Genomic DNA, 57,671 nt, shown 5'->3' with positions numbered 1-57,671 from the left:
TGTTGTGAACACGAGTAGCCGGTTTGCGTTTGCGGTGCATGTGCTCGCGTTGCTGTCGCTTCAGGAGGGCGCGCCGCTTTCGTCGGAAATGATCGCGGGCAGCGTGAATACGAATCCCGCGCTCATCCGGCGGCTTCTGACCATGCTTGCCGAGGCGGGCCTCACCACGTCGCAACTCGGCGCGGGCGGCGGCGCGCTGCTGGCTCGCGCGCCCGAGCAGATTTCCTTGCTCGACGTGTACCGCGCGGTAGACGACGCGCAGCTGTTCGCGCTTCACCGCGAGGAGCCGAATCCGGCATGCATGGTGGGGCGCAATATTCAGGTCGTGCTGCGTGGAATCATCGACGAAGCGCAGCAGGCCATGGAGGCGTCGCTCGCGCAACGAACGCTGGCCGATGCGACCGCGGACCTGTTGCGTGCCGAGCGCACGAGGGAGCGCAAGCGGCGACCGCCTGCGTGACGCGGGCGCTTTCTGCTGCGGCGAGCGTCAATTCGGAATTTTCAATAAATGTTTTGCAGGAACCCCGGGGGCCAAGCCCCTGTTTTTTTCGATATATATGTAATTAAGACGGTTACATATAAACCATGACAGGAGCAGTTGAAATGAGCAAACAGTTGAAGATCGCGTTGTTTGGCGCCACCGGCATGATCGGTTCGCGGATCGCGGCGGAAGCAGCGCGTCGCGGGCATCAGGTGACGGCGCTGTCGCGCAACCCGGCGCGCGTGCCGGCCGACGTGCCGAATCTGAAAGCGGCAGAAGCCGATCTGCTCGACGCGGCGAGCGTTGGCGCGGCGGTGCGCGGTCACGACGTGGTGGCGAGCGCGTATGCGCCGCCGCAAACCGATGTCGGCTCGCTGGACAAGGCGACCCGTGCGCTTGTCGAAGGTGTGCGCGCGGCGGGGCTCAAGCGCCTGGTCGTGGTGGGCGGCGCAGGCTCGCTCGAAGTCGCTCCGGGCAAGCAGCTCGTCGACACCGACGGTTTCCCGGACGCCTATAAAGCTGTCGCGCTGGCTCACCGCGAGGCGCTGAATTACTACCGCAGCGTCGCGGATCTCGACTGGACGTTCTTCTCGCCGGCCGCGATCATCGCTCCCGGCGAGCGCACCGGCACGTTCCGCACCGGCACTGACTCGCTGATTGCCGACGCCCAGGGCAACAGCCAGATTTCCGCCGAGGATTACGCAATCGCGTTCGTCGATGAATTAGAGCAGGGCCGTTTCGTCCGCCAGATCGCAACTGTCGCGTATTGAGCGTGAGCGTGTGTTTTGTCGCGCGGCACCGGCGGCATCGCGCAACAAACGCACGCCGCACAGCAGGCGATAGGCGGTTCGGTGCCGCCTGCAACGGCCGCAACGCGCGTCAGCCCGACCGGCGCCGCGCACGCGGCACACCAGAACGCATGCAAGCGTCCTAACAATCGGTTACGCATGTCCGGTTGCAGGCGGGCAAACTGGGGCTACACTGGCGTCTCCCGTTTTCTCACGGATTGCCATGCAGTCATGCCCGTCGCGGCGTGAGTCTGAGGCTGCGCCGTCAAACGGCGGGCTTTTCGCGATTCACGCTGCATTTCCTCGTGTTTTTGCCCGGATCGGATTCCTGATCCGTCGCGGCGCGTGCCCGCCCGGCGCGAGCCGGCTCAGCGCATGGCCGGTCGCGCTCTTCGTCGCGCTTTTTCTTTGGACCGCGTGGCTTCCCACCAGCGCGCATGCGGCCGACGCGAGCGCCGGCACGCCCGTCATCCCGGCGTTGCAAAGCCTGATCAACAGTGCGACCGTGGCGCCCGCCTCGTCGGCGTCCGGCGCGTCGGCTGCGGAAGCCGCGTCGGCACCATCGCCCGCTAGCCAGGCGGAAATCGCGCGTTCGCTCGACAGCGTGATCGCCACGCTCGACAACGACCGGCAGCGCAGCGCGCTCGTCGCCCAGTTGAAGAAGCTGCGCGACGTCTCCCGAACCGTCGGCCCGCTAGCGCCCCCGCCGGCGCAGCAGAGCCCTGGCCTGCTCGGCGCGATTGCGTCGGGCATTGCGTCGTTCGAATCGGACGTGCATGAAGGCCGCACGCCCGTGCGCTACTGGGGCGGACGCTTCAACGCGGCCGGCAACGAGCTCTACACGATCATCTCGGGCCAGGGCCAGGAAAGCCTCGGCCGCATCCTCTTTTCGATGTTCGCGATGCTGGCCGGCTGGGGCGCATGCGCAGCCGCGCTGATCTATTTGCAGCACCGGCTCTACCGGCGACTTGGCATCGTAATCGGCTTGAATCCGAATCCCACCACGCGCGAGTTGCTGATCTTCGCGTTGCGGCGCGTCGGGCCGTGGGTCATTGCGTTCGTCGCCGCGCTGCTGTTCGTGCGCGCGATGCCCGATGCGCTCGGCCGCACCCTCGGCATGGTCGTCGCGTATGCGATTGTCGCGGGCGCCGTGTTTTCGGCGATCTGTCTGATCATGTTTTCGCTGTTCGGCTCGGGACACCGGCGAACCGCGGTACGTTTGCTGATCGATCATGCGCGTCGCCTGCTGTTTGCCGTCGGCGTCTGCGGCGCGCTCGGCGATGCGGCCGTGAATTACGACGTCGCGCATCAGATGGGCTCGAATCTGGCCGCACTGGTTTCGACCGCCGCCAACATGACGGCCGCCGTGCTTACCGGCTATTTCGCGCTCGCGTTTCGCCGGCCGGTCGCCCATCTGATCCGCAACCGGCCTTACGACCAACGCAACGATCATAAAGCCGCGACCGATGCTTTCGACGTGCTCGCCGCGCTCTGGCACGTGCCCGTTCTCGTGCTGGCGACGGCCTCGGTAGTCGCCACGCTCGGCGGCTCGGGTTCGAGCGAGAACGTGCTGCAAATTTCGGTGGTGACTGCACTGCTGTTGGTGCTGGCGTTTTTCCTGTCGGCCATCGTTTTACGCATGACGCGTCCACGCAGCGCACGCGCGCGGCGGCGCTCCCCCTATCTGACGCGGTTGCTGCGTTTTTGCGGCACTTTGCTGACGCTTTTCATCTGGCTGTTTTTCTTCGAGCTGGCGGCCCGCTTGTGGGGCGTTTCGCTTGCGGCGGTCGTCGAGGAAAACGTGGCCGCACGCGGTATCGCGCATGCGGTGACAGCGATCGTGGCCACCGTGTTCATTGCGTGGCTGCTGTGGATTCTCGTCGACACCGCGATCACCGAGGCGCTCAACCCCGGCAGTGCGCGCAACAAGTCGCGCGGTCCGAGCATGCGGGCGCGAACGATGTTGCCGCTCGTGCGCAATGTGCTGCTCGTGAGCATCATGACGATAGCGGGCATCGTTACGGCGGCGAATCTCGGCATCAACGTGACGCCGCTGCTCGCGGGCGCCGGCGTGATCGGCCTCGCGATCGGTTTCGGCGCGCAGTCGCTCGTGACCGACCTGATCACGGGGCTTTTCATCATCATCGAAGATACGATTTCGGTGGGCGACTGGATCGACGTGGACGGCGGCCACGCAGGCACGGTCGAGCATTTGTCGATCCGCACCGTGCGGTTACGCGACGGCCAGGGGGCGATCCACGCCATTCCGTTTTCGCAGATCAAGATCGTCAAGAACCTGTCGCGCGACTTTGCCTACGCAGTGTTCGAAGTGCGGATGTCGTTCTCGACCGACGTCGATGAAATCACTCAATTGATTCGCGAAGTCGGTGCCGATCTGATGGCCGACTTCCGTTACCGTCGCGAGATGCTCGGGCCGATCGAGGTGTGGGGGCTCGACCGCTTCGACCCGAACTGGATGGTGGTCAAAGGGCAGATCAAGACGCGGCCGCTGCAACAATGGAGTGTGGCGCGGGCGTTCAATCTGCGGCTGAAACGCAAGATGGACGAGGCCGGCATTGAGATCCCGGTGCCGCAGATGCGCTTGTTCACGTCGTCTAAAGACAGCGAGGGGCAGCCGCTGCACGATGAAGACGTGCTCGGGGCCAGGCCGCATGAGCATGTGGATGCACACTCGAATGCCCGGGCTGATGCCCACGCGGAAGCACGTGCGGGTCAGCACGAGCATGCAGTCGGGCATCAGGAGAAATCGCCGCCGATGCGCGGCGCGCATCCGGCTGTCGTCGCGCGCGATGTGTCGCATGAGCCGCGGCCGGCGCCGCCGCCGACGGGACAGACCGCGCCGATTCCGCCGCAGATTCCCACGGCGGGCGAGGGCAAGGCTTGATTCTCAGGCGCTAGACAAGCGCGGGTGCGACGCGCACTACATCGTTGACATGGGTTCCGATGCAAGCACCCGGCACGCCATACACGTGCAACGACACCGCGGGGGCATCGCTGCAATTGCCCAGCCGATGAATGTTGCTCCGGCCGCTGCGCACAAAAGAAATCGCGCCGCGCGGGCGCGCATGCGAGCGCGTCGCGATGGCGAAGTCCTCCGGGCCGTTCCATTCGAAAACAGTTTCGTTCAACGTGCCGTCGAGCACCGCGTATCCACACCACGTGTGATGCGCATGCACTGGACTCGCCTGATGCGGCAACCAGACGAGTGCGGCGATGGCGTAGCGGCCTTGCGGATCGGCGGCGAGCAGATGCCGGCGGTAGTTATCGAGCGATGCCTCACGCTGCCCTGGCTTCAGCATTGCGGGGTCGGCCGCGGCTTGCGCGAGCGCGATTCGTATGCTGCGTGCGAAGAAACTGGAATGCGAAGGCTCCGCAGAAGTTGTGCAGGCGTCGAACATCGCGTCGAGTGCATTGCACAGTCGTGCGAGAGGCTCGTGATGCCCGGCGTGCCGCGAAGCATGGTGTCCGTGAGGCTGCGCGAACTGATCGGGGAGGCGGGCGGGGGAACGGAGGTCGTGGTCCAATTTCGTTGAGCGGCGTGGCTTGCCGACGTTTTTAAGGTTGGAACATTTATACCGTTTTGTCCGGAGAAAGAGTTTCCATATAATTCCCCGTGCAGTTTGAAAAGTAGAATAATTTCCTAAAGGGGCGAGACGGTGGGAATGGATATCATCGACCGGAAGTTGCTGGAGCTGTTGCAGGAAGACGCGACCATGCCGATTGCCGAACTGGCACAGCGCGTGAATCTGTCGCAAACGCCTTGCTGGAAGCGGCTGCAGCGTCTGAAGGAGACCGGCGTGATTCGCGCGCAGGTGGCGCTGTGCGATGCGCGCAAGCTCGGGGTCGGCACGACAGTGTTCGTCGCGGTGCGCACGAATCAGCACACGCAGGCGTGGGCGCAAAGCTTCACGCAGGCGGTGCAGGACATTCCCGAGGTCGTCGAGGTGTACCGGATGAGCGGCGAAACGGACTACCTGCTGCGCGTGGTGGTCTCGGATATCGACGACTATGACCGCGTGTACAAGCAGTTGATTGCGGCGGTACCGCTGTACGACGTGAGTTCGAGTTTCGCGATGGAGCAGATCAAGTATTCGACGGCGCTGCCGGTGCGGCCCGCCGCAGTCGTGTAAGGCGAGCCTCGGGCGAAGTGCGCGTTCTCCGCGTACGGGCCGTGGCGGCTCGCTCACTCTTTCCGCGCTGTCGGCTGCAAGGCGAGTGCAAGGTGGGTCGGCGTAGAATGCCGCCTTCTCCGCTATCTTCCGCGATTCGCCTCGCGGTCCGAGCCGTCTCATGAACAAACCGCCGCGCAAGAAAAATCCGACGTTAGGCATTGCCGTATTCATCGTGGTCGCGGTGCTGCTGGTGATTGCCACGCTGTTCTACAACGCGATCAAGGAAAAGCGCGAGTTCGACAGCAGCAATGCGTCGGCGGTGTCTATTTCATCGGGCGCGGCTGCAGCGACGGCAACGAGCGCGGCGGCCACCGCAATGAAGCCTGCGAGCGGCACAGCACAGTGAGGTTAGGGCGCTCAGCGTGTCTGAGCGCCGGTCTGGCTATGGCGCGGCAAGTCGCGCGAGACGGAAAAGCCACGGTTCGCGTCTCGTAGGCATCGTCGGAGTCATGGCGAAGCCGTGCCGAACCCGGCGCGAGCCAAGGTCGAACTTCAGTCGGCCGCGTTACTCATCGGGCAGGCGAATCACACTTGCATCCTTGCGAATCAGCGCCGCCGCTGCCAGCATCTGCTTGCATTGGTGCACGAGCAGCTTCATGTCGTGCACTGCTTCCGCCGAGTATTCCTTCGATTTCTCCGCTTCGACCACCATCGTGTCGAGCTCTCGGGTGAGTTGCCGGATCTGCTCGCCCTGATCCTGGGGCGGCGCAGTGCCGGCCTCGGCTTCGGTGAGATTGTCGCGCACGAGGCTCAACGCCCGTTGCAGCGGTTGTAGCGACACGCCGTCGGCCTGTTGCGCGGACGTGCGCAGCAGCGGCGCGGCCGCCGTGATCTGCGAAGCGAGCACATGGCTGCGCACGAGCAGGTCGTTCAGTTCGGGCACGAACTTTTGCGCCGATTTCGGTTCGAGCATCATGCGCTGGAACGCCTGCCCCAGATTCGCAAATGCCACGTGGACGTTCTTGCGCGCGAGTCGATAACGGTAATCGCGATCGAGTGCGGTTGCCGCAGCCGCGGCCGCTGGCGACGCGCCTGCAACGGGCTTTGCCGGTGTGTTGCCGAGCGTCGAAACGCCCGAGCCGGCCAACCCATTTGATTCCTTGCCCGTGTTTGCGGGAGTGCCGGCCGGTTCTCCGGTCTGCAAACTGGCTTGACCGGCGCCTTCCAGTACCTGGCCGGCAACTGCCAGCATCGGCTTGCCGAATTCGATGGCGGCATCGGCCATTGCCGCGGCCGGCGCCCGCGCGCCGGCTTCTGTCACCGTGGCGACCGAGGCAGCGGCCGGCTTGCCGCTCCACCACCAGCTTGCTTCGAGAAACTGGCGCGTGGCGCCGATCATGTTGTTGACCAGCTTGCCCATCAGGCGATATTCCCAGTACGGGAACAGGTGGCTCGCGGCAATCGCGATCGCGCAGCCCACCACGGTGTCGATCGCGCGTTCACCGATGATTCGCATGCTACCCGGCGCGAGCAGATGGAACATCAGCAGCACATACGACGAAGTGAACACCACGCTCGCCGTGTAGTTGAACAGCAGCAGGCTATAGCTCATCACCATCGACGCGAACATCACCACCAGCAGAATGTGCGGCTCCTTCACGAAGATCATGAGCGCGATGCTCGCCGTGCAGCCGATCAACGTCCCTACGATCCGCTGTCCGTTGCGCTGTTTGGTCAGCGAGTAGCCCGGCTTCAGAATGATGACGGTGGTCATCACGATCCAGTAGGCGTTGGTGAGCGGCAGCAGGCGGCCGAGCCAGAAGCCGACCGCCACCGCGATCGTCACGCGCAGCGCGTGACGGAAGCTCGGCGAGGCCATGGTCAGGTTCGAGAAGATCTGGCCGAACGGCACGCGCCGGCTCGATACGAAACGGTTCAGCGCCTGGTCGAGGCGCAGTTCGGTTTCCGTCGTGCTCGGATCGCTCGACAGACTCCTGCGCATCTTGTCGATCAGACGCGTGGCGCTCCAGACACGGCGAAACGTGGACGACACCGCTGAATACGCCTCGGGGTTCTTCGCCGGCAGTTCCTGCTTGCGCATCAGTTCGATCTCGAACTCGATCGCGCGCAGCTCCGCCTTCACGTTGACGCGCGCCCTCGGCGCATGGTTTTGCAGGACAGCGAGTCCTATCTCTTCGAGATCGCTCGCGGCCTTGCGAATCAGGTCGCGGTAGAACACCAGCAGGTCGGTGCCGCCGAAGGTATTGCGCACGAGCGGATAGTCCGTATGCGCGCCGACGAACAACTCGTGCAGGTCGACCGTATTGATGAACAGATTGAACAGCATTGCCCGGCGTGGCTCGAGCTTGCCGCTCTTTAACTTCGGCAGATTACGCAGCACGATGTCGCGCGCCGCATCCTGCCGCTCTACCGCGGCGATCTGCTTGTCGATGAGATTGCGATAACACTCGTCCAGGTCGTTGTCGAGGTCGTAGAACGCGGCCCGCGCGAGCAGATAATCGGCGCAGGCGAAGACGCTCTCCGCCAGCGCCTGCTGTTCGATGCGATGCATCATCCAGCGGCTGACGGCAGTCGACCAGTACGTGTACCAGAGACCGCCGAGAAGAATCCACGACGCGTTGACGAGCGCCTGCATCGGCGTGAAATGCTCTTCCAGCGTCATGATCATCATGAACAGCGTGGCAAAGCTGATCTGCGGCCAGCGGTTGCCGTACACCACGATCAACGACAGCACGAACGTGAGCGGCACCACCGTGCACCACAGCGCCACCGGGTTCACGGTGGCAAGACCGGTGGCAAGCGCGGACAGAAAACCGATTACCGAGCACGCCAGCATTTCGTTGTGCTTGTACTTCAGTGGGCCCGGCATATCGACCACACAGGCGCCGAGCGCGCCCGTTGCAATCGTGAAGCCCAACTCGCGGTTGTGGAACACGATCAGGCACAGCATCGCCGGCAGGGACACGCCGACCGCGATGCGCAGGCCGCCATAAAAGTACTGGCTATAAAGGAATTTTTTTATTTCAACCGAATAGCGCATCGACTGCCTGATTCCATTCACTGACAAGAAGCGGTTGAAGGCACGAGCCCAGGGACAGCCCAAAACTGCCGACGAGTCTAACTGATTTTGTACCTGATCTGACCTCGTCCATTCGGCCAGGTTCTGCGCGGCGAGCGGCTTTGTTATGCTGTCGCTTCAATGTCTGCCGCGGTTCGCGCGCTTGTCGCAAATGCGGCAACGCCACACCGCCTTGTCCGGGATCCATGCTCCAGCTCTTCTACTCGAACCGCTATGAAACGCTTGTCGGCGCGCTGCTCGACGACCTCGCGCAAGCGCCGTCCGACGTCTGGACCGCGCAGCCGGTGATCGTCCCGAGCGCCGCTGTGCGGCGCAGGCTCGAGCTCGATATCGCCGGGCGCCAGGGCGTCTGCGCGAACGTGAGCTTCGGCTATCTCGCGCAATGGTTGTGGGCGCAAATCGGTGGCGTGATCGAAGTGCCGCGCCATTCGCCGTTCGCGCCGGACAGGCTTGTGTGGCGCTGTTATCGTCTGCTGGGCGATGCGCACGAGTCTCTGCCGTGGAACGCGTCACCGCGTCTTCGCACCTATCTCGATGCCGCGGATCCGTCGATGCGCTACGAACTGGCGCAGCGTGTGGCGACCGTGCTCGATCACTATCTGACCTATCGTCCGGAATGGCTGCTGCAATGGCAGAAGGGCGGCTCCATCTTCGCGGGCAGCGGGGCGGACGACACAGGCCCGCGCCTCGTCGGCGCGAGTGACGCGGCGCGCGAGGACGAACGTTGGCAAGCCGCATTGTGGCGCGCTGTGCTGACCGAACTTGCTGGCAACGAGCAATCGCCCGACGCCGCGTTGCCGCCCGCATACCGCTTTCTCGATGAAATCGGTACGCTCGACCTGGACGCCATTGCAAAAGCAAACTGGCCGGAAGCGGTGAGCGTTTTCGCGCTGCCCACCATGCCGCCGCTGCACGTCGCGTTGCTGCGTGCGCTGTCGCGTTGGGTCGACGTGCGTCTCTACGTCATGAACCCGTGCCGCGAATTCTGGTTCGACGTGGTGAGCGAAGGCCGCGTTCAGGCGCTCGACGCGGCAGGACAGCTCGACTATCAGGAGGTCGGTCATCCGCTGCTTGCGGAGTGGGGTCGTCAGACTCAGGCGCAGTTGCATATGCTGCACGAGCTCACCGAAAGCGCGGCTTCCGGCGAGACCGGCGAGTTCGCCGAGAATCCGGAACCGAGCTGGCTTGCCGCCGTGCAAAACGGCATTCTCGATCTGCGCCCGGAGACCGAAGCCGACGAGTTGCCGTACGAGCGCGGCATTGAAGTTCACGTGTGTCACAGCCTGTCGCGGCAGCTCGAAGTGCTGCACGACCGTCTGCTCGGCTGGTTCGACGAATTCGACGATCTGCAACCGTCCGACGTGCTCGTCGCCGTGCCCGATCTGGCGGCTGCCGGTCCGTTGATCGACGCGGTGTTCGGCACTACACCCAGTGGCGATACGCGCCGCATTCCATATCGGATCACCGGCTTACCGCCTTCGCAGGCCAATCCCGTCGCGCGCCTCGTGCTCGACTGGCTGGCTTTGCCCGAGCGCAGCGTCGGCGCACCGGACCTGATCGAATGGCTGCGCGTCGACGCGGTCGCCGTGCGTTACGGCATCGACGCGAGCTCGCTCGAAGCCGCGCAGGAATGGCTCGCGGCGGCCGGCGCGCGGCGCGGACTATCGCCTGCGGAGCCGAGCGGCGAACACGTGCCGGTCGCGCGACATACCTTCGCGGATGCGCTCACCCGTCTGTACCTCGGCTATGCGATGCCGGAGGGCGGGGAGCCGGTCGACGCGTGGCTGCCCGTCGAGGGCGCCGACGGTTCAGACGCGGAGTTGCTCGGCCGCCTGTCGCGTTTCGTCGACGACATCGATAGTTTCGCGGTGCGTTGCGCGACGGAGCAGACGCCGGCCGGATGGACTCAATTGCTGCTCGAAACGCTTGCTCAGTGTTTCGACGGAGGCGTCGAATTCGCAGAGTCGCTCGCCGCCGTGCGCGACGCGATCGACAAGATGAGCGACGCCATGCAGGCGGGCGCGCATGAGGTCGCGATGCCCGCGGCAGTCGTGCGCGTTGCGCTCACCGAAGCACTCGACGACCCCGCGCGCGGCGGCGTGCCTTGGGGAAGCGTGACGTTTTCGTCGCTGACGAGCTTGCGCGGTTTGCCGTACCGCGTGGTCTGTCTGCTCGGCATGGACGACGGCGTGTTGCCGAGCCTCGCCCGTGCGGACGAATTCGATCTGATGGCCGCGTTCGGCAAAGCCGGCGACCGGCAGCGCCGCGACGACGAGCGCAATCTCTTTCTCGATCTGCTGCTTGCCGCGCGCAGCCGGCTCTTTATCGCTTATACCGGCCGCAGCATCCGCGACAATGCGCCGTTGCCGCCGGCCGCGCTCGTCGACGAACTGCTCGACCACCTCGCGCAGGTGTCGGCGGGCGAGGGCGCAAGTCCCGCGCAGCTTGAAGAAGCGCGCCAGGCGTTTATCGTCGATCACCCGTTGCAGGCGTTTGCGTCGGAGTATTTCACCGCGCAGCTCGATCTGTTCACCTACGACGCCGATCGCGCGGAACTTGCCACCTTGCTAGCGGCGCCGCAGCAGCGAACCGCTGCGCCATTTTTCGATCAACCGTTGCCCGCTGAAGATGCCGCGCCCGTCGGATTCGACGAATTCGTGCGCTTCTGGCGTCATCCGGCGCGCGCGCTGCTGCGTGACCGCCTCGGCATTGTGTTGTCAGACGCCCAGGGCGAATTGCTCGACACCGAGCCGTTCGAACTCGATTACACCGGACGCGATGCATTGGCCGGCCGCTTGTTGCCCGTGCTGCTCGACGCCGACATACAAGACGACGATCTCATGTTCGACCGCGTTCGGCGCGTGGCCGAGGCAAGTCCCGAGTTACCCGGCGGCGCGACCGGCGCCGTGTGGCGCGCGCGAGAACTGGGCGCGTTGCGCCAGCTCGCCGACAGTGTGCGCCGCGAGATGGCATCGGGCGTCGAACGCTTGCCGTTCGTGCTCGACATCGCGCCGCGTTGGCCCGATAACGCGGACATTGCGGGCGAGCTTTTCGGCGTTCATGACGCGGAGCTTCGCGAGGCCGCGCTGACGCCGCTGCAACTGCACGGCACGTTGAATCTGCTGACTGAAACCGGACAAGTGATTTTTCGCTACGCCAAACCTACTGCACGCGACTATCTTTCTGCATGGCTCGCGCATCTCGCCTATTGCGCGGCGCTGCCCGACGGTCCGCGTCGCACTGTCTGGCACGGCAGCGGTGAGAGCTTCGAGCTCGCGCCCGTCGCTGCCCCGCTCGAAGAACTCGCGCCGCTCGCCGCGCTGTTCAGGTCGGGGCGCAGGCTGCCGCTGCGTTTTTTCCCGAAGAGCGCGTGGGCGAAGGTGAGCGAAAGCGATTCGGCGGCGCAGGGCGTATGGATCAACGACCGCGTGCGCGGCGAGTCCGACGACCCTGCATTGCGCATCGCCCTGCGAGGAACGCCGCTTACGCTCGACGAACCGTTTGGCAGCCTCGCGTCGATCGTTTTCAAGCCGTTGCTGCAGCATCTGCGGAGCGTGTCATGAGCGGCGCGCTGCATCGTCATGCGCTAGCCGCTGAAGAGCTCGATGTATTTGCGTGTTCGCTCGACGGCGTTAATCAGATAGAGGCGTCGGCAGGTACGGGCAAGACGTGGAACATCTGCGCGCTCTACGTGAGATTGCTGCTTGAGAAGAATCTGAACGCTGACCAGATTCTCGTCGTGACCTTTACGAAGGCCGCGACTGCCGAATTGCACGAGCGCATTCGCGGGCGCCTCGCCGAGCTGCACCGCGCGATTGAAGTGGACGACGACGGCGGCGATCCGTTCATTCGCCGCCTCTTCGAAACGACGCTCGCGCCGGAGCGTGGCATTGACCGTGAAGCGGCGTTGAAGGTGGTGCGTCGAGCGCTGCGCACATTCGACCAGGCGGCGATTCACACGATCCACGCGTTTTGCCAACGGGCGTTGCAGGAAGCTCCGTTCGCTGCTGCAATGCCGTTCGCGTTCGAAATGGAAGCCGACGACGCCGCGTTGCGCTTCGAAGTGGCGGCCGATTTCTGGCGCGAGCAGGTCGAGCCCGTCGCGCATGCGCATCCGGCGTTCGCGGCCTGGCTGGTCGCGAAGAGAGCCGGCCCGGCGTCGCTCGACGAACAACTCGCGCGGCGCCTCAAAAAGCCGTTGGCGCAACTGCGTTGGGGCGTGATAGACGCCGAGGCGAGCGCCGATCCGCGAGCCGGCTTCGACGCTGCATGCGAACTGTGGCATGCGGAGCGCGATGCGATCATGGCGCTGCTCGAACAGGCGCAAGACCGATTGAGCAAGACCACGCACAAGCCGGATCATGTGAGTGCCGCGATCGCCGCCTGGACCGAGTACTTCGCGCAGGGCGATTGCCATGCGCCGCCGCCGCGCGCTGCGCTTAAATTGACGGCTTCCGCGTTGAAGAAAGCCACCAAGGTCAAGTTCGAACCGCCGGAGCATGCGTTCTTCGAGCATGCAGAAGCGCTGGCGGCAGCCGTCGTTGCGGCCGAAGCGGCGCAACGCGCGCGCTGGCTTGCGTTGATGCAGACCTGGCTCGACTATGCGCCCGCCGAACTGGTGGCGCGCAAGCGCACGCGCCGCGTCGTTTCGTTCGACGATCTGCTGTCCAATCTCTACCGCGCGCTCGCAGCGCATCCGTGGCTCGCCGATGCGCTGCGAGCACGTTATCCCGCTGCGTTGATCGACGAGTTCCAGGACACCGATCCGCTGCAGTTCGCAATCTTCAGCCGCATTTTTGCGCCGGCAGGTCCGCTCTTTCTGGTCGGCGATCCAAAGCAGGCCATCTACAGTTTTCGCGCGGCGGATTTGCATACCTATCTGGCGGCGCGCGCGTCGGCTTCGGCGCGCTACACGCTTGCCGTCAACCAGCGCTCGACGGCGCCGATCGTCGAAGCTTGCAATCGGGTCTTCGAGGCAAACCCGCAGGCGTTCGTGCTCGACGGCCTCGACTATCAACCGGTGCGAGCCGGCGAACGGCGCAGGCCGCCGTTGTCGGACCCGGACGCCGAGGCTGGCGATTTCCGCGTCTGGACGTTGCCGCAAGGCGAGAGCGCATTGACCAAACGCCAGGCCCAGCGCGAAGCGAGTGAAGCGTGCGCGGCCGAGATCGTGCGCCTCCTGCGCGGTGCGCGCGAAGGCACCGTCACGATCGGCGACGCGCCCCTCGCGCCCGGCAACATTGCGGTGCTCGTGCAGACGCACAAGCAGGGCAGTCTGATCAAACGCGTGCTGGCGGCATGGGGCGTCGGCAGTGTGGAACTCGCGCAGGCCTCGGTGTTCGCGACGCTCGACGCAGAGCAGATCGAGCGCGTCCTCGCAGCCGTCGATACGCCTGGCGACCTGCGCCGCTTGCGCGCCGCGCTCGCGACCGATTGGCTTGGTCTGGACGCCGCGGCGCTGTGGCGTCTGGAACAGGTCGCCGACGCACCCGCTGTCGCCGACGATCCCGCGCACGCGGCGGACGCAATGGGCTGGGTCGAACGTTTTTCGCGCTACCGCACGCTTTGGCATGAGCGCGGCTTTGCCGTCATGTGGCGCACCCTGATGCGCGAACTGCGCGTCGCGCAACGGCTCGTGGCGGCGCCGGACGGCGAGCGGCGTCTGACCAACGTCAATCACCTTGCCGAACTCGTGCAGGCCCGCGCGGCCTCGCAGCCGGGCATTGCGCCGACGTTGCGCTGGCTCGCCGCGCAGCGCACCCAGGGCGGCGGCGAGGAGGCGCAACTGCGGCTGGAGTCGGACCGCAATCTCGTGCAGATCGTTACCGTGCACAAGTCGAAGGGGCTGGAATACGCGGTCGTGTTCTGTCCGTTCCTGAACGACGGCGGCTTGCGCGAGCTGCCGTCGTCGGGCTTACCGGACGCACGCGAGTATCACGATGCCGGCGGCGACGCGGTGCTGCACTACGGTTGTGACGACGACGAGGCCGAACGCGCGACCCGTCACGCGGCGCGCGAGCAGGCGGCCGAACGGGCGCGGCTCGTCTACGTTGCGCTGACTCGCGCCGTGTACCGCTGTTATCTCGTCGCGGGCACGTACCTGTCGTCGCGCTCCACGAAAGAGTCGCGACGCAGCGTGCTGAACTGGCTGGTGGCGGGCGGTGGCTACGAGTTCGACGGCTGGCTCGCCGAGCCGCCCGACGAGGCCGCGTTGTCCGCGCGCTGGCAAGCGCTGGCGGGTGGTCCGATCGCATTGCAACCGTTGCCGAAGGTCGAGCGCCGCACGCCGCTCGAAACCATGCAGGAAAGCGGCGCTGACAAGCGCGCGCGCAGCAATCGCCGGCCTTTGCGAGATCAGTGGCGCATGGCGAGCTTCAGCGGTCTGATTGTCGCAGGCAGTAAGGCCGAAGACGCGCAGCCGCCGGTGGAAGAAGTGCGGCCCGATCACGATGAAATCGCCGATGCGCTCGTCGCCACGCCGGTCACGGTGCCCGAGCCGGCGCTGGAGGCACAGTCCCTTGCCGCCGATGACATTCTCGCGTTTCCGCGCGGAGCCGCGGCGGGCGAATGCCTGCATCGCATGTTCGAACTCGCGGATTTCAGCGATCCGCAAAGCTGGCCGGATGCGATACGCGGCGCGTTGCACGAGCGTCCCGCACCGGCGTCGCCAGAGCTTGCTCCGCGTTTGCCGGCGATGATGCACAAACTTCTCGCAGATGTCGTCAGCACCGAACTCGTGCCCGGCATGACGCTGGCGCGACTCGATTCGCGGCGGCGCCTGAACGAACTCGAATTCCTGTTCGCGGCACCGTCGCTCGACTTCGCCGCGCTGCGCGAATTGCTGGTCGCACACGGCTATCCGGACGTCGCGCTCGAGCCCGGTGTGCTGCGAGGTTTCGTCAAAGGATTCATCGACATGATCGTTGAGCACGACGGACGGTTCTGGATTGTCGACTGGAAATCCAACCATCTCGGCGATACCGAGCAGGATTACGCCGCCGCACCGGTCGAAGCGGCGATGGCGAGCCATGCGTATCACCTGCAGGCGCTGCTTTATACGGTTGCGCTGCATCGTTATCTGAAGACTCGCGTGCGCGATTATTCGTACGAGACGCATATCGGCGGCTATCTGTATCTATTCGTGCGCGGCGTTCGTCCGCATTGGCGCGACGCGGAATCCCAAGCCGGTGTGCACGTGAGGCGGCCTGCGTTCGAACTCGTTGCGCTGCTTGACGCGGCGATGATCGGAGGTGCCGCATGAGCACGTTCAATCAGACCGCGTCGGCGCCGCTTCAACTCGACGATCTCGGTGTCAATCTGCCGGCGCCGGCGGACTTCAGCATTGCGCTGGCGGAAGGCTTCGCCCGGCGCATCGGTGTCCTGGCGCGACGCGGCGGGGCGTCGACGGAAGCCGTCAGATGGGCAGCGCGCGCGGCATTCGCGGCGAGCCGCGCGACCGCGGAAGGGCACGTGTGCGTACCACTGGCCGCGCTCGCGCGTCGGTTCGAGGCGTCGACCGGTGAAGTGCGGATGGCCTTGTTTGCGAGCGGCATGGCGAGCGACGGGTTGCAAGCGGCAGCCGCACTACGTCCTTTGGTGATCGACGCGCAAGGGCGGTTGTACCTCGCGCGTTACTACGAGTACGAGCGGCGTCTCGCGCGGGCGCTGGTCGCGCATGCGGGTGCACCGATGCGCGCGACTGTGTTGGAGAGCGCACGGGGCCTTGGCGACGCGGGGGAGCGGTTTGCGGAGCATGCCGCCGGAACGTTGCCAGCAAGCGCTCGCGGCCGAGCCGGCGGGGAAAAGGGCACGGCCTTCGATAGTGAGGCTGCCGTCGATACGAGCGCGAACGCCGACACCGCCCAAGCCCTCCATCAACGGCTCGTGCGCTACTTCGGCCCCCCCAAAGACGACCAAGTCGACTGGCAGCGCGTGGCCGCTGTCATGGCATTGTCGGGGCGTCTCACCATCGTTAGCGGCGGCCCGGGCACAGGCAAGACTACAACTGTGGTCGGCGTGCTCGCGTGCCTGCTCGACGCGCGCGCCGATCTGCGAATCGCGCTCGCGGCGCCCACCGGCAAGGCGGCGCAACGCATGCAGGAAGCGCTGCTGGCGCGCGCCGGAGATTTGCCTCCTGAACTCGCCGCGCGTTTGCCGCAAACTTCGTACACGTTGCATCGTCTGCTCGGCACAGGGCCCGGCGGGCGCTTCCGGCATCATCGGGATAATCCTCTGCCTCATGACGTGGTCGTGATCGATGAAGCATCCATGATCGACGTTGCAATGGCAGCCCATCTGCTCGACGCCATTGCACCGCACACGCGGCTCGTGATGCTTGGCGATAAAGATCAGCTCGCAGCGGTAGAGGCCGGCGCTGTGTTCGCCGAACTCAGCGCGCGGCCGACGTTCAGCGCGCAAGGCGTGAAGCGAATCGCCGGTGCGCTCGGCATCGGAGAGGCGCGACTCGCGCGGGCGCTGCCACGACTGGCCGAAGACGTCGACGAACAGCCAGAACGCTTTTGGCAAACCGGTCGTTCGGCGGATTACGCGTCGGATCTTTTCGATGCGCCGCCCGACGACCTGTTCGCCGCGCCCGACGCGGCCGGCAACGTCGCCAGCAACTCAGCGAGCTACTCAGTCAGCAACTCACCCAGCGACGTCGCCGACCCTCGCAGCGCAGATCCGCACGGCGCCGATGCATCAGCCGCCAGTGCGCGATTCGGAACGGCGGGCCACGAGTCGCAAAGCCCACTCGCGGATTGCGTCGTCTGGCTGGAGCGCAACTATCGATTCGGACTGGAATCTCCGATTGGCCGTTTGTCGCTGGCGATTCGCAACGGCGCGGCAAGCGCGGCGCTCGACGTGCTGCTCGACGACGCCACCCAACACTCCGCGTCGCTTTACGAAGACGCCCACGTGGCGCTGGCCGAACGCACCGTCGAGCGCCTCGCGGCCGGTTTCGCACCTTATGCCGATGCGCTTGCCGCAGCGCTCGCCGCGGAAACTCCGGACCCGCTTCCGTTATTCGACGCGTTGAATCGCTTCCGGGTTTTATGCGCGACCCGCCTGGGACCGCGCGGCGTCGATCAGGTGAACGCGCTAATGGCCGCGCAGGTGCGGCGCTCGGCCGGCGTGACGCTCGCGGTCGGCGCGCAGTGGTTCGCCGGGCGGCCGGTGATGGTCACACGCAACGACTACGCACTGGGGCTTTTCAATGGCGACATCGGAATCGCGTTGCCCGGTGCGGGCGGCGCGCTGCGCGTCTATTTCCGGACCGCCGACGGCAGTCTGCGCGCGGTGTCTCCGGCCGCGCTGCCGCCGCACGACACCGCGTTCGCGCTGACCGTGCACAAGTCGCAAGGCTCGGAGTTCGAGCATGCGGTGTTGATGCTGCCGTCCACGTTCAGCAGGGTGTTGTCGCGCGAGCTGGTCTATACGGCAATCACCCGCGCTCGCGAGCGCGTGGAAGTGATCGGCGCTAGCGCGGTGCTGGCTCAGGCCATCGCCACGCCGACACAGCGAGACTCCGGCCTTGCTGCGAGAATCGAGGAGGCATCGCGCGACCGTTAGCCGATGAATCGCGATACCGCCGGCGACTGCTGCATCGCCAGCCAGGCGCGGGACATGCGTCTGTCCGTTCACGCCGCACCGTTCGGGCTGCGCTAGCCGATGCTGCAGATCCGCGGCATCGGCCGAATCGCGCGCGCCAGAGCGCAAAGGTTGCGCCGCTCCCCGCCATCTACATTCGAATGTTTTCTTCAATCTAGCGTCATGACATCCCGCTATTTCATTCCGCCGAACGAGATCGAACTGACCGCAGTGCGTGCGCAAGGAGCGGGCGGTCAGAACGTCAACAAGGTGTCGAGCGCGATCCAGCTGCGCTTCGACGTGCGCGCTTCGTCGTTGCCCGAAGTGCTCAAGATGCGCCTGCTCGCGTTGTCCGATCGCCGCATCACGCGCGAGGGCGTGGTGGTCATCAAGGCGCAGGAGCACCGGACTCAGGAACTGAATCGCGCGGCGGCGCTCGCGCGGCTCGATGAACTCGTGGAAAGCGTCAGCGTGACGCGCAAGCCGCGCGTTGCGACGCGGCCGACACGCGCATCGAATGTACGGCGTCTCGAGAGCAAGCTAAGGCGCAGCGAGATCAAATCGGGCCGCAGCCGCGTGGACGACTAACGAGGCCGTCCGCCCGCGCGCAACCCTATTGCGGGACCGGCCGGCATCGTCGGCACGAAGTCGACGCACAGCACGTGCGTCTTGCCGTCGCGGTCGAAGGCGAGCGCCGCGGTATAGCAGTCTTCGCCGTCCGCGAGCGAGTAGTGCGGACCCATCATCGCGACGCGTCCGCGTGCGGCCAGCGCGTGCTTAAGATAGGCGCGCCGCGACCAGTTGCTGCAAGCGCTGCTCGCGATCGGTGCGAGCCGCTGGGGCGGCGGCGGCACGAAGGCGGCGGTGACGGATGCCTGGGTCTGCTGACCGTGCTCGTCGGTGATGAACACCCGGCGCGCCTCGCCCAGGTGCCACACGTTGTGCGCGGCCTGCTGCAGGTCGCCCGTCGTCCGGTAAGCCTCGGCGGCGGCCATGACCGCTTCGGCGAAGCCTTCGAAGCCGAGTTGCTTGTGACGCGCATGCGCGCGCTCGTACTCCGCGAACTTGCCCCACATCGACTCGATCTGCGCCGGCACTCTGGCAATGGCCGCCTCGACCGAACCATTGGGCTGGCCGAGCCAGAAACCCTGGACGAAATCGACGTCGGCCTGCATCAGGATCATCAGTTCCTCGTCTGTTTCGACGCCTTCGGCGAGCACCAGCGTGCCGGACTGATGCAGCATCGCAATCAGATGGCCGATCATCGAGTCGTCGCCTTCGCGTTTGCCGGCGCGCGCAACGAGCGAGCGGTCGAGCTTGACGATGTCCGGCCGGAAGCGCCACACGCGGTCGAAGTTCGAGAAGCCGGTGCCGAAGTCGTCGATCGCGATCAGAAAATCGCGAGGCTGCGAGGCGGCCAGCATGCTGGCGACGGCGGACTCGTCGTCGGCGGGCTGCTCGAGCACTTCGATCACGATACGTTCCTGCGGCAGGCCGAAGTGCGCGGACAACTCGTCGATGAAGGTGCGCTGCGGCCAGCCGGTCTCGAACACCTGCGGCCGCGTATTGAGGAACAGCCATCCGCTACTGATGCCTTGCTCCATGAAATTGGCGACGTGCAGGCAACGCGCGATGCGGTCGAGTTCGCGCGCGTCGGCCGCCGAGCGGGTGCCCGAAAAGAGAACCTCGGGCGAAACGGGCAGGCCGACCGGATCGAATGCGCGCAGCAGTGCCTCGTAGCCGACCACGCACTGATGCGTGACCGACAGCACTGGCTGAAACACGCTATGCAGCGTGAGCGCGCGCCACGTTGCGGTCCAGCCCGATTCGTCCCGGACCAGATGAGGAAGCAGGCCGCTCAGACTGACGTCGCTGACGGATGGCATAAATACGGGCGAGAGAGCGGACATGGTGGCATCGCGGCAATCGGGTGACGGGGTGCGCACGCAGACTCGGCGCACAGCGGATGCGCAACGTAATACTCAACGCGGACGCCCGCACCGCGCAGTGGGACGAACCCTGGAACGCTGAGAGCAGTGCCAGCCATGCGAACTCCGCGGAGTGGTCAAAATGAGTCTAGCAGCTTGCAAATTGCATGAATGTGCGGGCTGTCACAGAGGAGCGAACCAGCCAGGCCACCTGTGAGATCACGTGGCCACTCGCCGATGACGCAGGCCGCGGCGCCGGGTTTGGCTCGCCGCCGTTCCGGGCTGTGCCGCCTCGCGTTAATCCGGACCGACGGCCATCCGGCATTCGTGAGCTTGCATGAGCCGAGGGTAGCAGGGCGGGCCGTGTATGCCCGCCAAACTTCAGTTCCTGATGCTTATTGCATATTGAACCGATTCGGGCGCGGCTGTTCCTGGGCTGTTCCTTGATCGCACGCGGTGCACGTTGCGGGGTCGCCTGCAGCACCGGCGAGCGGCGGGTATGCTGCTGCTTTTCGTGAGATGGAGAGAAAGGATGTCGGAAATCGCGGTGGTCGCAATTTCAGTGGCGAAACCTGGCTATGAAGAGCAGTTGCGCGAGGCGCTCGAAGGTATTGTCGGACCGACGCGCAACGAGCAGGGCGCGCTTCAGTACGACTTGCATCGCGACGTTCAGGAGCCGCGCCGCTTCGTGTTTTTCGAGCGTTGGGAAAGTCAGGAGGCGCTGGCCGCGCACGCCAGGTCCGCGCACATCACGGCCTACAAGGCGGCAGTGGCGGACTGGGTGGAACACGCGGAAATTCGCGTTGTGACGAAGATTCTGTAAGTCTTCCGCGCAACTGCAGATTGTCAGGGCGCGACACGTTCGTACGGCGAGTGATTGCCGGGCCGGTGCCGGCCCGAGCGACGCTCGCCGTCGACGTTAATGCGTGGCTTGCGGCACGTCGAGAATCAGGATGATGGTCCAGTCCGCTTCGCCGTCGTGATGATATTGGCGCTCGGCGACGATAAACGGTTGCTGCTTGCCGTCCGGGCCGAGAAACAGCACGTCGCCTTCCATCGGCAGGCATTCGACGGGAGGCAGCGCAAGGAACGCTTCCTGACCGCCGCGCGGCATCAGTTTTTCAATTTTGCGGGATGCTGCTTCGGTCCATTCGATATCAAGCTGGATGTTGCTCATGCTGTCCTCCGCACCAAGGTGCGCACGGTTAGATTCCGGCAGGGCGCCGGTCGGTGCGCGACTTTAGCATACCGGGCATCGCGCGCCGGCCGGTGCATAAGACAATAAAAAAGCCGAAACCAGCGATGCCGGCTTCGGCTTTTTCACCTTCGCGGCGAGGCCGCAGGTGCACTCACCCCGTGCGCCAGAAAGCGCCGGCTGCCGGCGTGTCTGACGACCGCTTACGAACTCGACGCGTCCGCCTTCATGCCTTTCTTGTGATGCGGCGAGCTCTTGTGATGCTTCATGGGTGCAGGCGCGCTTTCCATGGTTTGCGGGCGATTTTGCAATTCCTGCGCGCGCTGCTCGACGTCGGCTGCCCGTGCCGGGTCGGTGCTCATCGTCACGCCGCTTTCCTGCGCGTAAGCCGCGCCGGTTACGGCACCGAGGGAAATCAGGATCGCGAGGGACACTTTCTTCATTGCTACCTCCGCAGAGTGGTTGTGGACCCAAGTACGTGTCTGTCCATGGGAAGGACAGTTCATTCTAGTCAGCAATATGCGCTCCAGCGGGGTGCTTTGTAACCGCGACCGCGCAGGCTTACATCTTGTTACTTGACGCGTATGCATAGCGCCTTGATATGCGCTCGACGATTCACGGTGTTCTCATCGCGGGGCAGATCGGCGGGTAGCACCTCGCGTCAGAAGAGACCAATGGCGCTGTACACGTGATATTGCGCAATGCCGATAAGCTCGTGTAGCGCGATCTCCGCGTTCACCAGGTTGGAGTAGCGCGGCAGCAGGCCGAGATGGGCGCGGCGCGAGCTGGAGATCAGCGGCTGTGGAAAGAGGCCGAAATGCTGGAAGTCGAGCATCGCGCGCGGCATGTGGTACGCCGAAGTGACGAGTATCAAGGAATCGTAACGTGACTGGCCGACAATAGCGGATACGTTGCGCGCATTTTCGTAGGTCGTCCGGCTACGGTTTTCCAGCACGATGTCAGAGCGCGGCACCTGTTCGCGTAGCAGGTACGGCAGGTAGGTGTCGGCTTCCGTCGCGGGATGCCGCTGCGGATTGCCGCCGCTAATAATCACGCTGCAGACGCTTGCGGCGCGCTTGCACGCCGCGTAGTTCTTAGCGCTGACGTCGATGCGCGTCATCACGTCGCGCGGCGGCACGAGCACCTTGTCGCGGTTGTACACGGTGCCGCCGCCGAGCAGGATGATCGCGGTGCGCGGGGCGAACTGTGCGGGCGTGCTGGTTTGCGCCTGCGGCTGGGCGAGGCGCAGTAAGGGTGCTGTTAGCCACCCGGCCGAAACCAGCCAGAAAAAGGCAATTGTGCAAAAGGCGAGAGGGCGTCGAGCGCGCTTCCATATCACGATTGCTGCAAAAAAAAGCGCTAATAAAATGAATAGAATCAATTTAGATGGGGTAACGTATGTCTTTCGGGATTAAATCTTCGAGCCTGCTATCGCGCCGCAGCGGTTGCATCGTCGGCTCGCAGGTAGAACGCTAACATGCCGTTCTGACGGGGGTTCCGAATCAAGACCAAGGCAGCACCTGGCGGAATTCGGCCGTAGCACTTGCGGCCAGCTTCCAGCCACGGGCGGGTGCCAGGCGCGTCACTGGTGGCGCGGTGACGTGTTGGCATAGATGTGTCATAGCTGCACTTTAAGAAAGAAGTGAGATGACCACGTATTCCAACGAAGCGGTACTCGAAGCGCTGCGGCGAGCGCAATATCGCCAGGTGCCATGGGCCAGACGGCCCGGCGTCTTCCAATATCTTCGCGCGCTAGGCCTCATGGACACAGTTCGGCAGCGCACTGTCGCGCCGGCGCCGGGCTTTCATGCCCCTGTCGACATTGCCGTCCTCACAGAGCGAGGCCGCGCAGAATTCGCCCGGCTCTCACACGACGAGGGCCTTCTCACCTGGACCGCGCAGCGCATGAACGACTATGTTCTCGCTGCAGTAGAGAGCCGTTCACCGATGCCGCTCGAAGCTCGCCCGTAGCTGTTCAGCGCAGCTGGAGCAGGCCTTTACAATCCTTCATGGCCAGAACGTCCCTGTTGACCGAATGGCTTGCTGGCCTGCGCGGCTACACGCTCTAGTCGGCCTCCTATGCTTCCGGTCTCCGGCCGCCACGCGGACAGGAGACCTGTCACGTCTTCCTTGAATCCTCAACCCATCCGGCTTGCAAGCGCAGATCCGGCGCGAGCAAAAAAAAGCCCGTATCACGAAGATACGGGCGTACCGGAATTACTGCTGCCACGCTGTGCTAATGGCGTTAAGTCAGACCGGTGACGCGAGCCGTGGTTCCCCGATATTCGCTGTCCATTCGCGGCGCCTTTGCTTTCACTTGTCGCTCGCTGGAGCGCCGCGCACGCCGCGACCTAACGGCGGCGCGACGGCTCACCGTGCGGCGCTTCAGGCCGCGCGCGCACGTTACTCGCGATATCGCCGCGCAAGTCGCCCCGCGGCGTGGGCGGCGTGAACTCGCGGCTACGCGCAGCGCTTTGCTGCCATGCCTCCATCGAAGCCGTTCGATCAGGGCGCCAATTCCAACCTTGCGGGCGTTCTTGCGCGAGCGTCGATGCGGCCATTGATGAAAGCACAATGCCGCACAAAAGCAGTGACATTGGTTTCATGCTGAGCTCCCGTCCAAGCCCCGTGCATACCAGGCATGTTTGCATACCCATAAGGTATGTCCGCAGACGAAAGCACGCTGTAAGTAATGGTAAATGGATGTTTCATCCGCAACTCCCGGGTTGGTTCTGACATCTGAGGCAGGCGCAGGCGGAGTCGAACAGGTGGTCGCAACGGCAGCGGAAGCTCGCTCCTCGCGTAAGTGTTTTGCCAAGGGGATGGGGGCTGTCGCAGCTGCCGTGAAGAGGCGTGCGAAAACGGTCGGCGGGGGGAGTCGCTGAAACGCGGAGTCGAGCGACGCCGCACAAAGTGAAGCCGTGGGACCAGGCCGGCTCGAACAGCCGTCCGAAAATGCATTGTCGGCAATCAGCCTGCCGGCAATGAAGCCGTCGGAACCGAAGTCTCCGCAACGAAGCTACCGGAACGCAAACCGTCCGAAGCACTATCGTCGAATGAAGCCGCCGAACCGAGGCCGTCGAAGAAACCCGCCGGGCAGTCGCCGGGCGGTTCCAGATATGCTTCGGGCGCCCGCAGGCGCCCGGAGACAAACGATTTCGCTTAAGCCATCTTGACCGGCGCGCGCCACGATTCCGGATTGGTCCAGAATGCGCCGCGCAGGCGGTCACGGCTCGGCGGTGCCGGCGGCTTCGCCGCGGTCGCGCCAATGCGTCCGCGCAGCGAGATTTCGCGTCCGCTCGTGCCCAGTCGCTTAACTATTTCGGCGAGCGTACCATCGGCTTGCCACTCGTCGAAACGGCGGCGGCAGGTCGGCGGCGACGGATAGCGGCCCGGCAGTTTGGACCAGCCTTCGCCTGTCGACAGCACCCACAGCACGGCGTTGACGACGGCGCGCGCTTCGACGCGCGGTCGACCGCGACGCTCGCTCCGTGCAGGCTCCGCACAGAACAACGCCTCGACCAGCGCCCACTCGTTGTCTCTCAAATCGTCGAACAGCATCATGTTTCACCTCAGCGAAGCTAACTCCGGTGCGCTGCCCCGCGCCGCGCACTCTCCACGCACTCGATAGGCGAGTGCCAAGGGGGTCGGGTTTGCCACGGTCTGCTATGCAGTCAGAAGTCATGGCGCCGACCCTGTGAGCATCTAAATGCAGGATGTGTGCCAAGTTGAGTCCAACCGCCTGAAAGCCCCGTGACAGCGGGCCAGCGCGGGCGCTAGCTAGGGCCGTATGAGAATCCAAAAAACCCATCTCGCAAATCGGGACAATCACCAATCTTGTGCAGCCAGGCCCGCAGCGCGTGCGTTTGCGCCTTATTGCTGCATTGCAGCGGCGTTGTGAAATGCGGTGCTGGGCGGCCACGGACGGGTATAATGCGCATCAAACAATGCCATTGATGAGCCGAGTAAATGAATGTCACGCTGCGCCAGCTAAGGGTTTTCATTGAGGTCGCGCGCCTGCAGAGCTTTAGTCGCGCGGGCGATGAAATCGGCTTGACGCAATCCGCGGTGAGCCGTTGTGTGCGTGAACTGGAAGGGGAAATCGGCCTGAAACTGATCGACCGGACAACCCGCGAGGTGCAGCTCACCGACGTGGGCGGCAATCTGGTCGCGAGCGTGTCGCGCCTTCTGGTCGACCTGGACGACGCATTGCGCGAAATTCGCGAAATCGGCGAGCAGCGCCGTGGGCGCGTCGTCGTGGCCGCAAGTCCGACCGTCGCGTGCCGGCTGATGCCTGGCGTGCTGGCGTCGTGCAGCGAGCGCTTTCCGCACATTGCGCTCGGCTTGCGCGACGACGTGCAAAGCGACGTCGTGCGCAAGGTCAAATCCGGAGAGGTGGATTTCGGCATGGTCATCGGTCCGTTTTCCGCCGACGATCTGTTGAGCGAATCGCTCATGACCGACTCTTTCTGCCTCGTGTGTCGCGACGATCATCCGCTCGCGCGGCAGAAGGAAATAGGCTGGGCCGATCTCGAGGGCCAGCCGCTCGTCATGCTCGATTACGCGTCCGGCAGCCGGCCGATCATCGACGCCGTCATGCACGAGTACGGTGTGAACGCCAACGTGGTGCAGGAACTCGGGCATTCCGCGACGGTTTTTGGGCTCGTCGAGGCGGGCATTGGCGTGAGCGTGCTGCCGTGGCTCGCGTTGCCGTTGCCCGCGGGCGCCGCACTGGCCGCGCGGCCCCTGGTGCCGCGGGCCGAGCGCACGGTCGAGCTGGTGCGGCGTCGCGATCGCTCGCTGTCCCCGGCAGCTGAGGCAGTATGGGATTTGATCCGCGAATTACCGGCGCGGGCCGAGGATCTGACCTGATTCGATCAACGGACAGCACCCTTTCGGGGCTTGCGGCGGCACGAATGTCGGATGCTCCTGACCGTCGCCTTCGTGGCTCCGTGCCCGCGGCGTGTGCGTGGCTCGGCGTCTGGACGCTGGACGCCAGGCTAAACTCCCGTCTGCGCTCGCTGCCGGTTGTGCCCGCCCGGAGCGCTCTAGCTGACATTCCCGTTGACGCTTAGCCCTTTGCTTAGCCCTTATCTATCTCGACATCACCTGGAAGCCTCGATGAGCGAATCGGAATTCTCCGTGCCATCCCTCCCTAACGCGCGCGATGCGGTGCGCGCGCTGCGTCCCTCGCAGATCCGCGAAGTGGCCAACGCCGGCTTTGGCGTCGCCGACGTGCTGCCTTTCTGGTTCGGAGAATCCGACCGCGTGACGCCGGCCTTCATCCGCGACGCCGCAAGCGCCGCGCTGTCCGCGGGCGCGACGTTCTACACGCACAACCTCGGCATTGCGCCGCTGCGCTCGGCGCTCGCGGACTACGTGAGCAAACTTCACGGCAAGACGACGCCGGACCATATCGCCGTGACGAGCGCGGGCGTGAACGCGCTGATGCTCGCGGCGCAACTGGTAGTGGGCGCGGGTGACCGTGTGGTTGCCGTCACGCCGCTGTGGCCGAATCTCGTCGAAATTCCGAAAATTCTCGGCGCGCATGTCGAAACAGTCTCGCTCGACTACGGCGAACATGGCTGGCAGCTCGACGTGGAGCAATTGCTGGCAGCGCTTACGCCCGACACCCGCATGCTGCTCGTCAACTCGCCGAACAACCCGACCGGCTGGGTGATGACCCGTGAGCAGCAGCAGGCGGTTCTCGCACATTGCCGACAGCACGGTATCTGGATCGTCGCGGACGAAGTCTACGAGCGTCTCTATTATCCGGACCATTCCGACGACGGCGAAAGCGCAGTGGGTGCGCGCACCGCACCGTCGTTTCTCGATCTCGCCACGCGCGACGAGCGCGTGATCTGCGTGAACTCGTTTTCAAAGGCGTGGCTGATGACCGGCTGGCGGCTCGGCTGGATCGTCGCACCGGTGAGCCTGATGGACGATTTGGGCAAGCTGGTGGAGTACAACACGTCGTGCGCGCCGGCCTTCGTGCAGCAGGCGGGAATCGCTGCAGTCGAGCAGGGCGAGCGCTTCACGCAGGAACTGGTGCGCGAATTGAAGGCGTCGCGCGACCATCTCGTGCGCACGTTGTCGGCCGTACCCGGCATCGACGTCAAGGCGCCCGCCGGCGCCATGTATCTCTTTTTCTCGATGACGGGCGCCTCGCGCAGTCTGGAACTCTGCAAAGCCATGGTGCGGGAAGTGGGCTTGGGGCTCGCGCCGGGCAGCGCATTCGGTCCGCAGGGCGAGGGGTTCCTGCGCTGGTGCTACGCGTGCGACGTGGCGCGGCTCGACGCCGGCGTCGAGCGCCTGAAGCGGTTTCTGACATTGCATCGAACGTCGTAGTCTGCGCATGGCGCGCGGAAGAACCTCGACGGCAAGCCCACTCCGGCAAATGCATGCGCGTTGCGCAGGCAGGCGCCGGCTCACGCATTACGCGCCAATGCGGCGGGCATTTTGTCCTTGGGTTCGGCTTTACGCACCGATTGTTTTTGCGTAATATGGCGCTCAGTCACGCGATTCCTGTCCGGAATATCGCTGCTCCGTCCGGCTGGGTTTGGCTCGATAGTCTGTTTCGCCTCCCCCCGGTGCGTGCTCCCATCAATATGACCGATCAGAATCGGGCGAGCGCGTCTTCAGTTCCACATCGTCTGTTTGATCCGGTTCTTTGACCACAGGGTCTGACCTAGCTGCATGAATACCCAAGAGGCGAAGATCGTCCTCGAGACAGCCTTGATCTGCGCGCAGGAGCCGTTAAAACTCGGCGATTTGCGCAAGCTCTTTGCCGACGGCGTGTCGGCAGACACCGTTAGGACTTTGCTCGAAGACCTGAAACAGGATTGGTCGGGGCGCGGTGTGGAGTTGGTCGGGCTGGCGTCGGGCTGGCGGTTTCAAAGCAAGCCCGCGATGCGTTCGTATCTGGATCGTTTGCATCCCGAGAAACCGCCGAAATACTCGCGCGCGGTGCTCGAAACGCTCGCGATCATTGCGTACAGGCAACCGGTTACGCGCGGCGACATCGAAGAGATTCGCGGCGTCACGGTGAACACGCAGGTCGTGAAGCAGCTCGAAGACCGTGGCTGGATCGAGGTGATCGGGCATCGCGACGTGCCGGGACGTCCCGCGCTGTACGCGACAACGCGCCAGTTCCTCGACGACCTCGGTCTGCGGGCGCTAGACGAGTTGCCACCGCTCGCCGACCCGTCGGCGCAACTGAATGCGGATCTGCTGGGCCAGCACGCAATCGAGTTTTCCGACGTCGAATCCGCGGAGACACCGGCGTCGAACGAAGCGAGCGAGCACATCGCGCTCGAACAGCCTGAGGCGACCGGCGCAGAAGCACCAAGCGACGCTGAGCAGGCGGCAGGAACGGAAATCGCTGCGGAAAAGGGTGAGACACACGAGGCGCAGCATGTCGATGGTGTGGAGCTCGAGCCCGCTGAAGGGCTGGAAGCGGCGGCTGAGAGAACCGCGAGCGTCGACAGCCACGAGAGCGTTGATCACGTCACACCCGAATTAAAGGCAGCGCCTGAAACGGCGGGCGAACCGGGCAAACCTGGCGAGGCGGCTACGCCGACGCCTACCGAAGCGGCAAACGTTGCACCGCTATCCGGCGCCGCAGAGTCTGAAGTGAATCAAGATCCGGTCTCCCAGGCCGATCCGGCAATACCCGCGCACGGTTCGGGCGTACTCCGCGATACGGAGCACGCCGCCGAACCGAACTCGACCACGGCGGCGCGCGGCGATCAGGAAGATCGTCGCGATGCTGCACAGGACGCAGGCATTCTGACCGACGACGAACCCGAGTCGCGCAGCGCCTGACGTAACCGAACTTTTTTTTGCCGCGCCCGCAATGGGCGCGCGCGACCTGACATTTTGAGGTTGTTTTGACACATACCCACGACACCGATTCGTCCGAATCCGAGCGCGCCGTGCCGTCGGCGCGCGCTGACGAAACGCGCACCACGCAAGCGTCGGCAGGCGAGGGCGAGCGCCCGGCGCAGACCACGGAAGCAGACGGCGAGGACCGTCCGCGCCGCGGCCTGCGTCGCGGACCGCGCAGCCTGATCGCCCGGCGCCGCGCCGGGGCCAAGACGAAGGCCGCGGAAGGTGCGCCTGGGCAGGCCGCGCCGGTCGTCGCCGAGGCTCCGCCGGACGGCGAAGTCGTGGCCAAGGTGCGCATGCCGCGTAAAGAGGCGGGTGCGAAAGGTCAAGGGCCGCGCCGCAACGCGGGCGGTCAGAAACGCGAAGGCCAGCGCGAAGGCGCGCCTCGCGAAGGCGGCGCCCGCGAGACCGCTGCTCGCGAAGGTCAGCGCGAAGGTCAGCGCGAACGCCAGCCGCGTGCAGGCGGTCATCGCCAGAACCGGCGAGGCGGCGAAGCCCCGACGGCAGCCGCCGACGCGACTCAGGACGACTTGTTCTCGTATGTGACGTCGCCCGCGTTCGACGCCGACAACAGCACGACGGGCGGCGTACGCGCACCCATGCTGCGCGGTGGCAAGCCGGCCGCGCCCAAGCGCGTGCTCGCTGCCGACGACGACGCGCCGAAGCTCCACAAGGTGCTGGCCGAAGCCGGCATGGGTTCGCGACGCGATATGGAAGAGTTGATCGTCGCGGGCCGTGTGTCGGTCAACGGCGAGCCGGCTCACATCGGCCAGCGCATCATGCCGACCGATCAGGTGCGCATCAACGGCAAGCCGGTCAAGCGCAAGCTCGCGAACAAGCCGCCGCGCGTGCTGCTGTATCACAAGCCGACCGGCGAGATCGTGAGCCACGCCGATCCGGAAGGCCGGCCGTCGGTGTTCGACAAGCTGCCGCCCATGAAGACCGCCAAGTGGCTCGCGGTCGGCCGCCTCGACTTCAATACCGAAGGTCTGCTGATGCTGACCACTTCGGGCGATCTGGCGAACCGCTTCATGCACCCCCGCTACAGCGTCGAGCGTGAATATGCGGTGCGCGTGGTCGGCGAACTGGCCGAAGGCATGCGTCAGAAGCTGCTGCACGGCGTCGAACTCGAAGACGGTCCGGCCAACTTCCTGCGTATCCGCGATGGCGGCGGCGAAGGCACGAATCACTGGTATCACGTCGCGCTTGCTGAAGGGCGTAATCGCGAAGTGCGCCGTATGTTCGAAGCCGCGGGCCTGATGGTCAGCCGCCTGATCCGTACGCGCCACGGCCCGATTTCGCTGCCGAAGGGCTTGAAGCGCGGCCGTTGGGAAGAACTCGAAGACAACCAGGTGCGTGCGCTGATGGCGTCGGTGGGACTCAAGGCGCCGAGCGAGGAGCGCGGTAGCCGCGGCTCCGCGCCGGAGCGCAAGCAGCCCGATCCGATGCAGACGTCGATGGGCTTCATCAGCCGCGAACCGGTACTGATGTCGCATAGCCGCTTCGAACAGCAGCCGCGCGGTCAAGGCCGGCGCGGTGCGGCGGGCGGCGGCTTTGGCGGCGGCGCGGGGGCGGGTTTCGGCGGCGGTTACGGCAATCGCGGTGCTGGTCGTGGCGCTGGTGGGTTCGGCGGTCCCGGCGGCGGCGCGAGTGGTGCCGGTGGTGCCGGTGGTGCGCGGGGCGGCCGTGACGTCGACGGCAATCGCGCGCCTTCCGGCGGCGGCAATCGGGCGGCGGGCGGCGGCAAGCGCGCCGGCGGCAATGGCCCGAATCCCGGCGGCGGCAATCGTGCGCCGGGCGGCAATCGCCCGAATTCAGGCGGCGGCAATCGCGCGGGTGGCGGCAACGCCAGCCCGGGCGGTGCGAACCGAGGTGGCGGCGCGCCTCGCGGCCGTTCGCGCGGACGGTAATCGCGAGGCATCGGCTGGCGTTGCGCATGCGTTATAACGATATGCAACGCTCGCCGTCATGACTCGGTGTACGTCTTCCGTTGTCTGGAAACGCTTGGACACGTGACGGACGCAGGCTGTGCAGGCGGAAGTAGGGGCAGGTTGTCTCGCCCCAGCTTGCAAAAGTCGCGAGGCGTCGCCATATCGTCCAAAGATCCCCATGAAATCAGGCGGAAATGCGCTTGGCACGGCGTTCTGCGGTTTGCGTTTGTCCTGAAAAATGGCTACAATCGCGAAGTCGCTGGGCGTGCGGCTTTTCATGTGCGGCTCAGGTGCGACCACCGGTAATAAGATGATGGGCGTTTAGCCCATTTTTTTTTGCCGCTCAGTCCATCGTGGTTCGTCATCTCGGGTAGCACGAACGTGCGCCGGCCAGGCGCGCGGCCCGCATTGGTTGTTTGCAGAACAAGCGGCAGGCTCGCTGCGCGAACATCTAAGAGGGCACTGTGCAACTGACGGAACTGATTGAAACCACGGTCGTGGGACTCGGCTACGAGCTCGTCGATCTCGAGCGCACCGGGCGCGGCATGCTGTGTATTTATATCGACCAGCCGGCCGGCATCGCGATCGAAGACTGCGAGAAAGTCACGCGTCAGCTCCAGCACGTACTGACGGTCGAAAATATCGATTATGAGCGGCTCGAAGTATCGTCGCCGGGGCTCGACCGTCCGCTGAAAAAACTGGCGGATTTTGAACGCTTCGCAGGCAGCGAAGTGGTAATCACATTGAAAAAGCCATTGGACGGACGGAAATCGTACCGGGGTATTTTGCATGCTCCGCAAGGCGAGACCATCGGTCTGGAATTTGAAGGGAAGGAAGGCGCCGCGATGCTCGATTTCACGCTCGCGGACATGGACAAAGCACGCCTCGTTCCGAAAGTTGACTTTAGGAGCCGCAAACAATGAGTCGCGAAGTGTTGATGCTGGTGGATGCGCTGGCACGCGAGAAGAACGTCGATAAAGACGTGGTATTTGCCGCGCTCGAAGCGGCCCTCGCTTCGGCCTCCAAGAAACTCTTCGACGAAGACGCGGATATTCGCGTCCATATCGACCGTGAAAGCGGCGAGCACGAAACGTTTCGTCGCTGGAAAGTGGTGCCTGACGAAGCCGGTCTGCAAGAGCCCGATCAGGAAATCCTGCTGTTCGAAGCACGCGAGCAGAAGCCCGAAATCCAGCTCGACGAATACATCGAAGAACCGGTGCCGTCGATCGAATTCGGCCGTATCGGCGCGCAGGCAGCCAAGCAGGTGATCCTGCAGAAGGTGCGCGACGCCGAGCGTGAACAGATCCTGAACGACTTCCTCGAGCGCGGCGAGCACATCATGACCGGCTCGGTGAAGCGTCTCGACAAGGGCAACTTCATCGTCGAAACCGGCCGTGTGGAAGCACTGCTGCGCCGTGACCAGCTGATCCCGAAGGAAAACCTGCGCGTGGGCGACCGCGTGCGTGCCTATATTGCCAAGGTCGATCGCACCGCTCGCGGTCCGCAGATCGAACTGTCGCGTACGGCGCCCGAATTCCTGATGAAGCTGTTCGAGATGGAAGTGCCGGAAATCGAACAGGGCCTTCTCGAAATCAAGGCGGCGGCGCGCGATCCAGGCGTGCGCGCGAAGATCGGTGTGGTCGCTTATGACAAGCGCATCGATCCGATCGGCACCTGCGTCGGTATTCGCGGTTCGCGAGTGCAGGCCGTGCGTAACGAGCTCGGTGGCGAAAACGTCGACATCGTGCTATGGTCGGAGGATCCCGCTCAGTTCGTGATCGGCGCGCTCGCGCCGGCAGCCGTCCAATCGATCGTCGTCGACGAAGAAAAGCATTCGATGGACGTCGTCGTGGACGAAAACGAACTGGCGGTCGCGATCGGCCGCAGCGGCCAGAACGTGCGTCTTGCCAGCGAACTCACCGGCTGGCAGATCAACATCATGACGCCGGACGAATCTGCACAAAAGCAGAATCAGGAACGTGGCGTTTTGCGTGACCTGTTCATGGCGCGTCTCGATGTCGACGAGGAAGTTGCCGACATCCTGATCGACGAAGGCTTCACGAGCCTCGAAGAGATTGCCTATGTGCCGCTCAACGAAATGCTTGAAATCGAAGCGTTCGACGAAGACACCGTCCACGAACTGCGTAACCGCTCGCGCGACGCGCTGTTGACGATGGCAATCGCGAATGAAGAAAAGGTCGAAAATGTAGCGCTCGACCTGAAGAGCTTGGACGGTATCGACGCCGACCTGCTCGCGAAGCTGGCCGAACATCAGATCCAGACGCGCGACGAACTCGCCGAGCTGGCTGTAGATGAACTGGTCGAGATGACCGGAATGGAAGAGGATGCCGCTAAGGCGTTGATCATGAAAGCACGTGAACATTGGTTCCAGTGAGAAATGACCATGGCGCACTAAATTGAACGCGGCCGCCAGGCCGCATGACCCGATGCTAACCGCAAGGAATCGGTCCTTGCATTAAGAGGAATGAATGGCGAGTAACAACGTAGCCCAATTTGCCGCGGAACTGAAAATGCCTGCAGGCGTGCTGCTCGAGCAGCTGCAGGCGGCAGGCGTCACAAAAGCGAGCGAAGCCGACTCCTTGTCCGAAACGGACAAGGCGCGTCTGCTCGACCACTTGCGCAAGTCTCACGGCTCGACTGATGCAGACAAGCGCAAGATCACGCTGACGAAACGGCATACGTCGGAGATCAAGCAGTCCGATGCGACGGGCAAAGCTCGCACCATTCAGGTCGAGGTGCGCAAGAAGCGCACTTTCGTCCGCCGCGACGAAACCTCCGCTGATGGCGGAGATGCATCGAATCATGTGGCCGAGGCCGCCGAAGTCGACGATCTGGAACTTCAGCGTCGTGAAGAAGAAGCGCGGCACGCAGCCGAGTTGCTCGAGCAGCAGGCTCAGGAACTGAAGGCGCGTCAGGAGCAGCTCGAACGCGAAGAGGCCGAGCGCCAGGCACGCGAGCAGGCTGCGGAAGCCGAGCGCCGTCGCGCCGAAGAAGAGGCAGCGAAGAAGCGCGCAGCGGCTGCGGCCGAGGCGGCAGCTCGCGAGAAGGCGCAGCCGGCACCGCAAGTTGCGAAGGTCCAAACGGCGCCTGCCAAACCGGCGGAGCCGGTCGTCGCGAAAGACACCGAGCAGGACGACGAGCGAGCCGCTGCGGAGCGCGCGGCGCAACGCGAAGCCGCCAAGAAGGCGGAAGATGCAGCACGTCAAGCTGCGGAAAAGGCGCGCGCCGAGCAGGAAGAAATCGCCAAGCGCCGCGCGGCGGCCGAAGCCGAAGCGCGCGCGATTCGCGAAATGATGAACACGCCGCGCAAGGCGCAGGTCAAGGCGCCGGAACCGGCACCGAAGCCCGCAGAGCCGGCCAAGGCTGCTGAAGCCAAGGGCACGCTGCACAAGCCGGCGCGTCCGGCTGGCGAAGCGCCGGCACGTCCGGCTGCCAGGAAGCCGGCTGCCGCGGCTCCGGCCGCCACGACCACGCCGTCCGTTGGCGACAAGAAGAAGCCGGGCGGCAAGGGCGGCTGGCAGGACGACGCAGCCAAGCGCCGTGGAATCAAGACGCGCGGCGATACGAGCGGCGGCGTCGACCGCGGCTGGCGCGGCGGCCCGAAGGGTCGCGGCAAGCATCAGGACCAGAACACTACGTTCCAGGCGCCGACCGAACCGATCGTGCGTGAAGTGCACGTGCCGGAAACCATCACCGTGGCCGATCTGGCGCACAAGATGGCAGTGAAGGCGTCTGAAGTCATCAAGTCGATGATGAAGCTCGGCCAGATGGTCACCATCAACCAGATGCTGGACCAGGAAACGGCGATGATCATCGTCGAAGAACTGGGCCATCACGCGGTTGCGGCCAAGCTGGACGATCCGGAAGCCATGCTGGTCGAAGGCGAAGTGTCGGATGCGGAAGCATTGCCGCGTCCGCCGGTCGTCACGGTCATGGGTCACGTCGACCACGGCAAGACCTCGCTGCTCGACTACATCCGCCGCGCGAAGGTTGCAGCGGGCGAAGCCGGCGGCATTACGCAGCACATCGGCGCTTACCACGTCGAAACGCCGCGTGGCGTGATCACGTTCCTCGACACGCCGGGCCACGAGGCCTTCACGGCCATGCGTGCCCGCGGTGCAAAGGCAACGGACATCGTCATTCTGGTGGTCGCCGCCGACGACGGCGTTATGCCGCAAACGAAGGAAGCGATCGCCCACGCGAAGGCAGGCGGCGTACCGCTCGTCGTCGCGATCAACAAGATCGACAAGCCGGATGCAAATCCGGACCGCGTCAAGCAGGAACTCGTCGCAGAAGGCGTCGTGCCGGAAGAATACGGTGGCGATTCGCCGTTCGTGTCGGTGTCGGCCAAGACCGGCGCGGGCATCGACGATCTGCTGGAAAACGTGTTGCTCCAGGCCGAAGTGCTGGAACTGAAGGCACCGGTCGAAGCCCCGGCCAAGGGTCTGGTTATCGAAGCGAAGCTCGACAAGGGTAAGGGTCCTGTTGCAACGATCCTCGTCCAGTCGGGTACGTTGAACCGCGGTGACGTGGTGCTGGCAGGTAGCGCTTACGGTCGTGTGCGAGCCATGCTCGACGAAACCGGCAAGCCGACCAAGTCCGCCGGTCCGTCGATCCCGGTCGAAATCCAGGGGCTGTCGGAAGTCCCGCAAGCAGGCGAAGAAGTCATCGTCATGCCGGACGACCGCAAGGCGCGTGAAGTCGCGCTGTTCCGTCAAGGCAAGTTCCGCGACGTCAAGCTGGCCAAGCAGCAGGCCGCGAAGCTCGAGAACATGCTGGAGCAGATGGGCGAAGGCGAAGTGGCGTACATGCCGCTCATCGTCAAGGCCGACGTGCAAGGTTCGCAGGAAGCGTTGGTGCAGTCGCTGCTCAAGCTTTCCACCGACGAAGTGCGCGTGCAGATCGTGCACGGCGCCGTGGGCGGCATCAGCGAGTCCGACGTCAACCTGGCAACGGCTTCGAAGGCGGTCATCATCGGCTTCAACACCCGTGCGGACGCGCAGGCTCGCAAGCTGGCGGAAGCCAACGGTGTCGACATTCGCTACTACAACATCATTTACGATGCAGTGGATGAGGTGAAGGCCGCGATGTCCGGCATGCTGGCTCCGGAGAAGCGCGAAGTCGTCACCGGGACGGTCGAAGTGCGTCAGGTCTTCAAGGTGCCGAAGATCGGCGCGGTGGCCGGCTGTATGGTCACGGACGGCTACGTCAAGCGCTCGTCGTCGGTGCGCGTGCTGCGCAACAACGTCGTCATCTTCACGGGCGAGCTCGATTCGCTCAAGCGTTTCAAAGACGACGTGAAGGAAGTCCGCCAGGGCTTCGAGTGCGGTATGTCGATCAAGAACTTCAACGACATCGTCGAAGGCGACCAGTTCGAAGTCTTCGAGGTCACCGAAGTCGCGCGTACGCTGTAAGTCACGCGGCACGGTTCCAAGGGGCGGAGCGGGCATCAACGCCCACTCCGCCCGTTGTTTTTTGGAGCCGCCGTTTCGCCTGTCCGCGGTCGTCGCGCCGCGCGAATGCCGCAATTTTTCGAGTTTCGCGGCCGCGAACCATTTTTTGCATCCGCCAAAACGGATCACACAACACCATGCCTAAAAAACGTTCTTCACCCAATCGCAACGTGCAGATCGCTGATCAGATCCAGCGCGATCTGTCGGAACTGCTGCGCGAGGTCAAGGATCCGCGCATCGGCATCGTCACGATTCAGAGCGTCGAACTGACGCCGGACTACGCACACGCGAAGGTCTATTTCACGACGTTGACGGGCGACCCTCAACAGACGCTCGCGGCGCTCACGCATGCGGCGGGTCATCTGCATAATCAGCTGTTCAAGCGCCTGCATATTCACACGGTGCCGACGCTGCATTTCCATTACGACCAGACGATCGAGCGCGCCGTTGAAATGTCCCGTCTGATTGACGAGGCGAACGCCAATCGCGCGAAAGACGACTAAGCGCAGTCGGCGCACGCGTCCCGAGCCGCGCTACGCTGCGTGCGCAAGGCTCGGGTCGTCAAGGCGCAATATGCTGCTCCGGATTCCATAGAAACCCGTCATCCCCCACATGACCGCACCTCAACGCCCCCGCGTGCCGCGCCGCGCGCTCGACGGCGTGCTGCTGCTGGACAAGCCGCTCGGCCTGTCCAGCAACGACGCACTGATTCGCGCGAAGCGCCTCTACCTGGCTAAAAAGGCCGGACATACCGGCACGCTGGATCCGCTCGCGACCGGCCTGCTGCCGCTGTGTTTTGGCGAAGCCACCAAGTTTTCGCAAGATCTGCTCGAGGCCGACAAGACCTACGAGGCCACCATGCGCCTCGGCGTTCGCACCACCACTGGCGACGCCGAAGGGGAGCCGGTCGACACGCGCGCGGTGACGTGCGACGAGGCGGCGGTCCTCGCGGCCCTGCCGGCATTTGTCGGCGAGATCGTTCAGGTTCCGCCGATGTACTCGGCGCTCAAGCGCGACGGTAAGCCGCTCTACGAATACGCGCGGGCCGGGCAGACAGTCGAGCGGGAAGGGCGCCAGGTGACGATTCACTTGCTCCAGTTGCTCGCTTGCGCGCTGCCCGATGTGACGTTTCGCGTCACCTGTAGCAAGGGCACGTATGTGCGCACGCTGGCAGAGGACATCGGCGAGGCGTTGGGTTGTGGGGCTCATCTGGTTGCCCTGCGGCGCACGGGCGTCGGTGCGCTGACGCTGGAACATGCAGTGACGCTCGACGCGCTTTCGGATGCAACGGAAAGCGAGCGTGACGCGTGGCTGCAGCCGGTCGACGCCTTGCTGTCGACGTTCCCATCGGTGTATCTGGACGAAGACGCGACGCGGCGCTTTTTGCACGGTCAACGGCTGAAACTGTCCGAACTGAGTCTGAGCGGCGAGGCGGCGAATGCGCAGCGCGTGAGGGTCTACGCCGCGCAAGGGCGTCTGCTGGGCGTCGCAAAACAGGGTGAGGGCGTGCTCGCGCCTGAACGCCTGGTCGTGACGACGGCGAACTAGTCCCGCCACGCAAACCGAAAGCGCGTCAGATACGCGTTCCGGCACGCAACTCAATCGAGCTGATTGCGCCGCTGCAATGAAAAAGGCGGGACCGTTATAAAGCGGCCCCGCCTTTTTTGCATCTCGTCGTTCAGGGAATGAAACGCGAGATCAATGCGCCGCCGCGGCAGCGGCACCGGCGTCGCCGCCGGCCTTCTCCGGTTTCGTGACCCAGATCAGCGCGATCAGTGCCACGAAAATACCGGCGGAAATGAAGAAGATGTCGTTCACGCCGAGTTGTGCGGCCTGTTGCGTGGCCATCGAATTGAATAATCCATATGCTTGCGGCTGACTGAAACCCGCAGCGCCCATCTGGCGGATCGACTGATCGAACACTGGGTTGTAGGCGTTGGCGCGCTCGGTCAGTTGCGCGTGATGCATGATCGTCCGATGGTCCCAAGCCGTCTGGAAAATCGACGTGCCAATGCCGCCGCACATAATCCGCACGAAGTTCGACAAACCCGATGCCGCCGGTATGCGATTACCCGGCAAACCGGACAATGTGATCGAAACCAGCGGAATAAAGAAGCCGGCCATGCCGATGCCTTGAATCAGCGTGGGCAGTAGCAGCGAGTAGGTATCCACGCCAGTCGTATAACGCGAGCGCATCCAGAAGCACAGCGCAAATACGAGAAACGACAACGTCGCGATATAACGCGGATCGGTGCGCGGCAGGACCTTGCCTGTGATTGGCGACAGCAGCACGGCGAAGAGACCAACCGGCGCCATGACGAGACCGGCCTCGGTGGCCGTGTAGCCGATATCGGTTTGCAGCCACAGCGGCAGCAGAACCAGATTGCCGAAGTAGAGCCCGTAGCCGACCGACAGCGCTATGGTGCCGCCCGTGAAGTTTCGTTTGCTGAAGAGCGACAGGTCGACCACCGGATGCTCGGCCGTCAGTTCCCACACAATGAAGAACGCAAGCGCGATCACCGCGACCAGCGTCAACACGACGATGGTCGTAGACGAAAACCAGTCGAGGTCCTTGCCCTTGTCGAGCATGACCTGCAACGAGCCGACCCAGACGATCAGCAGGCCGAGACCGACACCGTCGATCGGCGCCTTTCTGACGACGGAATCGCGGTTGCGAAAGATCATCCACGTCGCGAGCGCGGCGATCGCGCCGACCGGAATGTTGACGTAGAAAATCCAGGGCCACGAGATGTTGTCCGAAATCCAGCCACCAAGGATAGGGCCGGCGACCGGCGCGATCAGCGTGGTCATCGCCCACATCGATAACGCCATCGGCGCCTTGGCGCGCGGATAACTCGCGAGCAGCAGCGTTTGCGACAGCGGAATCATCGGGCCGGCCACTGCGCCTTGCAGCACGCGCGAGGCGAGCAGGAAGGGCAGAGTCGGCGCGAGGCCGCACATCCATGACGAAATCACGAACAGTACGATCGACGCCATGAACAGGCGCACCTGGCCGATGCGGTCAGTGAGCCAGCCCGTGAGCGGCACGGAGATCGCGTTGGCGACCGCGAACGACGTGATCACCCACGTGCCCTGATCGGCCGACACGCCGAGGTCGCCTGATATCGACGGAATCGAAACGTTCGCGATCGACGTGTCGAGCACGTTCATGAAAACGGCGAGCGACACCGCGATGGTGCCGATCACCAGTTGCGCGCCCTCGAGCGGCGGGTGAGGGGCTTGCGCCTGAGCCTGAGCCATTCAGAAAGCCTTGTATGAGTCGCCGCGCGGCTTACATCAGTTTTGCAGATGCGGGCTTGCTGGATCCGGACTGCGCGGCTTTATGCGTGCCTGCGTTCGGACCGGCGTTTTCCGCGATGATGCGAGCAATTTCCGCGTCGGCTTCGTCGCCATATTTAGCAAACACGTCCGTCTGATAGATAGTGTTCTGTGCGTTGCCCAGCTGGCCGCCGTTCTCGTCCTTGATGCTCACGTCGGCTTGCATCGACAGGCCGATACGCAGCGGATGCTTTTCGAGTTCCTGCGGATCGAGCGCGATTCGCACCGGCAGACGCTGCACCACCTTGATCCAGTTGCCGGTGGCGTTCTGCGCGGGCAGCAGCGAGAACGCCGATCCCGTGCCCGCCGAGAAACCCACCACCTTGCCGTGATAGACGACCGACGAACCGTAGACGTCGGCCGTCAGTTCGACCGGCTGACCGATGCGCATGTGCTTGAGCTGCACTTCCTTGAAGTTGGCGTCGACCCAGACGGCGCCGAGCGGCACGATGGCCATGAGCGGCGTGCCCGGCGAGACGCGCTGTCCGACCTGGACCGAGCGTTTCGCGACATAGCCGGTGACCGGTGCCGGCAGCGTGTTGCGCGCATTGTTCAGATACGCGTCGCGGACCTTCGCGGCGGAGGCCTGCACGTTCGGGTGATTCGCGATCGTGGTGTTGGCGGTCAGCGCGCGGTTCGATGCCAGTTGCTGCTGAGCGGCTTCGACGGCGGCTTGCGCGCTCTTGACGGCGTCACGTGCGTGCGAAATTTCTTCCTGCGACACCGCGCCGGTTTGAGCAACCGTCAGACGGCGCTTCAAGTCGTCCTGAGCGCGCGAGAGGTCGGACTGGCGCTGCGCAACTTGAGCCTGGTACTGGTTGTCGTCGGCGAAGAGACCGCGCACCTGGCGCACCGTCTGCGCAAGATTCGCTTCTGCCTGATCGAGCGCGACGCGGGCGTCGGCCGGATCCAGCACGACGACCGGGTCGCCGGCCTTGACCGTTTGCGTATCGTCGGCGTTCACCGCGACCACGGTGCCCGTGACTTGCGGCGTGATCTGCACGACATTGCCGTTCACGTACGCGTCGTCGGTGTCTTCGTGAAAGCGCGCCACGAGGAAATAGTACAGACCATAGGCGATCGCGGCGATCAGGATCACGATGACGAGCAGCGTCATCATGCGCTTGCGTTTGCCGCTGTTCGCCGGTTGTGCCGGTTTGTTCGGCTGTGCCGGTTGGTTGTTAGCCGCGGGCTGTTGGGGGGTGCTCATTGATGTGCTCCGGGTTCTCTCAAACGTCGTCGTTTATTCGGATGTTCGTGTGTGGTCTGTTGCGGTCGATACGGTTGCGTGACGGCGCGATCAGCTCCGTCAGTTCACAGCGGCGGTTGCAGCCGGGGCGGATGACACGCCCGCCGCCGACGTGGAGACTGGTACCGCTGGGCTCGATGCCGCTGCGGCCGATGCCGGCGCGTCAGTCGGCACGACCAGGCCTGTCTGCGTCGCGTCGAAACCACCGCCCAGCGCCTTGACGAGCCCGATCTGCATGTCGCGGCGACGCATCTTGAGCGTGGTAACCGTCTGTTCGGCGGAAAGGCGGTTCTGGTCGGCGGTCAACACCTGCAGTTGCGGAGACAGGCCGGCCTTGTAGCGGATCACGGCCAGTTCGTATGCCTTCGTCGATGCGTCGAGTGCGCGTTGAGCGTCGCCCGCTTGCTGGTCGATCGAGCGGATCGACGACACCTGCGTCGCGACATCCGACAACGCATTGATCAGCGTCTGGTTGTAGTTCGCCACGTTCAGCTCGAAATCCGCATAACGGCCCTTCAATTGCGAGCGCAGCGCGCCTGCGTCGAAGATGGGCAGGTGAATCGCCGGACCGAACTGGATCTGGCGGCTGCCGGCTGTGAGGAATCGGCCCCAGCCGAACGCGTCGAAGCCGAAGCCGGCTGCGAGGTTCACGTCCGGAAAGAATTCCGCCTTCGCTTCCTTGACGTCATGCATCGCCGCTTCGACTTGCCAGCGCGCAGCAACAATATCTGCGCGGCGCGCGACGAGATCGGCCGGCAGATTGTCCGGTAGCGCGACTGCTTTGCCGACGCCGAGCGCAGGCTGTGCAATTTGCAGGCCGCGATCCGGACCCTTGCCGAGCAGCGCGCCCAATTGATAACGCACCACGTTGATCTGGCCGTCCAGATCGCTCAGGCTCGCCTGGCTCGACGCGATATTGCCCGTTGCGGTCTGACGCTCGACGTTCGTATCGAGACCGGCCGCAACGCGACCGTTCGTAATGCGACCGATATCCTGGCGGTTGGCGATTTCCCGCGCGGCGATGTCGCGCAGCGCGTAAAGCTGCGCAAGCTGGTTATAGGTGCTCGCCACGGACGCCGCGAGCGTCACGCGCGCCTGCTGCATGTCGGCCTCGGCCGCCTTTTCCTGCGACACAGCCTGGCCGAGGCGCTGACGGTTCTTGCCCCACAGGTCGAGATCCCACGAAGCGCTCGCGAGCACGTTGTTCTCGCTATACCAGGTGCCGCCGTACGGAGGCGGGTAGAGCGCGTTGCCCGAGAACAGTTCGCGCGTCCACGAATAGCTGCCGTTGACTTTCGGGTAAAGCGCCGAGCGCGAGGTTTCGATGTACGACGACGCCTTTGCGAGACGCGCCTGCGCCTGCGCGATCGACGGGCTGCCTTCCAGCGCTTCGGCAATCAGCTTGGGCAACTGCGGATCGCCGAACTGGTTGGCCCAGTCGAGCGACGGCCACTGGCCGCTCTGACCCGCGAGGCTCTGGGTGGACTCATATTGCGCCGGCGACGAAATCTGCTTGTCGCTTTTGACACCGAAGTAGTTCGCGCACCCAGTGAGGGCGAGCGCTGCCACCGCGGCGGCGACAGCGGCCCGGCTCGAAAACGCGGGCGCGGACAGGGAAAGGGATTTCATCGCTCGACTCTTTGAGTGGAATGTAATGATGGACGCTGCAAGCAATTTCTTACGATTTGCTGTCGTAATTGCTTGCCGCATCACGGGTCAGTCCCGTTTGTTCGCCAGAATTGAGCAGCACGCGACGCAGCATGCTCTTCAGAAAGCCCACTTCTTCCGGGGTGAAGCCGGAGAGCAGGTCATCCAGTACACCGTTGAAGATCTTCGGCATTTTGGCCGCGATCGCATGCCCTTCCGGCGTGAGTGCAAGACGCACGACGCGCCGGTCTTCGTTGCTGCGCACCCGCGTGAGCAGGCCGCGCTTTTCGAGACGATCGATCAGACGCGTGACGGCGCTTGCGTCAATGCCGTATTCGCGCGCGAGTTCGGCCGCCAGCAGGCATTTCCCGCTCGCCACCATGAACAGGATGCTGCCTTGCTGACTGGTGATGCCAAGCTCCGCCATGCTGCGCTGGGTAACCAGGTTCGACATGGTCGATTTCACGCGCGACAGCAGATAGCCGACACTTTCGCCTAGCTGGTATTCGCTGATCTCAGGCGCTGGGGTGGTGGACGGCTCCGTCATGATTCTCGTGCGAATGCAATGGTTGACTAGGCACAATTATAAGAGTCGGATGATTGACGCGGCAAGCGTTATTACAGCTTAGGCAAGGAAATATCCGCGCTCAAGCAAGAATCGGCGCGTTTTCGCGTAGGGCTAAGGACGATTGGACGTCAGATCTACTCATGCGGGAGTCGGTGCCGCAGCGCTTCCTATCAGGGAATACCAGAAAGCGTCATTGGTGCGTGCTATAATGTTGGGTTCCCAAAAGTGCGCATTGGGCTTGTCGTGGTTTTTATCCTCACATTGCTCTTATACGAAGAGCGAAGCGGCATGAGCAAGCGGCGCACTCAACTGTCTCCAGGTTTCCTATGACCCGCGCCCTACGCAACATCGCCATCATTGCCCACGTCGACCACGGCAAGACTACGCTCGTCGACCAGCTCCTCCGCCAGACCGCCACGTTCCGTGACAACCAGCAGGTTGCCGAGCGTGTGATGGACTCGAACGACATCGAAAAAGAACGTGGCATCACGATTCTTTCGAAGAACTGCGCGGTCGAATATGAGGGCACGCACATCAACATCGTCGACACCCCGGGCCACGCGGACTTCGGCGGTGAAGTGGAGCGCGTGCTGTCCATGGTCGATTCGGTGCTGCTGCTGGTGGACGCCGTCGAAGGCCCGATGCCGCAAACGCGCTTCGTGACCAAGAAGGCACTGGCGCTCGGTCTGAAGCCGATCGTCGTGATCAACAAGGTGGACCGTCCCGGCGCGCGCATCGACTGGGTGATCAACCAGACGTTCGACCTGTTCGACAAGCTGGGCGCGACCGACGAACAGCTCGACTTCCCGATCGTCTATGCGTCGGGCCTGAACGGCTATGCCGGTCTGACGCCGGACGTGCGTGAAGGCGATATGCGTCCGCTGTTCGAAGCCGTGCTCGAGCACGTGCCGGTTCGCGCGGCCGACCCGGAAGGCCCGCTGCAACTGCAGATCACCTCGCTCGACTACTCGTCGTATGTCGGCCGTATCGGCGTGGGCCGTATCACGCGCGGTCGCATCAAGCCGGGCATGGCCGTTGCCGTGCGTTCGGGTCCCGATGGCGCGATTCTGAACCGCAAGATCAATCAGGTCCTGTCGTTCAAGGGTCTCGAGCGCGTGCAGGTCGAGTCGGCTGAAGCCGGCGACATCGTGCTGATCAACGGTATCGAAGAAATCGGCATTGGCGTGACCATCTGCTCGCCGGAACAGCCGGAAGCGCTGCCCATGATCACCGTCGACGAACCGACGCTGACCATGAACTTCCTCGTCAACTCGTCGCCGCTCGCCGGCCGCGAAGGCAAGTTCGTCACGAGCCGTCAGATCCGTGACCGCCTGATGAAGGAACTGAATCACAACGTCGCGCTGCGCGTCAAAGAAACCGGCGACGAAACCACGTTCGAAGTGGCGGGCCGCGGCGAACTGCACCTGACCATTCTCGTGGAAAACATGCGCCGTGAAGGTTACGAGCTGGCCGTGTCGCGTCCGCGCGTGGTGATGCAGGAAATCGACGGTGTGAAGCACGAGCCGTACGAGAACCTGACCGTCGACATGGAAGACGCGCATCAGGGTGGCGTCATGGAAGAACTGGGCCGTCGCAAGGGCGAAATGCTCGACATGGCGTCGGACGGCCGTGGTCGCACGCGTCTCGAATATCGTATTTCGGCGCGCGGCCTGATCGGCTTTCAGTCGGAATTCCTCACGCTCACGCGCGGTACGGGCCTGATGAGCCACACGTTCGACTCGTATCAGCCGGTCAAGGAAGGCTCGGTTGGCGAGCGCCGCAACGGCGTGCTGATTTCGCAGGACGACGGCGCGGCAGTCGCTTACGCGCTGTGGAAGCTGCAGGACCGCGGCCGTATGTTCGTGTCGCCGGGCGAGCCGCTGTACGAAGGCATGATCATCGGCATTCACAGCCGTGACAACGACCTGGTCGTGAACCCGATCAAGGGCAAGCAACTTACCAACGTCCGTTCATCGGGCACCGACGAAGCAGTGCGCCTCGTGCCGCCGATCCAGATGTCGCTGGAATACGCGGTCGAATTCATCGACGACGACGAGCTGGTCGAAGTCACGCCGCAATCCATCCGTCTGCGTAAGCGCTACCTGAAAGAGCACGAGCGTCGCAGCGCGAGCCGCAAGGGCGCGGTAGATTAAGCAGCGCGCAACGGCCTCTGGCCTTCGCTTGAGCTGTTAGTGAAAAGCCACCTTCGGGTGGCTTTTTACATTTCCGAAGCGCATCCGCGTTATTGGAAATTGCCGCTGAAGCCCGTCGCTGAAGGCCGGGCGGCGATCCGTCTGCTATCTGCGATATCCGTTATGTGATATGCTCCCCGGGTGCAAAGTTTTAGGTCCTTCCAAGCAAGACTTGATTCGCGCAATCCGCTAAACGGTCAGGCCGTGTCGCGGAAGGTTCTGTAACCCGCTATTTCTCGAGAAACTCGAAGAAAGGTGAGCGTAAAAATGATGAAGCAATTCCAGTCGAACTCTTATCTGTTCGGCGGCAATGCTCCGTACGTAGAAGAAATGTACGAAGCATATCTCGACAACCCGGCGTCAGTGCCCGAGAACTGGCGCAGCTATTTCGACGCGTTGCAGAACGTACCTGCATCGGATGGCACCAATGCCAACGACGTGGCCCATGGCCCGATCGTCGAATCGTTTGCACAACGGGCCAAGGCCAACGCCTTCATCCCGCGCACGGCAACCGGTGGCGAAGACCTCGCTACCGCGCGAAAGCAAGTCTATGTGCAGTCCCTCATCGGCGCATATCGCTTCCTCGGCTCGCAATGGGCCAATCTCGATCCCCTGAAGCGCCGCGAACGTCCCGCAATCCCCGAACTCGAACCCGCGTTCTACGACTTCACCGAAGCCGATATGGACGAGGAATTCAGCGCCACGAATCTGTATTTCGGATTCGAGCGCGCTTCGCTGCGTGAGATCGTCAAGGCATTGCGCGACACGTACTGCGGCACGATCGGCGCCGAGTACATGTACATCAGCGATCCGGAACAGAAGCGCTGGTGGAAGGAAAAGCTGGAGTCGATCCGCTCCACGCCGAATTTCTCGAACGAGAAGAAAAAGCACATCCTGAATCGCCTGACGGCCGCTGAAGGCCTCGAGCGCTTCCTGCATACCAAGTACGTCGGCCAGAAACGCTTCTCGCTGGAAGGCGGCGAAAGCTTCATCGCGTCGATGGACGAAGTCGTGCGTCACGGCGGCGCCCGCGGCGTGCAGGAAATCGTCATCGGCATGGCTCACCGTGGCCGTCTGAACGTGCTGGTCAATACGCTCGGCAAGATGCCGGCTGACCTCTTCGCCGAATTCGAAGGCAAGCACGTCGACGACCTGCCGGCCGGCGACGTGAAGTACCACAAGGGCTTCTCGTCGGACGTCTCGACCGAAGGCGGCCCGGTTCACCTGTCGCTCGCGTTCAACCCGTCGCACCTCGAAATCGTCAATCCGGTGGTAGAAGGTTCGGCGAAGGCGCGTATGGACCGTCGCGGCGACGACAGCGGCCTGCAAGTGCTGCCGGTGCAGATCCACGGCGACGCGGCTTTTGCCGGTCAGGGCGTCGTGATGGAAACGCTGAACCTCGCGCAAACGCGCGGTTACGGCACGCACGGCACGTTGCACATCGTCATCAACAACCAGATCGGCTTCACGACGTCGGACCCGCGCGACTCGCGCTCCACGTTGTACTGCTCGGACGTCGTCAAGATGATCGAGGCGCCGGTGCTGCACGTGAACGGCGACGACCCCGAAGCGGTGGTTCTGGCCACGCAGCTGGCTATCGACTTCCGGATGCAGTTCCACAAGGACGTCGTGGTCGACATCGTCTGCTTCCGTAAGCTGGGTCACAACGAGCAGGACACGCCGGCTGTCACGCAGCCGCTGATGTACAAGACCATCGCAAAGCATCCGGGCACGCGCGCGTTGTACGCGGAAAAGCTGGTGCAACAAGGCGTGATCACGGCCGAAGAAGGCGAGGAATTCGTCAAGGCCTACCGCAAGGCGATGGACGAAGGCCATCACACGGTCGACCCGGTGCTCTCGAACTACAAGAGCAAGTACGCGGTGGACTGGGTGCCGTTCCTGAACCGCAAGTGGACCGACGCGGCTGACACGGCTGTGCCGCTCGCGGAACTGAAGCGCCTCGCTGAGCGCATCACCACCGTCCCGGAAAACTTCAAGGTTCACCCGCTCGTCGAGCGCGTTCTGAACGATCGTCGCGCAATGGGCCGTGGCGAAGCGAAGCTCGACTGGGGCATGGGCGAGCACCTCGCGTTCGCGTCGCTGGTCGCCTCCGGCTATGCCGTGCGCCTGACCGGCCAGGACTCGGGCCGCGGCACGTTCACGCACCGTCACGCGGTGCTGCACGATCAGAACCGCGAGCGCTGGAACGACGGCACTTACGTGCCGCTGCAGAACATCGCCGAAGGTCAGGCGAAGTTCACGGTGATCGACTCGGTGCTGTCGGAAGAAGCGGTGCTCGGCTTCGAATACGGTTACTCCACGGCTGAACCGAACACGTTCGTCGCATGGGAAGCGCAGTTCGGCGACTTCGTGAACGGCGCGCAGGTTGTGATCGACCAGTTCATTTCGTCGGGCGAAGTAAAGTGGGGCCGCGTCTCGGGCCTGACCATGCTGCTGCCGCACGGCTATGAAGGCCAGGGTCCGGAGCACTCGTCGGCGCGTATCGAACGTTTCCTGCAACTGTGCGCAGACCACAACATGCAAGTGGTCCAGCCGACCACGCCGGCGCAGATTTTCCACCTGTTGCGCCGTCAGATGATCCGGTTGTTCCGCAAGCCGCTGATCGTCGCTACGCCGAAGTCGCTGCTGCGTCATAAGGAAGCCGTCTCCGATCTGTCGGAACTGGCGAAGGGTTCGTTCCAGCCGGTGATCGGCGAAGTCGAAGAAACCATCGACGCGAAGAAGGTCAAGCGCGTGCTGGTGTGTTCGGGCCGCGTGTACTACGACCTCGTCGCGCATCGCCGCGAAGCGAAGGCGAACGACGTTGCGATCGTGCGTATCGAACAGCTGTATCCGTTCGCTCACAAGCAGTTCGAAGCGGAGATCAAGAAGTACGACAACGCGACGGAAGTGGTCTGGGTGCAGGACGAGCCGCAGAATCAGGGACCGTGGTTCTACATCGAGCACCATCTGAAGGAAGGCATGAAGGAAGGACAGAAGCTGGCATACAGCGGCCGTCCGGCTTCGGCTTCGCCGGCAGTCGGTTACTACGCGAAGCACTACGAGCAGCAGAAAGCGCTGGTCGAAGGCGCTTTCGGCCGCCTCAAGAGCGCGTCGATCGCTAAATAAAGAGAACAGACGAACCGGGAAAGCGCAGCGCGCTTTCCCGCGCCGCGTTCAGCGACCGCATAAAGGTCCAGGCGCGGCAGACATGGTTCGCAGGCGGTCGTCGTTCACCGCGCCGTCACCCGATACGTATTCAGGATATTCATAATGGCTATTGTTGAAGTCAAGGTTCCCCAGCTGTCCGAGTCGGTCTCGGAAGCCACGATGCTGCAGTGGAAGAAGAAGCCCGGCGAGGCTGTTGCCCAGGACGAAATTCTCATCGAAATCGAGACCGACAAGGTCGTGCTCGAAGTGCCGGCACCCTCGGCCGGCGTGCTCGCGCAAGTCATCGCGAACGACGGCGACACCGTCACGGCCGATCAGGTCATCGCCAAGATCGACACGGAAGGCAAGGCAGGCGCCGCCGCTGTCGAAGCGGAAGTGAAACCGGCTCCGGCCGCCACGCCCGCACCGGCCGCCGCACCGGCGCCGGCTGCTCAAGCCGCATCCGCAACGGGTGCGAACACCGCTGCTTCGCCGGCTGCCGGCAAGCTCATGGCGGAGAAGGGCTTGTCGTCGGGCGACGTCGCCGGCTCGGGCCGCGACGGCCGCATCACCAAGGGCGACGTGCTGACGGCAGGCCAGGCCGCTCCGGCTGCGAAGCCCGCCGCGCCTGCACCGGCTGCGGCACCGAAGGCCGCCCGGCCGTCGCTGCCGGACGTCAAGGGCCCGGCATCGGCCGACCAGTGGCTTAAGGACCGTCCGGAGCAACGCGTGCCGATGTCGCGTCTGCGTGCGCGTATCGCCGAGCGTCTGCTCGAGTCGCAGCAAACCAACGCCATCCTGACCACGTTCAACGAAGTGAACATGGCGCCGGTGATGGACTTGCGCAACAAGTACAAGGACAAGTTCGAAAAGGAACACGGCGTGAAGCTCGGCTTCATGTCGTTCTTCGTGAAGGCGGCTGTTCACGCGCTGAAGAAGTTCCCGCTGGTGAACGCGTCGATCGACGGTAACGACATCGTCTATCACGGCTATTTCGACATTGGTATCGCTGTCGGTTCGCCGCGCGGTCTGGTGGTTCCGATCCTGCGCAATGCAGATCAGCTGAGCCTTGCCGAAATCGAGAAGAAGATTGCCGAATTCGGCCAGAAGGCGAAAGACGGCAAGCTGTCGATCGAGGAAATGACGGGCGGTACGTTCTCGATCTCGAACGGCGGTGTGTTCGGTTCGATGCTGTCGACGCCGATCATCAACCCGCCGCAGTCCGCGATTCTCGGCGTGCACGCAACGAAGGAACGCGCCGTGGTCGAAAACGGCCAGATCGTGATCCGCCCGATGAACTACCTGGCGCTCTCCTACGACCACCGGATCATCGACGGCCGTGAAGCCGTGCTGTCGCTCGTCGCCATGAAGGATGCGCTGGAAGACCCGGCGCGCCTGCTGCTCGACCTGTAAGCGCCGCTTTTATCGGTGCCGGCTTGCGATCGCGCGAGCCGGCGCCATATAAAGCATCAGGCAAGCACCACGTCTTTCGCATTCCGCAGTACAGGAACGACCCGCGCCACGAAGTGTGGCCGCGCGCCGTTCCGTCATCAAAAGGATTGTCATGTCCAAAGAATTTGACGTCGTCGTGATCGGCGCAGGCCCTGGCGGTTACATCGCCGCCATCCGCGCAGCGCAGCTCGGCAAGACCGTCGCATGTATCGAAAAATGGAAGAACCCGGCCGGCACGCTGAAGCTCGGCGGCACGTGTCTGAACGTGGGTTGCATTCCGTCGAAGGCGCTGCTCGCGTCGTCGGAAGAATTTGAAAACGCATCGCATCACCTCGCTGACCACGGCATCTCGGTGGAAAACGTGAAGGTCGACATCTCGAAGATGATGGCCCGCAAAGACGGCATCGTTGAAAAGATGACGAAGGGCATCGAATTCCTGTTCCGCAAAAACAAGATCACGTGGCTCAAGGGTCACGGCAAGTTCACCGGCAAGACGGACGCCGGCGTGCAGATCGAGGTGAGCGGGGAAGGCGAGACGGAAGTCGTCACGGCGAAGAACGTGATCATCGCCACGGGTTCGAAGGCACGCCATCTGCCGAACATTCCGGTCGACAACAAGATTGTCGCCGACAACGAAGGCGCACTCGCTTTCGACACGGCACCCAAGAAGCTCGCCGTGATCGGCGCAGGCGTGATCGGCCTCGAACTGGGCTCGGTGTGGCGCCGTCTGGGCGCGGAAGTGACCGTGCTCGAAGCGCTGCCGGAATTCCTCGGCGCGGCTGACCAGGCGCTCGCGAAAGAAGCGGCCAAGCAGTTCAAGAAGCAGGGTCTCGACATTCACGTTGGCGTGAAGGTCGGCGAAGTGTCGACAACCGAGAACAGCGTCACGATCAATTACACGGACAAGGACGGCAACGCGCAGAAGATCGAAGCCGACCGCCTGATCGTGTCGATCGGCCGCGTGCCGAACACCGACAACCTCGGTCTCGAAGCGATTGGCCTGAAGGCCAACGAACGCGGCTTTATCGACGTCGACGATCATTGCGCGACGGCCGTGCCGAACGTCTACGCGATCGGCGACGTGGTTCGTGGCCCGATGCTCGCGCACAAGGCCGAAGACGAAGGCGTGCTGGTCGCTGAGATCATCGACGGTCAGAAGCCGCATATCGACTACAACTGCATTCCGTGGGTGATCTACACGGAGCCGGAAATTGCGTGGGTCGGCAAGACGGAACAGCAACTGAAGGCGGAAGGCCGCGAAGTCAAGACGGGCCAGTTCCCGTTCATGGCGAACGGCCGCGCGCTGGGCATCAACAAGGCGGACGGTTTCGTCAAGATGATCGCCGACGCAAAGACCGACGAACTGCTCGGCGTGCACATCATCTCGGCAAACGCATCGGACCTGATCGCGGAAGCCGTGGTGGCGATGGAATTCAAGGCGGCGTCGGAAGACATCGGCCGCATTTGCCATCCGCACCCGTCGCTTTCGGAAGTCATGCGCGAAGCGGCACTCGCCGTGGACAAGCGCGCGCTGAACATGTAATCGCGCGCACGCCTGACTGAACGTACTCTGGCATCACCACAAAGGCGGGCGGGTTCACTCCCTCCCGCCTTTCTTTTCGCAGCAACACGATGAACGTCACCGAATACTACGAAAAAGAACTGCAGACGCGGGGCTACCAATCCGACCCGGCGCAACGCGCGGCGGTCGACCGTCTGCAGCGGTGCTACGAAGAGTGGGTCGAGTACAAGTCGCGCCGCTCGAATGCGTTGAAAAAGCTCATCAACCGCCCGGACCCGCCGCGCGGCGTGTACATGTGGGGCGGAGTAGGGCGCGGCAAAAGCTTCCTGATGGACAGCTTCTACATGATCGTGCCGGTGCAGCGCAAAACGCGGCTGCATTTCCACGAATTCATGCGCGAAGTGCATCGCGAACTGGAAGAACTGAAAGGCCAGGCCGATCCGCTCGACGAACTCGCACGACGCGTTGCGAAGCGCTACCGGCTGATCTGCTTCGATGAATTTCACGTGTCGGACATTGCCGATGCGATGATCCTGTACCGCCTGCTCGACAAGCTCTTTGAAAACGGCGTGCAGTTCGTGATGACGTCCAACTACGACCCCGACACGCTGTACCCTGACGGCCTGCACCGCGACCGCATGCTGCCGGCCATCGAGCTTATCAAGGAGAAGCTCGACGTGATCAACGTCGATGCAGGCATCGACTACCGGCAACGCACCCTCGCTCAGGTGGAGGTGTATCACACGCCGCTCGGCGCGGCCGCGGACAAGGCGTTGCGCGACGCGTTCGCGCGCCTCGCCGCAGTCCCTGACGAAAGCCCGATCCTGCATATCGAAAAACGCGAGTTGAAGGCGCTACGCAAGGCCGACGGCGTTGTCTGGTTCGATTTTGCGACGTTGTGCGGCGGTCCCCGTTCGCAGAACGACTACCTTGAACTGGCGAGCCGTTTCCACGCGGTGATTCTGTCAGCGGTGCCGCAGATGTCGGCGCGCATGGCGTCGGAAGCGCGCCGCTTCACATGGCTGATCGACGTGTTCTACGACCACAAGGTGAAGCTGCTGATGTCGGCTGCGGTGCCGCCCGAGGAACTTTACGTCGATGGCCCCATGGCTAACGAATTCACTCGCACGGTGTCGCGGATCGTCGAAATGCAGAGCAAAGAGTATCTCGATGCGCCGCGCCGGATCGTCGATACGTCGCTGACCTGAGCAGGGCTCCGGCCGTTTCGGGATACCCGCGGGCCCTCCTTTTGCGATAGCTCACGCCGCTTCGGCCTAGCGGACTAGGTCGAAAGGCGTATTTTCAGGATTCGGATTGCTCTGATGTTCCGTGTTTGGGCGACTGGCTATCTTTGTCGAGTATCTGACAAAGGAGAAACCATGAACCCCTACCGCGATATGAACGACGAAGAGTGGCAACGCATTGCGCCGTTGCTGCCCGAACTGCGCCCGCGCTCTGAACTACGCGGACGCCCGCTTGCCAACACCCGTTCTGTTCTGAACGGCGTGTTGTGGGTAATGTATAGCGGCGCTACCTGGTCTGCCATGCCGCGCAAATACCCGTCTTATCAAACCTGTCATCGCCGCTTCAAGGCCTGGTACGAATCAGGCGTATTAAAGCGCGTCATGGAGCAGTTGTTCGGCACAGCGAGTGAAGAACTTTGCGCAATGATGGAGGCGCGCATGCGCACGCACCTGAGCGCGGAACAGAAAAGCGTGGTCGCAGTAGAAAAGGCGCCGGTGCCGGCAGCGCCCACGGCGCATACGTCGCCCACGTTGCACAAGCCGGCACCGGCCAAGCCCTTGCCGTCTTCCCCGTTTGCTTTCGCGTCGCCCTTCAAACACGCTGCATGACGACTTCAATTACGCGAGATCACGTAAAAACGGCCGCACGATAATATCGTCGGCCGTTTGTCTTTGTCTTTGTCTTTTGGATTGATCAGCGCGGGCCGCGCTCATTCATTATTGCTGACGAACCCAGGTTTGCGATCGGCCAAGCAACGACACGCCGATGTATCCGCGCACAACGAGCTTGTTGCCGCCTTCTTCCAGATGCATTTTGCACTTGTATAGCTTGCCGTTTTCGGGGTCGAGGATCTGCCCGTGATCCCAGGCTTCACCGTCCTTTTTCATGTCGCTAATGATGGTCATGCCGAGAATTGGCTGGTCCTTGCGCGCGTCGGTACATGCAGTACAGCGGCGATCTGGCTGGTCGTTCGGACCGAGACCCTTGATTACCTTGCCGCTTAGCGTGCCACTGCCGTCCTGGGAAATCTGCACGAGTGCCTTTGGCTGGCCGGTGTGATCGTCGATAGTCTGCCAGGTGCCTACCGGAGTGTCCGTTTGCGCCATCGCGGTGACAGCGCTGGCGAGAAGCACACCGGCAAACGCTGCATGTTTCGCTGTGCGAAGCGCGACCGCGCGAGCGCGTTGAGTGAACTGCATCATTGTCTTCCTCCTTGTTAAAAGACGGCGCGATCGTGGTCGCGCAGCGTTTTTGGCATCGCGTGAAGCCGTATCACGAGACGTTGGACTCGCGATCTCGCGTGATGCTCCGGGTTCTCCTGACGCCAGCGGCGCGAGCCCGGCTCGCGGCTTCGTATGGCCGCTTCATGTCGTCAGCGCAGAATACGTTAAGTGTGCGTCAAAGTGCGGCTGTCGTTTGATAGTGGAACCTCTAATCAGACTGCGGCACTTTGCGGCTGCATTGAACTGATACCAGAGCATGGCTTCGATATGCGGCCTGAGCGACGTGCTTTCGACGGGTGTTTTGCCGGACGCTTGTAGCACCTACAGGTCGCAGGCTGTAGTACTTCGTGTCGTCGGTCCGAGGGCTGAAGTAATCGACGAAGCTCTCAGCGGCGGGTGAGGGCCCGCATGCAAATAAACGTGCGTCGTATGGAACGAAACGCACGGCGTGACATTGCGCGCAGTCACGTGAGGCCTGTGTGAACGCAGTGTTGATCTGCAACCTCGCTCGGGCCCGAATGGTCCGATGGCTCGTCCGTTAATCGCGTTAATGCGGGATCCTTATCAATTACGGGTTCCGAAACTGCATGGCGATGTCATGAACCGGCTCGTCAATGTGTTCAAGAGTTCTGGAGTCGCTGGAGCTGACTGAGTCGCCCACCACCAAACTCGAGACGCCCGTCAGTTCCAACAGTAGGGCGCTGACTGGATCAAACGCCCGACTGTATCTGCGCCGAACCGTGCGACACGGTGAGGCAGCAGTCCACGTTGAAAGCGCATGCCCCGCGCGGCGACCTCCGCTCCTGACGCAGCGATTGCAACCTCCTATCGTCTGCCGTCCCTAGAACCAGACGAGGCGGCATCTTCGCCAATTGACAAGACCACCCTGCGCTGGAAGGCCTAACCCAGGACACCCGGTCGGTACAAATTTTCGACGAACAGCCCGAAGTTCGCGAAAGTGAGTAATAATGAGATGATCAGGAACTAAAATTAAAACTATCGAAGCAGGAATGACATGGACCAGAAGTCGAAACTACGACTGATCGCCGTCGCCGCGATCATGGCGTTGGGGGTAGCACAAGTCGCGGGCGCACAGGCTCAGCCGGAGGCCGATAACAGCGCAACGCCCGGGTTGGTTGCCGAACCGGCCACCACAACCGCACTGGCGTCCGCTTTGCTGCCGGCGCAGGCCCAAGTGCAGACGCAAGTGCAAACATCCGCGCTTACGCCGGATGAGGTCAAGCAATCCGCCGCGGGGAACGTCGCGGAACTGCAGCAGTTGATCAAGGGCTCGGAACTCAGCGAGTTGCGCACCACGTACAACGCCAGCTATGGAACGAGCTTGCTATTCCACGGCAAGGAAATGACGTACTACGTGGCGCTTTTCCAGCAGAAGAACTTCTGGCGCGTGATCAAGACGCAAGACGCGGCGCGCGCCGAAATGATCTATCGCGATTTCGTGCGCCAGACTGTGCAGTTGTCGAATGTAGAGATTCGCCGCACGCAACTCGAAGCGCAGAAGGCGTTCACCGAACGCATGATCGCGTTGTCACAGGGCCGCGCCAACCGTCTGCAAGCGGATCTTGACGTAGCCCGCCAGCAGCAGACGATCGTTGCGAACCAGCAGCAGCAAACGCGCGCGGAAGCACTGGCACTGGCTCAGCAGAAGACTGCCGCGCAAGAGCAGCTGCGCGTCGCCCAGCGCCAGGTGCGCGACCTGCAGCGCCAACTCGAAAGCGGCTTGCCCGCGCACTAACCCGGACTGGGTCGAACGGCCCATCTCAAGGCCGGGCGTAGCGGTGCTTTACCGCAGCCCGGCCCGCCGAAACGACGCGTTGCGACGCGCCGGCAATCCCATTCGCGCGGGCTGCGCTGGTCTTCGTAGCATGCGCCTTACTTCTTGCCGCGCGCGCTAGCGCCGCTTCTTTTCTGTCACCGGCTGCTCGTTTTCCGATGCGCGACGCGGCTCGTGCTCGTGGACGGCGATCGGGTCGCTCGCGGGAAAGCTCTCTTCCAACGCCTCGTCGAGGCGACTATCCGTCGAGTCTATCGACGGTTCCGCCTGCTTTCCGGCAGCGGGCAACGCAGTGTGCTTCTTGCTCGTCATGACAGGCTCCCTATGAACGAAGTCGACGGTTGAGCATAACGCAAAGGGAGCATCGACGACATCGGCCGAACGGTATAGGACGCGCGTGCGCACTCGCCAGAGCACGCGAGGATCGACATGCGGCGGGTGCGCCCCAATCTGAATAAATAAAAACTTCAAACGTGAGCCTGCCCGCTCGTTTTCCGAGTGTCGCAGGAATGCAGTGCGGAAAATAGAACAATGACCGGTCGCGTGGACCGGCCCATCAGACCGCCTGCGCCAAACCTGCAATGCTCAGCTCGGGAGGAGCGCAAACACGATCGGCGAACGACAAGGCAGCAAACACCATGGACAAGAAACCCGTGCGCGCCAAGCGTTTCAACGCTTCACACGTGGTGGAGGCAGAGCTGGAACATCTGGATTGGGCAACGAAGCAGCCGGCGCAACGGATGTTGGACGCCGGCTACTGGCGGCGTCGCGTGTTGGCGGTTAAAAGCAAGTTCGAGCTGACGGACCAGCAGGTGGCGAGGGTAGAAAAAATTCTGCAGCGGCTCGGTCCTCTCGCGAAGTGACCGTCGCCGCACCGCGGGCACGTCGACGCTTACGCGTGACCGCCGCCGCCATGATTGCCGTGGTTGCCGCCGTCGCCGCCCGTGCCGAACAGGCGCCGGCGGCGCGTCACCACTACCGGCGCGTCTGACGCGCTGCCGCGCTCTGGCGCAGGGCGGTCGGATGACGGCGCACCGTACGATTCGCGCGGTTCACGCGGTTCCCGATGCTCGCGCGGCTCCCGCGAGCCGTGCGGGCCGCGCGTGGTGTGCTCGCCATGCGACGGACGGCCCGCGCGCGGAGCCGGACGGGTTCCGGTATCGAGCTGGATCGTCGAGATGGCGCGCTTGTAGATGCCTTGCAAGCCGACGGGCGTGCGCAGCATCACCAGATACTGATCGAACGACTCGATGCACCCTGTCAGGCGGATGCCATTGACAAGGTAAATCTCAACGCGCTTTCGTTCTTTGCGCGCAGCGTTCATGAAGTCGTTTTGCGGATGCGATTCTGCGGAAGCCATGGACAATTCAGGTTAGAAAGACGGTTGTTCGCCGCGATTCTACCCTGTGTGGGGGCAGAACGCGTCGACGGGCGAACTGCGTCCACTATAACGGCTTGCGCTCACATAAGCACCTGATAACTATTGGCTGTAACGTTGAGTTACGAAATCCGCCGACCATTGGCCGGCTTCTTCGGCCACGGCCCGCGTTTGCTCCCGTCGATGGCGGAAAATGCCGGCATTGCGAGCGCGTCGGTGGAATAAATTCCGGGTCCAACGCGTTTAGTCAAGGACAGGGTTAAGCACTGAGAAGCAGGAACCGAAGCGCTAACGCTGGTAGAGACAGATTTGCATGGGGCTGAAGTAAACGCTGAAGCGCTAACTCCGGTCGACCGCTTTGCATGGGACCGGACTAAGCGCTGAAGCGCTAACTCCGGTCGACCGC

General features: G+C 63.4%; 42 protein-coding genes and 1 pseudogene. 28 read left to right on the top strand and 15 right to left on the bottom strand.

Going from position 1 to position 57,671, the window contains the following annotated elements:
- Window positions 1-4 precede the first annotated feature (4 nt).
- The 3 genes from SB753_RS30765 (at window position 5) to SB753_RS30755 (ending at window position 4,174) form a co-directional block, all read left to right on the top strand.
- Window positions 5-460 carry an Rrf2 family transcriptional regulator gene (locus SB753_RS30765; RefSeq protein WP_020070091.1) on the top strand — a complete coding sequence of 152 codons (456 nt, stop codon included), beginning with the start codon at window positions 5-7 and terminating at the stop codon, window positions 458-460.
- Window positions 461-603: 143 nt separating this feature from the next.
- Entirely contained in the window at window positions 604-1,251 is a 648-nt protein-coding gene (locus SB753_RS30760; protein WP_410803621.1) for an NAD(P)-dependent oxidoreductase, read from the top strand.
- 241 nt (window positions 1,252-1,492) lie between these two features.
- The gene (locus SB753_RS30755) at window positions 1,493-4,174 is read left to right on the top strand and encodes a mechanosensitive ion channel family protein (protein ID WP_410803619.1); all 2,682 of its coding nucleotides are present in this window, start codon (window positions 1,493-1,495) and stop codon (window positions 4,172-4,174) included.
- A 10-nt stretch (window positions 4,175-4,184) separates the two neighbouring features.
- Here SB753_RS30755 and SB753_RS30750 read toward each other — a convergent pair whose 3' ends face one another.
- A complete protein-coding gene (locus SB753_RS30750) occupies window positions 4,185-4,814 on the bottom strand; it encodes a cysteine dioxygenase (protein ID WP_410803618.1) in 630 nt (209 codons plus the stop codon).
- 138 nt (window positions 4,815-4,952) lie between these two features.
- Here SB753_RS30750 and SB753_RS30745 point away from each other — a divergent pair, with 138 nt between their 5' ends.
- A complete protein-coding gene (locus tag SB753_RS30745; protein WP_020070096.1) occupies window positions 4,953-5,420 on the top strand; it encodes an Lrp/AsnC family transcriptional regulator in 468 nt (155 codons plus the stop codon).
- Between the two features lie 160 nt (window positions 5,421-5,580).
- Window positions 5,581-5,808 carry a hypothetical protein gene (locus SB753_RS30740; protein ID WP_410803616.1) on the top strand — a complete coding sequence of 76 codons (228 nt, stop codon included), beginning with the start codon at window positions 5,581-5,583 and terminating at the stop codon, window positions 5,806-5,808.
- Between the two features lie 159 nt (window positions 5,809-5,967).
- Here SB753_RS30740 and SB753_RS30735 read toward each other — a convergent pair whose 3' ends face one another.
- The gene (locus SB753_RS30735; protein WP_204521017.1) at window positions 5,968-8,463 is read right to left on the bottom strand and encodes an FUSC family membrane protein; all 2,496 of its coding nucleotides are present in this window, start codon (window positions 8,461-8,463) and stop codon (window positions 5,968-5,970) included.
- A gap of 224 nt (window positions 8,464-8,687) precedes the next feature.
- Between SB753_RS30735 and recC the strand changes: the two genes are divergently transcribed.
- The 4 genes from recC (at window position 8,688) to arfB (ending at window position 18,678) form a co-directional block, all read left to right on the top strand.
- Entirely contained in the window at window positions 8,688-12,065 is a 3,378-nt protein-coding gene (recC, locus tag SB753_RS30730) for an exodeoxyribonuclease V subunit gamma (RefSeq protein ID WP_410803613.1), read from the top strand.
- On the top strand, window positions 12,062-15,763 hold the full coding sequence (gene recB, locus SB753_RS30725) for an exodeoxyribonuclease V subunit beta (protein WP_410803611.1): 3,702 nt from the start codon (window positions 12,062-12,064) through the stop codon (window positions 15,761-15,763). The genes recC and recB overlap by 4 nt, the downstream gene beginning before the upstream one ends.
- Window positions 15,760-18,072: an AAA family ATPase gene (locus SB753_RS30720; RefSeq protein WP_410803609.1), complete on the top strand. Its 2,313-nt coding sequence runs from the start codon at window positions 15,760-15,762 to the stop codon at window positions 18,070-18,072. The genes recB and SB753_RS30720 overlap by 4 nt, the downstream gene beginning before the upstream one ends.
- 201 nt (window positions 18,073-18,273) lie before the next feature.
- Window positions 18,274-18,678, top strand: coding sequence for an alternative ribosome rescue aminoacyl-tRNA hydrolase ArfB (gene arfB, locus SB753_RS30715; RefSeq protein WP_020070103.1), 405 nt, complete (start codon window positions 18,274-18,276; stop codon window positions 18,676-18,678).
- Here arfB and SB753_RS30710 read toward each other — a convergent pair.
- Window positions 18,675-20,000, bottom strand: coding sequence for an EAL domain-containing protein (locus tag SB753_RS30710; RefSeq protein ID WP_020070104.1), 1,326 nt, complete (start codon window positions 19,998-20,000; stop codon window positions 18,675-18,677). The two genes, arfB and SB753_RS30710, sit on opposite strands and share 4 nt — an antisense overlap.
- A gap of 550 nt (window positions 20,001-20,550) precedes the next feature.
- Here SB753_RS30710 and SB753_RS30705 point away from each other — a divergent pair.
- Window positions 20,551-20,841 carry a putative quinol monooxygenase gene (locus tag SB753_RS30705; RefSeq protein WP_020070105.1) on the top strand — a complete coding sequence of 97 codons (291 nt, stop codon included), beginning with the start codon at window positions 20,551-20,553 and terminating at the stop codon, window positions 20,839-20,841.
- Window positions 20,842-20,937: 96 nt separating this feature from the next.
- Here the strand turns inward: SB753_RS30705 and SB753_RS30700 are convergent, their stop codons facing one another.
- The 3 genes from SB753_RS30700 to SB753_RS30690 all read right to left on the bottom strand — a co-directional run bounded on the left by SB753_RS30700 (window position 20,938) and on the right by SB753_RS30690 (window position 22,552).
- On the bottom strand, window positions 20,938-21,195 hold the full coding sequence (locus SB753_RS30700) for a hypothetical protein (protein ID WP_006052974.1): 258 nt from the start codon (window positions 21,193-21,195) through the stop codon (window positions 20,938-20,940).
- Window positions 21,196-21,416: 221 nt separating this feature from the next.
- On the bottom strand, window positions 21,417-21,656 hold the full coding sequence (locus tag SB753_RS30695) for a hypothetical protein (protein ID WP_087752120.1): 240 nt from the start codon (window positions 21,654-21,656) through the stop codon (window positions 21,417-21,419).
- A 218-nt stretch (window positions 21,657-21,874) separates the two neighbouring features.
- Window positions 21,875-22,552: a YdcF family protein gene (locus tag SB753_RS30690; protein WP_027804961.1), complete on the bottom strand. Its 678-nt coding sequence runs from the start codon at window positions 22,550-22,552 to the stop codon at window positions 21,875-21,877.
- A 308-nt stretch (window positions 22,553-22,860) separates the two neighbouring features.
- Between SB753_RS30690 and SB753_RS30685 the strand changes: the two genes are divergently transcribed.
- Window positions 22,861-23,184 carry a hypothetical protein gene (locus SB753_RS30685; protein ID WP_020070109.1) on the top strand — a complete coding sequence of 108 codons (324 nt, stop codon included), beginning with the start codon at window positions 22,861-22,863 and terminating at the stop codon, window positions 23,182-23,184.
- Window positions 23,185-23,564: 380 nt separating this feature from the next.
- Here the strand turns inward: SB753_RS30685 and SB753_RS30680 are convergent, their stop codons facing one another.
- Together SB753_RS30680 and SB753_RS30675 are read right to left on the bottom strand one after the other, a co-directional pair.
- Window positions 23,565-23,819, bottom strand: coding sequence for a hypothetical protein (locus tag SB753_RS30680; protein ID WP_027777281.1), 255 nt, complete (start codon window positions 23,817-23,819; stop codon window positions 23,565-23,567).
- 559 nt (window positions 23,820-24,378) lie between these two features.
- A pseudogene (locus tag SB753_RS30675) lies at window positions 24,379-24,774 on the bottom strand (transposase); the annotation flags it as partial.
- 408 nt (window positions 24,775-25,182) lie between these two features.
- Between SB753_RS30675 and SB753_RS30670 the strand changes: the two are divergent.
- The 9 genes from SB753_RS30670 (at window position 25,183) to truB (ending at window position 38,053) form a co-directional block, all read left to right on the top strand.
- Window positions 25,183-26,085, top strand: coding sequence for a LysR substrate-binding domain-containing protein (locus SB753_RS30670; protein WP_410803605.1), 903 nt, complete (start codon window positions 25,183-25,185; stop codon window positions 26,083-26,085).
- Between the two features lie 249 nt (window positions 26,086-26,334).
- Window positions 26,335-27,561, top strand: coding sequence for a pyridoxal phosphate-dependent aminotransferase (locus SB753_RS30665; RefSeq protein ID WP_410803604.1), 1,227 nt, complete (start codon window positions 26,335-26,337; stop codon window positions 27,559-27,561).
- 348 nt (window positions 27,562-27,909) lie between these two features.
- Complete coding sequence (gene scpB / locus SB753_RS30660; protein ID WP_410803602.1) at window positions 27,910-29,037, top strand: SMC-Scp complex subunit ScpB; 1,128 nt, start codon at window positions 27,910-27,912, stop codon at window positions 29,035-29,037.
- A gap of 65 nt (window positions 29,038-29,102) precedes the next feature.
- The gene (gene rluB / locus SB753_RS30655; protein ID WP_410803600.1) at window positions 29,103-31,010 is read left to right on the top strand and encodes a 23S rRNA pseudouridine(2605) synthase RluB; all 1,908 of its coding nucleotides are present in this window, start codon (window positions 29,103-29,105) and stop codon (window positions 31,008-31,010) included.
- A 485-nt stretch (window positions 31,011-31,495) separates the two neighbouring features.
- On the top strand, window positions 31,496-31,954 hold the full coding sequence (rimP, locus tag SB753_RS30650; protein WP_007182297.1) for a ribosome maturation factor RimP: 459 nt from the start codon (window positions 31,496-31,498) through the stop codon (window positions 31,952-31,954).
- Entirely contained in the window at window positions 31,951-33,426 is a 1,476-nt protein-coding gene (gene nusA / locus SB753_RS30645) for a transcription termination factor NusA (protein WP_410803598.1), read from the top strand. Before rimP ends, nusA begins: the two co-directional genes overlap by 4 nt.
- A 94-nt stretch (window positions 33,427-33,520) precedes the next feature.
- Window positions 33,521-36,466, top strand: coding sequence for a translation initiation factor IF-2 (gene infB, locus SB753_RS30640; protein WP_310064978.1), 2,946 nt, complete (start codon window positions 33,521-33,523; stop codon window positions 36,464-36,466).
- Between the two features lie 176 nt (window positions 36,467-36,642).
- Window positions 36,643-37,008: a 30S ribosome-binding factor RbfA gene (gene rbfA, locus SB753_RS30635; RefSeq protein WP_027777275.1), complete on the top strand. Its 366-nt coding sequence runs from the start codon at window positions 36,643-36,645 to the stop codon at window positions 37,006-37,008.
- A gap of 109 nt (window positions 37,009-37,117) precedes the next feature.
- Complete coding sequence (gene truB, locus SB753_RS30630) at window positions 37,118-38,053, top strand: tRNA pseudouridine(55) synthase TruB (protein WP_410803596.1); 936 nt, start codon at window positions 37,118-37,120, stop codon at window positions 38,051-38,053.
- Window positions 38,054-38,203: 150 nt separating this feature from the next.
- Here the strand turns inward: truB and SB753_RS30625 are convergent, their stop codons facing one another.
- The 4 genes from SB753_RS30625 to SB753_RS30610 form a co-directional block, all read right to left on the bottom strand.
- Window positions 38,204-39,766: a DHA2 family efflux MFS transporter permease subunit gene (locus SB753_RS30625; RefSeq protein ID WP_410803594.1), complete on the bottom strand. Its 1,563-nt coding sequence runs from the start codon at window positions 39,764-39,766 to the stop codon at window positions 38,204-38,206.
- 31 nt (window positions 39,767-39,797) lie between these two features.
- Window positions 39,798-41,054 (bottom strand): EmrA/EmrK family multidrug efflux transporter periplasmic adaptor subunit, encoded by a 1,257-nt coding sequence (locus tag SB753_RS30620; protein WP_204521008.1) that lies wholly within the window; start codon window positions 41,052-41,054, stop codon window positions 39,798-39,800.
- 99 nt (window positions 41,055-41,153) lie between these two features.
- The gene (locus SB753_RS30615) at window positions 41,154-42,722 is read right to left on the bottom strand and encodes an efflux transporter outer membrane subunit (RefSeq protein ID WP_410803592.1); all 1,569 of its coding nucleotides are present in this window, start codon (window positions 42,720-42,722) and stop codon (window positions 41,154-41,156) included.
- A gap of 49 nt (window positions 42,723-42,771) precedes the next feature.
- A complete protein-coding gene (locus SB753_RS30610) occupies window positions 42,772-43,287 on the bottom strand; it encodes a MarR family winged helix-turn-helix transcriptional regulator (RefSeq protein WP_087753238.1) in 516 nt (171 codons plus the stop codon).
- 347 nt (window positions 43,288-43,634) lie between these two features.
- On the opposite strand from SB753_RS30610, the gene typA reads away from it, so the two are divergent.
- The 6 genes from typA (at window position 43,635) to SB753_RS30580 (ending at window position 53,477) form a co-directional block, all read left to right on the top strand.
- The gene (typA, locus tag SB753_RS30605) at window positions 43,635-45,461 is read left to right on the top strand and encodes a translational GTPase TypA (RefSeq protein ID WP_020070123.1); all 1,827 of its coding nucleotides are present in this window, start codon (window positions 43,635-43,637) and stop codon (window positions 45,459-45,461) included.
- 306 nt (window positions 45,462-45,767) lie between these two features.
- The gene (locus SB753_RS30600) at window positions 45,768-48,629 is read left to right on the top strand and encodes a 2-oxoglutarate dehydrogenase E1 component (protein ID WP_020070124.1); all 2,862 of its coding nucleotides are present in this window, start codon (window positions 45,768-45,770) and stop codon (window positions 48,627-48,629) included.
- 144 nt (window positions 48,630-48,773) lie between these two features.
- Window positions 48,774-50,063 (top strand): 2-oxoglutarate dehydrogenase complex dihydrolipoyllysine-residue succinyltransferase, encoded by a 1,290-nt coding sequence (gene odhB / locus SB753_RS30595; RefSeq protein ID WP_204521006.1) that lies wholly within the window; start codon window positions 48,774-48,776, stop codon window positions 50,061-50,063.
- A 151-nt stretch (window positions 50,064-50,214) separates the two neighbouring features.
- Complete coding sequence (gene lpdA / locus SB753_RS30590) at window positions 50,215-51,645, top strand: dihydrolipoyl dehydrogenase (protein WP_087753250.1); 1,431 nt, start codon at window positions 50,215-50,217, stop codon at window positions 51,643-51,645.
- 89 nt (window positions 51,646-51,734) lie between these two features.
- The gene (gene zapE, locus SB753_RS30585; protein ID WP_020070127.1) at window positions 51,735-52,832 is read left to right on the top strand and encodes a cell division protein ZapE; all 1,098 of its coding nucleotides are present in this window, start codon (window positions 51,735-51,737) and stop codon (window positions 52,830-52,832) included.
- Window positions 52,833-53,003: 171 nt separating this feature from the next.
- Window positions 53,004-53,477: a transposase gene (locus tag SB753_RS30580; RefSeq protein ID WP_087753235.1), complete on the top strand. Its 474-nt coding sequence runs from the start codon at window positions 53,004-53,006 to the stop codon at window positions 53,475-53,477.
- Window positions 53,478-53,585: 108 nt separating this feature from the next.
- Here the strand turns inward: SB753_RS30580 and SB753_RS30575 are convergent, their stop codons facing one another.
- Window positions 53,586-54,071, bottom strand: coding sequence for a DUF2147 domain-containing protein (locus tag SB753_RS30575; protein ID WP_087753234.1), 486 nt, complete (start codon window positions 54,069-54,071; stop codon window positions 53,586-53,588).
- A gap of 1,036 nt (window positions 54,072-55,107) precedes the next feature.
- On the opposite strand from SB753_RS30575, the gene SB753_RS30570 reads away from it, so the two are divergent.
- Window positions 55,108-55,848 (top strand): DUF2968 domain-containing protein, encoded by a 741-nt coding sequence (locus SB753_RS30570; protein ID WP_410803588.1) that lies wholly within the window; start codon window positions 55,108-55,110, stop codon window positions 55,846-55,848.
- Window positions 55,849-56,004: 156 nt separating this feature from the next.
- On the opposite strand, the gene SB753_RS30565 is transcribed toward SB753_RS30570, so the two are convergent.
- Window positions 56,005-56,199, bottom strand: coding sequence for a hypothetical protein (locus SB753_RS30565; RefSeq protein ID WP_027804963.1), 195 nt, complete (start codon window positions 56,197-56,199; stop codon window positions 56,005-56,007).
- Window positions 56,200-56,525: 326 nt separating this feature from the next.
- Here SB753_RS30565 and SB753_RS30560 point away from each other — a divergent pair, with 326 nt between their 5' ends.
- Window positions 56,526-56,750, top strand: a complete 225-nt coding sequence (locus SB753_RS30560) for a hypothetical protein (protein WP_020070132.1) — start codon at window positions 56,526-56,528, stop codon at window positions 56,748-56,750.
- A gap of 29 nt (window positions 56,751-56,779) precedes the next feature.
- On the opposite strand, the gene hfq is transcribed toward SB753_RS30560, so the two are convergent.
- Complete coding sequence (hfq, locus tag SB753_RS30555; RefSeq protein ID WP_020070133.1) at window positions 56,780-57,247, bottom strand: RNA chaperone Hfq; 468 nt, start codon at window positions 57,245-57,247, stop codon at window positions 56,780-56,782.
- Between the last annotated feature and the right edge of the window lie 424 nt (window positions 57,248-57,671).

The sequence above is a fragment of the Paraburkholderia sp. SIMBA_053 genome (assembly GCF_046534895.1).
GTDB classification, from domain to species: domain Bacteria; phylum Pseudomonadota; class Gammaproteobacteria; order Burkholderiales; family Burkholderiaceae; genus Paraburkholderia; species Paraburkholderia caledonica.
This window is presented reverse-complemented; position numbering and strand designations above follow the sequence as displayed.

Bases quoted from the DNA above. Each gene is read 5' to 3' on its own strand.
- SB753_RS30760 (WP_410803621.1), top strand. From the start codon at position 604: ATGAGCAAACAGTTGAAGATCGCGTTGTTTGGCGCCACCGGCATGATC.
- SB753_RS30755 (WP_410803619.1), top strand. From the start codon at position 1,493: ATGCAGTCATGCCCGTCGCGGCGTGAGTCTGAGGCTGCGCCGTCAAAC.
- SB753_RS30745 (WP_020070096.1), top strand. From the start codon at position 4,953: ATGGATATCATCGACCGGAAGTTGCTGGAGCTGTTGCAGGAAGACGCG.
- SB753_RS30740 (WP_410803616.1), top strand. From the start codon at position 5,581: ATGAACAAACCGCCGCGCAAGAAAAATCCGACGTTAGGCATTGCCGTA.
- SB753_RS30735 (WP_204521017.1), bottom strand. From the start codon at position 8,463: ATGCGCTATTCGGTTGAAATAAAAAAATTCCTTTATAGCCAGTACTTT.
- recC (WP_410803613.1), top strand. From the start codon at position 8,688: ATGCTCCAGCTCTTCTACTCGAACCGCTATGAAACGCTTGTCGGCGCG.
- recB (WP_410803611.1), top strand. From the start codon at position 12,062: ATGAGCGGCGCGCTGCATCGTCATGCGCTAGCCGCTGAAGAGCTCGAT.
- SB753_RS30720 (WP_410803609.1), top strand. From the start codon at position 15,760: ATGAGCACGTTCAATCAGACCGCGTCGGCGCCGCTTCAACTCGACGAT.
- arfB (WP_020070103.1), top strand. From the start codon at position 18,274: ATGACATCCCGCTATTTCATTCCGCCGAACGAGATCGAACTGACCGCA.
- SB753_RS30710 (WP_020070104.1), bottom strand. From the start codon at position 20,000: ATGTCCGCTCTCTCGCCCGTATTTATGCCATCCGTCAGCGACGTCAGT.
- SB753_RS30705 (WP_020070105.1), top strand. From the start codon at position 20,551: ATGTCGGAAATCGCGGTGGTCGCAATTTCAGTGGCGAAACCTGGCTAT.
- SB753_RS30700 (WP_006052974.1), bottom strand. From the start codon at position 21,195: ATGAGCAACATCCAGCTTGATATCGAATGGACCGAAGCAGCATCCCGC.
- SB753_RS30695 (WP_087752120.1), bottom strand. From the start codon at position 21,656: ATGAAGAAAGTGTCCCTCGCGATCCTGATTTCCCTCGGTGCCGTAACC.
- SB753_RS30685 (WP_020070109.1), top strand. From the start codon at position 22,861: ATGACCACGTATTCCAACGAAGCGGTACTCGAAGCGCTGCGGCGAGCG.
- SB753_RS30680 (WP_027777281.1), bottom strand. From the start codon at position 23,819: ATGAAACCAATGTCACTGCTTTTGTGCGGCATTGTGCTTTCATCAATG.
- SB753_RS30670 (WP_410803605.1), top strand. From the start codon at position 25,183: ATGAATGTCACGCTGCGCCAGCTAAGGGTTTTCATTGAGGTCGCGCGC.
- SB753_RS30665 (WP_410803604.1), top strand. From the start codon at position 26,335: ATGAGCGAATCGGAATTCTCCGTGCCATCCCTCCCTAACGCGCGCGAT.
- scpB (WP_410803602.1), top strand. From the start codon at position 27,910: ATGAATACCCAAGAGGCGAAGATCGTCCTCGAGACAGCCTTGATCTGC.
- nusA (WP_410803598.1), top strand. From the start codon at position 31,951: ATGAGTCGCGAAGTGTTGATGCTGGTGGATGCGCTGGCACGCGAGAAG.
- infB (WP_310064978.1), top strand. From the start codon at position 33,521: ATGGCGAGTAACAACGTAGCCCAATTTGCCGCGGAACTGAAAATGCCT.
- rbfA (WP_027777275.1), top strand. From the start codon at position 36,643: ATGCCTAAAAAACGTTCTTCACCCAATCGCAACGTGCAGATCGCTGAT.
- truB (WP_410803596.1), top strand. From the start codon at position 37,118: ATGACCGCACCTCAACGCCCCCGCGTGCCGCGCCGCGCGCTCGACGGC.
- SB753_RS30625 (WP_410803594.1), bottom strand. From the start codon at position 39,766: ATGGCTCAGGCTCAGGCGCAAGCCCCTCACCCGCCGCTCGAGGGCGCG.
- SB753_RS30620 (WP_204521008.1), bottom strand. From the start codon at position 41,054: ATGAGCACCCCCCAACAGCCCGCGGCTAACAACCAACCGGCACAGCCG.
- SB753_RS30615 (WP_410803592.1), bottom strand. From the start codon at position 42,722: ATGAAATCCCTTTCCCTGTCCGCGCCCGCGTTTTCGAGCCGGGCCGCT.
- SB753_RS30610 (WP_087753238.1), bottom strand. From the start codon at position 43,287: ATGACGGAGCCGTCCACCACCCCAGCGCCTGAGATCAGCGAATACCAG.
- typA (WP_020070123.1), top strand. From the start codon at position 43,635: ATGACCCGCGCCCTACGCAACATCGCCATCATTGCCCACGTCGACCAC.
- SB753_RS30600 (WP_020070124.1), top strand. From the start codon at position 45,768: ATGATGAAGCAATTCCAGTCGAACTCTTATCTGTTCGGCGGCAATGCT.
- odhB (WP_204521006.1), top strand. From the start codon at position 48,774: ATGGCTATTGTTGAAGTCAAGGTTCCCCAGCTGTCCGAGTCGGTCTCG.
- lpdA (WP_087753250.1), top strand. From the start codon at position 50,215: ATGTCCAAAGAATTTGACGTCGTCGTGATCGGCGCAGGCCCTGGCGGT.
- zapE (WP_020070127.1), top strand. From the start codon at position 51,735: ATGAACGTCACCGAATACTACGAAAAAGAACTGCAGACGCGGGGCTAC.
- SB753_RS30580 (WP_087753235.1), top strand. From the start codon at position 53,004: ATGAACCCCTACCGCGATATGAACGACGAAGAGTGGCAACGCATTGCG.
- SB753_RS30575 (WP_087753234.1), bottom strand. From the start codon at position 54,071: ATGATGCAGTTCACTCAACGCGCTCGCGCGGTCGCGCTTCGCACAGCG.
- SB753_RS30570 (WP_410803588.1), top strand. From the start codon at position 55,108: ATGGACCAGAAGTCGAAACTACGACTGATCGCCGTCGCCGCGATCATG.
- SB753_RS30565 (WP_027804963.1), bottom strand. From the start codon at position 56,199: ATGACGAGCAAGAAGCACACTGCGTTGCCCGCTGCCGGAAAGCAGGCG.
- SB753_RS30560 (WP_020070132.1), top strand. From the start codon at position 56,526: ATGGACAAGAAACCCGTGCGCGCCAAGCGTTTCAACGCTTCACACGTG.
- hfq (WP_020070133.1), bottom strand. From the start codon at position 57,247: ATGGCTTCCGCAGAATCGCATCCGCAAAACGACTTCATGAACGCTGCG.